Consider the following 57,530-nt stretch of genomic DNA (forward strand, 5'->3'; position numbering starts at 1 on the left):
CCGTAGAACAACAGCTCCGACGTCTGCAGCACCACCGCCAAGCCTGCAGAGGCGAGGGCGATCATGCCGGCAAAGGCCAGCAGGCGACCGATACCGGCAAGGCATGAGGTGCGATAGCCATAGCGAGTGGCATTGCTCACGGACAGCAGGTTGTTCGGGCCCGGCGCCATGTTCAGGGCGAAGCAGGCGGGGAGGAAAAGGGCGAGGGTGGCGAGGTCCATGGCGGCTCCGGGTTCGCGGGTGCGGGGAGGTGTGAGGATAAGGGGAGTGGAAGTCGTTGGACAGCCTCAGCCGTTCATGTTTTGAGCTGTTTCGGCATTTGCGACACCGCCTGGGCGACTTCAGCGGCCATCTGTTCAGCACTGCGCATCCCGTTAATCTGTAAGACCGGTACCGTCTGCTGTGACAGCCATGATTCGTGCCACGCCCGGTTGCGCCCTGAGAAATTCGGGTCGTCGTATTGCGAAGCCCATTCCCGGAAGGCCGCGTGTATCGCATGCATATCACCACCGGGTGTGATCCGATCGCCAAAGCGGGCCTTTTCGCGGGCCGCCAACCGTTCGAGGCGAACGGGCGTGGGTGTGACCACAAACACAATCAAGTCAGCATCGGCGATCAACGCATCGCCCCAGATCATGCACGAACCGGTCAGCACCCAGTCGTCGTCACCGAGTGCTTGTTGCATCAGGGACACGCGGTCGCCGGGGGGGCGCTTGGTGGTGAATGGAGGGTTTGTGGGCATCCAGTAAAAATCATCGACGTCGACGTGTCGTATACCGAGCCGTATCGCGAGGTTGCGACCCAGCGTGGTGACGCCCGCGCAGGATGCACCTGTGATGTAGATCCGCATTTTTCCTCCATGAATACAAGCCGGGTTGGCGAACGGCAATCACGCAACCGGCCTTGAACGTGCTGATTTTGACCCTCTGAAGTTCCATTGCATAGTCTTTACCGGGCTCGGGAATGAGTGTGACAGGCGCGGGAAGGCAGGACATTTGCGAACCGCCCATGGCGAACCCTGCAATAAAGGGCCTGTGAAGGTGGGTCTTGAGGGAGAACGATTGATGCCTTCGCCTAAGCGTCGGGTCGAGGCCTATTGATCAGCCTTCCAAATCGCCAGTTCATAGCCATCCGGATCGGTGAAGTGGAACCTGCGTCCACCAGGGAACGAAAATATCTCGCGGGTGATGACAGCCCCCAGGCTTTTGAGCCGCTGCTGCGTGGCATCGAGGTCATCGGCGTACAAAATGACCAGAGGCCCACCCGGCCGAACCGGCTCCCCCGTGGTGAACCCGCCAGTCAGACGCCCATCGCTGAACTCGGTATAGGTGGGGCCGTAATCGATAAACGTCCAGCCGAACGCGCCGCCGTAGAAGGCTTGGCTGCGGGCAATATCGCTGACGTTGAATTCGATATTGTCGATTTGCCGGTCTTTCCCTTGAGTGCTCATGCTTGCCTTCCTGGCCGATGTTAAGAGCGGCGAGTGTAGCGTGAACGCCTGCCTGCATGAAGACAGCAATCGTGCCTATGATGCACTCGACTACAGAATTAATCGGAGCGGACAGTGTGCTGAAGATTGGAATCCTGGGCGTCGGTGAGCTGGCGGAAAAGGTGGTGATCGGCCTGCGGCGCAGCGAGTTTGGCGGGCGGGTGCTGCTGTCCCCGCGTAACCACCAACGTGCGCAGCAACTCGCTGAACAGTGGGACTGTGAGGTGATGGCTGACAATCAGCAGGTGGTCGATGGGGCGGACTTGTTGGTCCTGGGCGTGCGCCCGGAGGTGGTCGATCAGCTTTCGAATGAAGTGCAGCTCAGACCTGAGCAAACGCTGGTGTCGCTGGTGGCGGGATTGAAGCTGGCCGAGCTTCAACGTCGGTTCCCGCAAGCGCGTGTGGTGCGCGCCATGCTGTCCTATGCCGCGCAGATCAACCAGGCGACCGTGGTGGTCACGCCCGGTGGCGAACCCCATGCAACGCTGCTGGGCGCGCTCGGTTCATTGGTTGTATTGGACGAGGAAGAGGCGTTCGAACTGGCCACTGTCGCGGCCTGCATGAACGGCTGGTTCTATTTTTTCCTGAGTGATCTTCAGCAGTGGTTTACCGACAAAGGCCTGTCCAAGGACCAGGCCGCCCAACTGGTGATGGGCAACCTGCAAGACTGTCTGGCCAGCGCCCGCCACCAGCCATCCGCGAGCCTGGAAGCGTTGGGGCGCGCGATTGCGACACCGGGCACCTTTACGGCGGCCGGGTTGGCGGTGTTGAGAAACAAAGGCGCGACGCAGGCATGGCGCGAGGCGGCTGACGAGGTGCTTGAGCGGCTGCACAAGCCTGCACGTTTATAGCCGGTGATGCTCCAGCAAAAAGTCCACAAACACGCGGATCCGCGCTGGCATGCTCGCACCGCCGACAAACACCACGTGGATCGGCTCCCGGTCGCCGGGGTTCCAGGATTCCAGCAGGCGCACCAGGTCACCGCGTTGCAGATCTTGTGCAACCGTGAACTCGCCGATGCGTGCGATACCGGCGCCTAATCGCGCCAGTTGAGCGAGGGCTTCGCCACTGCTGCATTCGATATTGCCGTTTATCTTCAGGGAAAACTCCCTGCCGTCGCGGGCGAAGGGCCAGTCGGATTGCGCACGGCGGAAGTTGAAGCGCAGGCAGTTGTGGCGCAGCAAGTCGTTGGGTTCCAGAGGCGTGCCGTGTTGCGCGAGGTACTCCGGCGATGCCACCAGGACCTGGCCGGTGTCGCCGATGCGCCGGGCTGTCAGCGGGCTGTCTGGCAGGTCGCCAAAGCGGATCGCCACGTCAGCCTGGCCGCCGAGGATGTCGACCACTTCGTCGCCCAAGGTCAGGTCCACCACAATGTTTGGGTAGCGGGCGCTGAACGCCGCCACCAACGGCACGATGGTCATGCGGCCGTGGCCCAGGGCCGCACTGACCCGCAGCCGGCCTTTGGGCGCACCCTGGTCGGCGATGGCTTCTTCGACTTCCGCCATGTCGGCCAGGATGCGCCGGGCCCCGCGAAGGTACGCCTCGCCTTCGGCTGTGAAGGCGAGGGCGCGGGTCGTGCGAATCAACAGGCGGGTGCCCAGGCGTTGTTCTGTGCGTGCGATGACGCGGCTGACGGCCGAGGGCGTCAATCGTAATGCCCGCGCTGCTGCCGACAAGCTGCCTTCCTGCGCCACCATCGCGAATACCGCCATCTCACCCGATCTGCCGTTGAAATCCATTTTTGCCTCGCGCGCAAAGGTGATTGCCAATTAAACGGTCTAGTGCCGTCAAAGCGTTGATCGTAGCATTTGCGGCATAAATGAGGAGTCTTCCATGCGTATCAATCCACCCCTTGTAGCCCTTGCTGTCGGTGCCTTTGGCATTGGCGTCACTGAGTTCGCGCCCATGGGCATGTTGCCCACCATCGCCAATGACCTGGGCGTTTCGATTCCCACTGCGGGGCTGTTGGTCAGCGCCTACGCCCTGGGGGTATTGTTCGGTGCGCCACTGATGATCTTGACCACTGGCAAGATTCCCCGTCGTCACTTGCTGGTCGGGCTTATGGCCATTTTCACCCTGGGTAACGTAATGTCGGCGCTTGCAACCGGCTATTACGATCTGTTGATTGCCCGCGTCATCACTTCGCTCAACCACGGCGCGTTTTTTGGTGTCGGTTCCATCGTCGCGGCCAGTGTGGTCGCGCCGGACAAGCGCGCCGGAGCCGTCGCCGCGATGTTTATGGGTCTGACCCTGGCGACCATTGGTGGGGTGCCACTGGCGACCTGGTTGGGTGAACTGCTTGGCTGGCGTACGGCGTTCTGGGGCATTGGCGGACTGGGCCTGGTGACCATGGTCGCGCTGTGGTTCGCGCTGCCTGACCTGCCGCTGCCGAAAAGCGACGGTGTGCTGGCCGAAATCAAGGTGCTGGGGCGTGGTTCGGTACTGGCGGCTCTGGCCCTGACCGTGGTGGGTTCCGGTGCTATGTTCACCGTGTTTACCTACATCGCGCCGATCCTGAGCAACGAGACCCATGCGTCTACCCCCTTTATCACGGCCATGCTGGTGCTGTTCGGCGTCGGGTTGACCCTGGGCAATGTATGGGGTGGCAAGGCGGCAGATCGCTCGATCGACCGGACCCTGATCGTCTCGCTGAGCGCACTGATTCTGGTCCTGCTGGCCTTCGCATTCCTGATGCGTTGGCCGATACCGGCAGCGGTGAGCATCCTCATCTGGGGTATCGCCAGCTTCGCCGTCGTGCCGCCGTTGCAGATGCGTGTGATGGAAGCGGCCAAAGATGCGCCGAACCTGGCCTCGGCCGTGAACATCGGCGCCTTCAACTTCGGCAACGCGATTGGTGCAGCGGTGGGGGGAGCGGTGATCAACGCAGGGCTGGGCTACCCGGCGATTTCCCTGGCCGGCGCGGCGATGGCGGGCATGGGGTTGCTGATGGTCGTGACGTTCGCCTGGGGGGCTAGAGCGCGCATGGCTGCGGCGGTTTAGCAGATGCGCACCAAAGGGTTCGCTGCGGCACCTGCAGAAAACGCTGTTGAAGGTCTGGATGCGGCAGCAGGCAGGTGTCGAACTGATCCTACCTGCGTCCAGCGGCGTTCACCCTCCTGCCGTTTACCGTGAAAGCAAAGGTGCGGTGCTTGTTTGCTCACCACCCACGTCGTGCAAGGACATCCGCGACGTCTCCGGCAACGCCAACCCACCGGCCAGTGCCAGCAACGCCACGGCAATCAGGTAAAACGCCGGTGACAGGTTGCTGCCCGTGGTGCTGATCAACCATGTCGCCACCAGCGGCGCGGTGCCGCCGAAGATCGTGTACGCCATGTTGTAGGTGATCGCCGAAGCGGTATAGCGCGTACGGGTCGGGAAGGTCTCCGAGAGCAAGGCCGCCGTGACCACGCCGCACAGCACCGCCCCAACCGCCAACAACATCACGCCGACAATCGACGCCGCAAACGAACCGGAGCTGGCCATCAGGAACGACGGATACACCACCACGATCAACAATACACAGGCAGTCATCACCGTGACGCGCCGCCCGACCCGGTCCGAATACAGCCCCGCCAGCGGGCAGATCGCCGCCGCGAAAATCAACGCGATCAGCGACACCAGTAGCGCCATCGCCCGGTTCAACCCGCCCGCTACTTGCAGGTACGTCGCGAAGTAGGTGGTGAACATATAAAACGACAACGCCGTCAGTGACACAAAAGCGCCCAGGCAGCAGATCGCCGCACCATGGTTGCGCAAGGTTTCCTTGAGCGGGGAGTGGGCGACGGCGTGCTCTTCCTTCACGGCCTGGAAGGCAGGCGTCTCGTCCAGCTTCCAGCGCAGGTAAAGGCCCACCAGGCCGAGTGGCGCGGCAATCAGGAACGGCAGGCGCCAGCCCCAACTGCCCATGGCTTCGGCGGACAATGACGCCTCAAGGGCATAGGCCACCACGGCGGCGGCGGCGAAAGCGGAAAACGTCGACACCGGCACGAAACTGCCATACCAGGCGCGTTTGTCACTCGGCGCGTGCTCCATCAGATAAGCACAGGCACCGGCGTATTCACCGCCGGCGGAGAACCCCTGGGCACAGCGGATCAGCGACAACAGAATCGGCGCCGTGACGCCGATGGCGGCGTAGGTGGGCAGCAGGCCGATCAACGTGGTGGCAGCGGCCATCAACAGGATGGTCATGGCCAGGGTGCGCTTGCGGCCGATGCGGTCGCCGAGCATGCCGAAAAAAATACCGCCCAGGGGCCGGAACGCGAAGGCCACGGCAAACACGGCGAAGGTCTTGAGCAACGCCGCGCTGGCGTCGCCGCTGGGGAAGAATTGCTGGGCGATGGTGGTGGCGAGGAAGCCATAGACGGCGAAGTCAAACCACTCGACGAAATTACCGATGCCGGCGGCGATGATGACCTTGCGCAGGGTTTGCGGGCTGACCTGTTCGGTGGAGGGGCTCGTCATGGGGGAAGGCCTCAGGATAGCTGGGGGGATGACCGATTATCGGTGCAGGTGCTTGGGCGGCGGGGCCCAAAAGAGTCGTCCGCGTAGTCAGTAGCGACGGGGTGGGGGGAGGCACGCAGGAATTGGGCCAGGTCAGGCAATGGCGCCAGGCGTCGTCGGTCGGGTACTGCGGATGTAGCGTGCTGGCGAGGACCCCAGCGTCTTGCGAAACATGCTGATAAACGAGCTGACGGACTCGTACCCCAGCGCCTCGGCGGTACGCTGCACCGACTCGCCCTCGGCCAGGTTCTGCAAGGCTACGATGATTTGCCATTGCTTGCGCCATTGGCCAAAGGTCAGTCCGGTTTCGCGCTTGACCAGGCGCGCCAGGGAACGCTCACTCATCGCCACCTGCTGCGCCCATTGCGCCATGGTGCAGCGGTTATCCGGAGCCTCGGCCAGACGACGGGCGATGACGCGCAGCTGCGCCGAAGCGGGCAGGGGCAGGTACAGTCGCTCCGAAGGGGCCTGCTCCAGTTGTTCAAGCAGCACGCGGGCCAGGCGTGCGCTCGCGCTCGGATCCGGATAGTCCTGGTCGAGGGTGCTCAGGTGCAGGATCAGTTCGAGAATCAGTGGCGACAGCACCAGCGTGCAGCAGGTTTGCGGCAACGCAGCCGCATTGGGCTCTATGAACAGAAAACCGACTTTGCCGTTGGCGGTGATGCGGTTGCTGTGAGCGATACCCGCCGGAATCCACACGCCGAATCCTGTAGGCACCATCCATACACCATCCTCCACCGTACACACGATGCCGCCGTGATAGGCCACCACCAGCTGGCCTTTGCGATGGCTGTGCACCGCGTATTCCGCGTCGTTGCGCTGTGCGCCCAGCATTACCGCCACGGCGGGTTGACCCAGGTCGTCGAGTTCGAATTGCTCCACCGTGTACAGGGTTGTCTCGTTCATCAAATCCCCCGTCGACTGTCCGAAATTGATTATAGGCTGGCAGCATACTCAATATCGGCCGTTTCTGGCACGCCCTACCATGCTCACCAAGGGCCTCACCCTGAAGGCCGTTACGAGACTTGAACCATGCTGAGCGAAATCACGATTGCCAACCTCTACCTGCCGCCGTTCCTGCTGTACGTGGGAGCGGCGGCATTGGTCTACGGTGTGCTGGAGCGGGTCGTGCGCACTTGGCTGGACCGGACCTGGCACCCCAGCCTGGCGCGGTTTTTTGTCTCGCTCATTGTCCTCTCGACCCTCGTGCTGAAGCTGTGAGGGCGGCGCCATGACGCTCAATAAACTGTTCAAGATGGCCGTGACGCTGGGGTTGGGGCTGGTTGCCCTGTTGTTCTGCATGCAGTTGTGGCGCGCCTATGTGCTGGCGCCCTGGACGCGGGATGGGCGGGTCAGCGCCCAGGTCATCCACATTGCGCCCGAGGTGTCCGGGCAGGTGGAACGCTTGCTGGTGGGCGACAACCAATGGGTTGCCAAAGGTGCATTGCTGTATGAGATCGATCAGCGTGCCTACCAGATCGCCCAGCAACAGCGCATGGCGGAGCTGGCCGAGGCTCGCAGTGTTTTCGAGCAGCGCACTGCGCAGTTCAAGCGCCGCAGCCAACTCGGCGATGCGATTGCACGAGAAGAAACCGACAACGCCGCCCAGCAATTGGCTGTGGCCAAAGCCCGGCTGGACGCGGCGCGCAGCCAGTTGGCCCAGGCCCAGCTCGACCTGGGGCGCACTGCCGTGCGTTCGCCGGTCGAAGGGTATGTGACGCAACTTCGGCTTCAACCGGGTGACTACGCCGTGGCGGGCAGCACCAATATTTATGTGGTCGACAGCCAGAGTTTCTGGGTGACCGCCTATTTTGAAGAAACCAAGCTGCCTGGCGTGCTGTTGGGCGCGCCGGCGTCGATCAAACTGATGGGGTTTGCGCCGCTGCTTCAAGGGCATGTCGCCAGTATTGGCCGGGGCATCGCCGACACTAACGAGCTGCGTGGTGACAGCGGCTTGCCCCAGGTGGCACCGACGTTCAGTTGGATACGCCTGGCCCAGCGCGTGCCTGTGCGGATCGAGTTGGACAGCGTGCCACAGGGAGTGGAGTTGGCGGCGGGCATGACGGCGAGCATTGAAGTCGGCCAGGCAAATGCCGACGCGCGTTGGCGGCTCACGCGCTGGCTGCAGGCGTTCATGTGATGGCCGTGCATGTGTGGTGCTGGTTGGCCGCGCTGCCGCGGCCATGGACCCGGGATACCTTGGGCTATGTGGGCCGCAGTGTGGCAGCGGCCGTGCTGGCACTATGGCTGGGTTTGCAATTGCACCTGGACTCGCCGTTCTCGGCAGCGTCGACGGTGTTGCTACTGATTCATCCGATCCAGGGCGCGGTGGTGGGCAAAGGTGTGATGCGCGTCGTGGGTACCCTGCTGGGGTTGGCCGTTGCCGTGATCCTGATAGGGATGTTCGCCCAACAGATGCTGCTGTTCATTCTGGGGATCGGCGTGTGGTTGGGGCTGTGTGTCGCAGCCATGACCCTGCTGCGGCACTATCACGCCACGGCGGCCGTGGTTGCGGGCTATACCGTATGCCTTGCCCTTGGCACTGCCATCGTTGCGCCTGAGCAAGGCTTCGATCACATCGTCACACGGGGAACGGCGGTGGTCCTTGGGGTCTTGAGCCTGAGCCTGGTGGCCTCGCTGCTGGGGCGCAAGACGGTCGAGGCACAACTGAAGCAGGCGCTTGGGGACGTTTCCACGCGCACGCTACGGTTACTGGCCCTTCGATTCAAGGGCGACGCAGGCGACCCCGCGCAACTCGCCCTCGATATAAATAAGGTGGATGAACTGCTCGGGATCGGGCGAGGTGAGTCGTACCTGATTCGTTCCAGGCTCAAGACGCTCCAGGGTGGGCTGGCGCATTTGCAGGCCGCCGTGCTGGTCACTCCAAGCCTGCCCCCGTTGCCCGCGTGCGTTGGAGCGGGCCAGGCCCTTGAACAACTGGCGCAGATCCCCTTCGATTTCGTCACGGCTGCCGCGCGGGTCAGCGTCCTGCAAGGCGTTCTTGAGAATGAAAGTGAATCCCCGGATGGGTTGACCGAGGCATTGGCGGACCTGTCCGGCGCCTTATCGAGTTTTGCCAGCCTTGAAAGCGCCACCCCGCCGCCTGTACGGACGGTAGCTTTCCATCGTCATTATGGCGATGCGCTGCGCAATGGGGTCCGCGCCTTGGCCGCCACCCTGGTGACCGGCGCGGTGTGGTACCTGACGGGCTGGGACCAGGGCCCGACCTTGCTGGCGGTGTTGGGGCCGTGTTGCACCTTGCTGGCGACCCACCCGGCGCCTACCCGAGGGCTTGACGGCTTCCTCAGGGGCACGCTCTACGGCATTGTGGCGGCGGCTGCCTGCAAGTTTCTGCTGCTGCCTCAGATCAATGGTTTTGCGCTGCTCAGCGTTGTATTGAGCGTGTTCTGGGTATGGGGTATCCAGGCTACGACCCAGCCGCGCCATGCCCTGCAAGGCATTGCCTACCTGATTGCGTTCAACACGCTGGTAGGCACCGGCGGCACGGCCCATTACGATTTCATCGACTTCGCCAATCAGGCGCTCGCCTGGTTGGTGGCGATGGCTATCTGTATGTTGGCGTTCCAGATCCTGCCGAGGAAACCCGGCAGCCATGTGCGCGCCCTACAGCACGCGCTTCTTCGGGACATCTTGCGACTACTGCGTGTCGGGGGACGTATGAACCTGTCGAAGTGGCACGCCAGGCAGCTTCATCGGCTGGTCTCATTGCGGGCATTGTCGGGCACGGATGACTCGCCAGTCGATGCACTGGGCTATCTGTCACTCGAACTGGGGCGCAGCCTGGAGCGGCTGCATAACGCCGCCAGGCTGCTGGTCCCAGGAACCCCGATTGCACAATGCGCAGATCGCGGTGCTTATCGCCTGGCCCGGTATGCCGGTCACCCTGCAATCAACGCACTTCAGGCGCGGCGGACGGCGAACGCGTTGAGGCGGCTCGGTGAGCCCGGTCTGGCTGAGCGGTACCAGGTGGTTGCCCGCCTGTTGGCGCACTATGCAAACCTTGCGGGCGCTGCCGACAAACCAGACATCATTGATGAAACCTGCGCCCCAACGCATCCAGGCGCACCGCGATCGGCGGCAACCGCTCGCTGCTGCGTGCCAGGGTTTCCACATCGTCCGCGGTGCTTTGCGCAATGCTCTGCACCGACTGCAGACGCCCGACAATCTCCAGGTTCGCCGTGGTCTGCTCGCGGGTTGTGGTCACGATACGGCCATTGAGGTCATCAATGTGGGCGATGTCGTCGCCCACTGCGCGCAGCATGTCAACGGCCACCTGGCTGTCCTCCACGCAGCGCTCTACGCCCTCGCGGCTATCATGCATGGCTTGCACCGCCTGCCGGCTGCCGTGTTGCAGGCCTTCGATGATGGTTTTGATTTCCTGGGTGGATACCGCCGTGCGTTGCGCCAGGTTGCGCACTTCGTCGGCAACCACGGCGAAGCCACGGCCTTGCTCGCCGGCGCGGGCGGCTTCGATGGCGGCGTTGAGGGCCAGCAGGTTGGTCTGGTTGGCAATGCTGCTGATCACTTCAAGCACGGTGCCGATCTGTTCGGTTTGCAGGGCCAGGCCCTGCACCGTGTCGTGGGTGCCGCTGAGGCGGGTGGCCAGTTGGGTGATTTCCTGCTGGGCGCGGCCGACGCTTTCCTGGCCGCGCAGGATCTGTTGGCTGGCCTTGCCGGCATGATCCACCGCTTGCTCGACGTGCACGGCAATGTGGCCCATGGCGTCTTCCATGCGCTGCATCGAGCCGCTCATCTCGGTGATTTGCGCCAGTTGGTGCCGTGCGCCTTTTTCCAGGGTGCCGCTGGCGCTGGCCAGTTCCTGGCCGAGTTGGCCAAGGCCGTGGGAGTCACGGGCGACGCCGTCGATCAGGCCGGTCAACTGATGCAGAAAATGGTCGAAACGCTTGGCGAGGGAGACGTGGGTTTTGCCCTGGTCGCCTTGGGCGGTTTCAACGGTGAGCTGGGAAGTGACCGCCAGCATCTTCTCGAGCATTTCCTGGCTCTCGACCGCTTCGGCCTGGCTGTGCACGGCCAGGTAGAGCAGGGCGACGGTTTCCATCACCACGTAGAACGCATGCACGAACACCATGGTCCAGCCGCCGTGGTGTTCCATCACGAACACTGGAAAGCCTTGATGTTGCAGCGCATGGAAAACCACGTGGTGCACGGCGATGGTGGCCGCCGCCACCAGGATCGGCAGCCAGTCACGGTAAAACGTCAGCACCGCGAGCAACGCGAAGATGCCGAAGTGCGCTTCGATCAAGCCCTGGGCCTGGTTGATATGCAATGCCGCCATGACCATCAAGCCCGCGCCGAGCGCGCAGCGCATGACACGGGTACCACCGATGGCGCGGTAAAGCGCGGTCAGCACCACGCTGGTACTACCGCCGACTATCACGGCCTGCACCAGGGTGTCGTGCCAGAACGCCAGGCCCAGGGAAAACAGGAACATCAGCCAGACCAGCGCCAGCATGATGCGGTCGGCTTTACGGTAGTGCTCGGAAAAACGCGTGCGGGTGGGCATTCACACTTACTCCATGTGGTCTGGCCGGAACAAAGCGAAGGGCAGGGTGGAGCGAATCAGGTGTTTTTGATTGTTATTGGATTCAGTGATGCCAAGCGTGTATCGGCATCGGGAGGCGGGACTTTAGGGGCGGCTACCCGGGCGGATAGCCGTGGTTCGGACGCCGGTCAGAAGCTGTACTTTGCCGTCAGCATCATATTGCGTGGGTTGCCGTAGGAGTCACCGCCATAGCTCACGGAGTTGGAGATGGACTGGTAGTAACGACGGTCGAAGATGTTGTTGGCGTTGAGTTGCAGGTCAAGGTGCTGGTTGACCTGGTAGCCGGCCATCAGGTCGGTGACTGCATAGGCGCCCTGCTGCAGGCGGTAGGTGCTGCCATCCGCGACTTTGAAGTCGTTGTACATGCGGCTCTGCCAGGAGACGTTGCCGCCCACGCGGAGTTTTTCCAACGGGCCCTGGAAGCGGTAGTTGGTGGTCAGCTTGAACAGGTGCTCCGGGGTGTCGGTGTCGAACTGCTTGTTGACCTTCTGCGGGTTGGCGGCGTCCTTGATGGTGTGCGTGCGCGCGTAGGTGTAGCCACCGCCGACCTGCCAGTTCTCGGTCAGGGCGCCTTGCAGTTCGAAGTCGATGCCCTGGCTGCGAATCTCGCCGGACGCCACAGAGCAGGAGGCCTGCGGGCAGTTTGCGACTGTCACGCCGACGGCACGGTTTTCCTGGTCGACGCGGAACAGCGCCACGCTCGCGTTGAGCGCACCCCCCAGGTATTCACCCTTGATACCCACCTCGTAGTTCTTGCCGACGATGGGCTTGAGCGGGCTGCCGGAGGTGTCTTTTTCGCTCTGGGGCGTGAAGATGTCGCTGTAGCTGACATACACCGAGTGGTGGTCGTCCAGGTCGTAGATCAGGCCGGCGTAGCGGGTGAGGTTGCGGGTGACCTTGTAGTCGCCGGTGTTGCTGCCATGGGCGTCGTAGTCGTACCAGTCCAGGCGCCCGCCGAGGATCAGCTTCAACGGGTCGGCCAGGTTCAGGCGGGTGGTGACGTAGACACCATCCTGGGTGGTCACGTCACGGTCATTGGTGGTATGGACGAAGTCCGGTTTGCCCGCTGTGAGAGGCCAATTGGTGTTGTAGGGGCTGTAGTTGTGGGTGGTCATGTCGTAGATGCGCCGGCTGGCGCCTACCACCAGTTCATGGGTACGCCCGAACGCCTGAAAGGGGCCGCTGGCGAAGACGTCGGCACCTGCCTGGTTTTCATCGTAGGCCGCCTGGTAGACCGTGCGCGCCAGTGTGTTGGCGACCCAGCGCGACTGGTAGGAACCGGAGAACAACGCGTTCTGTTCGGCATAGTTGGCGTTGACTTGCAGTTTCCAGTCGTTGGCCAGTTGCTGGCGCAGTTCGGCGAATACGGTGTTGATCTCCTGGTCCTTGTTTTCCCAGTCGGTGCCGGGGTTGTAGGAGCGCGGCAGGTTGAGGTGATGGCCATCCAGGCCGACCATCGACGAGCCCCAGAAGTAATTGGTCTTGTCCTTCTGGTTGGAGAAACCCAGGGTCAGGGTGGTGTCTTCGCTCAGGTCGGCTTCGGTGACGGCATAGAACAGGCCGTGATACTCCTCGGCGTTGTCGATGAAGCTGTTGGCATCGCGGTACGAGGTAACCACGCGACCGCGCCAGGTGCCGCTGTCGTTGAGCGGGCTGGAGGCGTCGAGTTCGCCGCGATAGTCGTCCCAACTGCCAGCGGCGCCGGTCAGCGTGACTTTCTGCTCGTCCAGTGGGCGCTTGCGGACCAGGTTGATAGCGGCGGAAGGGTTGCCCGCGCCGGTGACCAGGCCGGTGGCGCCGCGCACGATTTCGACGCGATCGAACATCGCCAGGTTCGGTTGTGCGCCGACACTGGCGCCGTTGTAGCCGCTGGGGATGCCGTCATACATCAGGTTGTCGATGTCGAAGCCGCGTGACGTGTAGGACTGCCGGCCAGGGCCACTGGAAAAATTCAGGAACAAACCCGGGGTGGCCTTGACCACATCGTTGATGCTGGTCATCGCCTGGTCATCCATCCGTTGGCGGGTAATGACGGTAACGGCCTGTGGGGTTTCGCGCATGGTCAACGGCAGCTTGGTTGCCGTTTTCATCGCGCCGGTGGTGTAGGACTGGGTGCCTTCAGTGGTTTCGCCCAGTTGCTCTTCGCCGGAGATTTGCGTGGCGCCCAACTCAAGGGTGGCGGCCGGTGCCTGGGTATCGGCGGCAAAGACCGCGGAAGAACTGGCCAGACAGACCGCCAATGCCATCAGGCTGGGTGAAAAAACGTTACCGCCGTGTTGTTGCAGTGACATGGAACTGACTCTCCCCGAACGCCGTCCCTGGCGAATAATAAATCTGTTGATAATTATTCGCATTAGTCTGGCAGATTGTTCCTGTAGGAAAAAGCCTTCAGGGAGAATTAGTTAACGAATTTTTCACATCGCAGTGACGGCGATTTGCTACATCGCGCCCCTGGAAAGCGCCGGTTATTCGCGCTGTGGAATGGCCACCCGACTCGTCGCCTTGACCTCCCTCAGCGCCAGGCTCGATTGAATCGACGCAATCCCTAACTGGCGCCGCAACACGCTCTCGACGAACTCGCTGTAGCTGTCCAGATCTTCGGCCAGCACCTGCAACAGGTAATCGGCATCCCCGGTGATCTTGTGGCACGACAACACCTGCGGCAGTTCCTTCACCACGGTCTCGAACGCGTCCGGCGCATGGTCGGTATGGATCGCAAAACGCACATGCACGAACGCCAGGATATCCAGCCCGAGCATCTTGCGGTCGAGGTTGGCCTGGTAGCCCTTGATCACGCCTTCTTCTTCCAGGCGTTTGCGTCGGCGCCAGCAGGGCGTGAGGCTCAGGGACAGGCGCTCACTCAACTGCGCGTTGGAAATACTGGCGTCTTGCTGCAGCAGGGCGAGGATGGCGAGATCGGTGTCGTCAAGAACGACCTGTCTGGTTTTATTTTTCATAATCATGCGCCGTTGAGGTAAATATTCTCGATAAACCTAACAGTGCCGTAAGTAAAAGCAAAGAAAGCCCACTGCCGCCAGAACAAAATAGACCCTGTCTTTTACTGGCGGATGCCCTCACATGTTGACTGTTTTCAGCGAAGCCCACCGTTTGCACCATGGCACCGAACTCAAGGACGGCGTGCTCAAGCCCTCGTTCGAACAACCCAGTCGCGCCGACACCGTGCGTGACCGGGTCCGTCAGGTTGGCCTGGGCGATATCATCACGCCGCGCCGTTTTGACCGGGCCTGCTACGTCGCCGCCCACAGCGAACGCTACGTGGCGTTCCTCGAAACCGCCTGGGCCGAATGGACTGCCATCGGCCGCAGCCATGACGCCTTGCCCCTGGTGTGGCCGGTACGCGACCTGGCCAACCAGCAGGTGCCGGCGTTCATCGACGGCAAGCTCGGTTTTTACGCGATGGACGCCGGTTCGCCGATTACCCGCACCACCTGGCAGGCGGTGAAGACCAGCGCCGACATCGCACTGACCGGCCTGGCGTTGCTCGACGAAGGCCATCGCAGCGCCTTTGCCCTGTGCCGCCCACCGGGCCATCACGCAGCCCGTGAATACATGGGTGGTTACTGCTACCTCAACAACGCCGCAATTGCCGCGCAGCACGCCATCACCCAGGGCGCTCGGCGCGTGGCGGTGCTGGATGTGGATTTCCACCATGGCAATGGCACCCAGAATATTTTCTACGACCGCCCGGACGTGATGTTCATATCCCTGCATGGCGATCCGGCGGTGTCCTACCCGTACTTTTCCGGTGCCGGCAGCGAGCGCGGCGTCGGCGCTGGGGAGGGCTTCAACCTGAACTACCCATTGCCGAAAAACACCACCTGGACCCATTACCGCACCGCCCTGATCGACGCCTGCCAGCAACTGCGCCGCTTCGCCCCTGAAGTGTTGGTGATTTCCCTGGGCGTCGACACCTTCAAGGACGACCCTATCAGCCACTTCCTGCTCGACAGCGAAGACTTCCTCCGCATGGGGGAGATCATCGCCAGCGTCGGCGTGCCCACGCTGTTCGTGATGGAAGGCGGCTACATGGTCGATGAGATCGGCATCAATGCGGTCAACGTGCTGCACGGTTTCGAACACCACAGCCAATAACAACGACCCCTCGACTTTTCTTCTGCCAAAACTCAAAAACATAACAAGAGGTTTTGTGATGAAAGCAACCACGCCCGGGCTGTGTGAACAGCCTGCGTTGCAACGCACCCTGAGCAACCGCCATATCCAGTTGATGGCCATGGGCGGCGCGATCGGCACCGGCCTGTTCATGGGCTCCGGCAAGATCATCGCGCTGTCCGGCACCTCGATCATCCTGATCTACATGATCATCGGGCTGTTCGTGTACTTCGTGATGCGCGCCATGGGCGAGCTGCTGCTGTCCAACCTCGACTTCAAGAGTTTCGCCGACTTTGCCGGTGCTTACCTGGGGCCGCGCGCGGCGTTCTTTCTCGGGTGGTCGTACTGGTTGAGCTGGAGCGTGGCGGTGGTGGGGGACGCGGTTGTGGTCGGCGGTTTCTTCCAGTACTGGTTCCCCGATGTACCGGCCTGGATGCCGGCGGTGGGCATGTTGCTGACCCTGTTCGCACTGAATGTGCTGACGGTCAGGCTGTTCGGCGAAGTGGAGTTCTGGTTCGCGATCATCAAGATCGTCGCCGTGGTGACCTTGATCGGGGTGAGTGGAGTGCTGATCGCCAGTTCGTTCGTCTCGCCCACCGGTGTCACCGCTTCGTTGAGCCACCTGCTGGATAAACAGGCGGCATTTCCCAACGGCCTGTTCGGCTTTTTTGCCGGCTTCCAGATGGCGATCTTTTCCTTTGCCGGCACCGAGTTGATCGGCACCGCCGCCGCCGAAACCCGTGCGCCGGAAAAGACCTTGCCCAAGGCGATCAACTCGATCCCGCTGCGCATCATCCTGTTCTACGTGCTGGCCCTGGCATGCATCATTGCGGTGACCTCCTGGCAGCAGGTGTCGCCGAGCAAGAGCCCGTTTGTCGAGTTGTTCCTCGTCGCAGGGTTTCCCGCCGCAGCGGGCATCGTGAACTTTGTGGTGCTGACCTCGGCAGCGTCGTCGGCCAACAGCGGGGTGTTTTCCGCCAGCCGCATGTTGTTCGGCCTGGCCGACCTGGGTGATGCGCCGGGTATCTTCCGGCGCTTGTCCAACAGCAGCGTGCCGTTTATCAGCCTGGCGTTTACCAGTTTGCTGATGTTGCTGGGGCTGGTGTTGCTGTTTGTGGTGCCGGAGGTGATGACCGCCTTCACCATCGTGTCGACGGTGTCGGCGATCCTGGTGATTTTTACCTGGTCGACCATCCTCGCGTCCTACATCGCCTACCGCAAAAAACGCCCGGACCTGCACGCCCAATCCACCTACAAGATGCCAGGCGGTGTGCCGATGGCCTGGTTTGCCCTGGCGTTTCTCGCGTTTGTACTGGGCCTGCTGGCGTTGCGGCCGGATACACGCCTGGCGCTGTGCGTGATGCCGGCCTGGTTCATCTGGCTGGGAATCGCCTATCAGTTTTCGCGCTTTCAGGGTCTGCGCTTTCAAGGTCGTTGAAAAAACCGGCCATATCTGGGTGATTTGTGGCCAGTTCTGACTAAAGGCCAAAGGGCTGGCTTTCAGGGGGCCAGCCTGGTGAAGACGTAATCGCGGTCTTTCACCAACGCCTGGTGGCAGGCAAAACACGTCTGGTGCTGCGCTTCATCGGCGGGTTTGCCATTGATGAAGCGTCCAAACCCCCAGCCACCGGTGGATGCGTATTTTTTCGAGTCCTTGACCATGAACTGCACCGTGGTCGCCGCGCCAGGGATGGACGCGGTCTTGAAGTCCGGTGACGGCTCGTGTTTCCACGCCAACTTGGCCAGGACGGTGCCATCCGGGAAAGGCAACTTGCCCTCCCGGTAAGCCTTGAGCGCAGCGCTGTTGCCCAGCACCACGCGCAGTTCGTTCAACGGGTCGGCTTCCTGGGCCGGCGCCACCAGTTCCCATTGGCGGTAGCCGTCGGGGATGGTCACGCCGTAGATCGGCGAGGCTGCGCTGTCGGCGAAGGCGCCGGTCGAACTCGCGAGGGCCAATGCGGCCATGCACAGGCGCTTCATCACAGGTGATCCGCATCGATGACCGCCTTGGCAAATGCCTCGGGCGCTTCCTGCGGCAGGTTGTGGCCAATGCCACCCTTGATCAGGCGGAACTCGTACTTGCCGGTAAAGCGCTTGGCGTAGTCCTCGGGCTGCGGGTGCGGGGCGCCGTTGGCGTCGCCTTCGAGGGTGATGGTCGGCACGCCAATGGACGGCGCCTGGGCGAGTTTCTGCTCCAGTGGGTCGTACTTCGTCTCGCCCTGGACCAGGCCCAGGCGCCAGCGGTAGTTGAACACGGTGATCGCTACGTGATCCGGGTTTTCCAGGCCTTTGGCGCTGCGGTCGAACGTGGCGTCATCGAACTTCCACTGCGGCGACGCCAGTTGCCAGATCAGCCTGGCGAAGTCGTGGGTGTTTTTCTGGTAGCCGGCGGCACCGCGCTCGGTGGCGAAGTAGAACTGGTACCACCATTGCAACTCGGCTTTGGGGGGCAGTGGGTTCTTGCCGGCGGCCTGGTTGCCGATCAGGTAACCGCTGACCGACACCAGCGCCTTGACCCGCTCCGGCCACAGTACCGAGACGATGTCCGCCGAGCGCGCGCCCCAGTCGTAGCCGCCGAGTACCGCTTGCTTGATCTTCAGGGCGTCCATGAAGTCGATCACATCACTGGCCAGCGCCGCCGGTTGGCCGTTGCGCAGGGTGTCATTCGAGAGGAAACGTGTGTCGCCATAACCCCGTGCGTAAGGGATCAACACGCGATAGCCCTTGGCCGCCAGTAACGGCGCGACCTGGGCGTAGCTGTCAATGTCGTAGGGCCAGCCATGCAGCAGGATCACCGCCGGGCCGGTGGCGGAGCCGACTTCGGCATAGGCCACATCGAGCAGGCCGGCCTTGACGTGCTTGAGGGCACCGAAGGCGGTTTGCGCGCTGGCGACAACTTTGGTCGGTGCCTCGGGCATTTCGGCGTGGGCCATGCCCAGGATGCCGAATTGCGCCAGGGCAATGGCCAGGAAAAGTGGTGTGGAGCGGCGGTTCAACTGAGCGTGCATGGCGAGCCTCCTGCGGCTGGATGTGTGCCGGTGCTCAGTTGAACGCCCGGCTGTATCTGGCCTGTTTCAGGAAACCCGCCGAGTTAAAGGCTGTGTATCGCAGCGGGCTGCGTACACACTGCGATACAAACCTAGAACGCCACCCTGACACCCACAGTGCCTTCGTGGCCGTTGTAAGTGTTGCTGTCCAGATTGCGGTTGGAGCCGATTTCGCCATACAGAGCCACATCGCGAGCAACCTGCAAGATGGCACCCAGGCTGACTTCCAGGGTGGTGGATTTCTGTTCGGTATCGATCCGGCTGGTGCGGTTGTAAATCACACTGTTGTCCCCGGCGCTGGCGTGCCAGACGTTCGCGCGCGCATAGGGCTGCCACGGCATGCCACGGACGTTGTAATCACCGCGTAGCCTTACACCCAGGCGGGAGGTGACGCTGGTATCGGCGTCGTACTTGACGTCGGAGATACCGTCGTTCTGGCTGTCGAGCTTTGTCTTGCCGACGATCACTTGAGCCTGTGGTTCCACTGTCCAGCGCGGGGTGACCTGGAACGGCCAGCCGACTTCGACGGACGCGCTCATGTTGCGCCCTCGGGTTTTCATCTTCACGCCACGGTCCGATTCGTTGTTGCCATTGAAACGACTGCCCATCAGCACCAGGTCCAGATACGCCCGATTGGCACCGATCAGCGCCCAATACCCCCCCACGCTGTCAGCGCGCAAGGTGGTCTTGCCGGCGTCCAGATCTTGCCAGCCACCGTTGAAGCCCTTGACGTTGCCTTTGAGCGTACTGTGGCCCACAAACAGCCCAATACGATGGGTACGCCCGCTGTCGTCGGTGGCGGTGTAGGCATCGCTGCCTACCTGGAAGCCCTTGACCGTGCTGTCCAGCGTCGGGCTCACCGTGCCAGCAAACCCTTGACGGCTGCTGCTGCCGTAGACTCGGCCCCAGCCGGCCAAGCCGTTGCCGCTCTGTTGTTGGCTCTGGTCCCCCATGCGTTCGTGATAGGTCCCCAGCATGGCGAGCACGATCTGCTTGGCAGCTGGAAACAGTGCGGCGTAGATCGGCACTTCCTTGCGGTAGATAGGCTCTGGCTCGGTCCCTGGGTTAGGGGGCAAGGGACGCTCGCCCGGGCTCGGTAAAGGTACGATGATCTCAGGGCCTGATGGCTGCACCGGGACAGTGGAGCGCAGGTAATAATTCTCTGCCGTGCCTGCGGTTACACCGCCCTTGAACAGGCGGTAGTCGAACGCACCCGCGGAGACCGGGCCGGCGAGGGTAAAGGCGTTGGCACTGCCGGAGGCACCATTAAGGGCCTGCACCACCTGGATACCATCCTGCAGCGTTGCCGCACCCGCACCCCCCAGGTTGGTCACGCTGATCGCTGTGCTACCCCCAATGACACCTTGGTCAATCACCAGCCTGTCGCTGGGCGAACCGTCGCCCCCCAGAACACTTTGCAGTGCAAAGCGCCCACCATTGCCGGTGTAATTGCCCCTGATGGTCAATGAGTCGCTGGTGCTGGAACTGCCCGTGGTCATGTCGATCACGCCGCTGTTTTTTACGGTAACCAACCGGCCGGCGGTAAAGGCTTCGATCACGCCCGTACCGGCCTGCAGTTTGCTCGTGCCATCCAGTCCCAGTGTGCCGGTACCGGAACCGCTATCACCCAGCTTGAGCGTCGTACCGCTCAGGGTCAGCTCGGAGCCGTTGTCCAGCTGGATGGCTTCCCAGTTGGGCAGCAGGCCAGGGTCCCCGGCCTTGGTGTTGTCCAGGGTAAGTTTGTCGTTGCCCAAACCGCCGTCCACCAGTTGCGCTGCCGCCAATTGAGCGCTTGTCAGATTCTGCAGCAGTGCCGTGTCGTCCCCCGCACCCATCAGCACAAACGAATGCAGGTTGCCGCCGGTCCAGATGAAGTCGTCATTGCCGAAACTGAGGAGGATCTGCCCGTTCACCTCACCGCCCGAGACGGTCACGTGGTCGTCACCGCCGCTGACACTGATGTTGCCGCCCACAAATGCGGTGCCCGAGATCAGGATGGTGTCGTTGCCGAAGCCGGTGACCAGGTTGCCGATGATGCGGCCACCCGACATATCAAAGATGTTGTTGTCGAGTTTCATGTCGACGCGACCGATGGTGCCGGCGGCCATTTTGGCATCGTCGCCGTCTTCGAAGGCGCCTGTGATGGTGCCACCGCTCATCCTGAAGATATCCCGGCCGTTGCCTTGAAACACATTCGCTACAGTGCCGGCGCTCTGGGCATAGGTGTCGATACCGTCCGCCGTGCTGACGGTACCGACCCGACCGCCGCTGATATCCACCTTATCCTCCCCGTCGCCATACGTCACGTCGCCAGTCACCTGGCCCGTCCCTGAGACATTGAGCGTGTTGTTACCCCCGGTGTCGGTAAAGCCCGGCGCCGTGCCGCTGTCACAATTGGAGACGTCATCGCCGGCCGTGTTGTTGATGGTGCAGGCGCCATAAGAGGCCAGCGGCCACACCGTTATGACGATCAGGTACAACCAAGAGAGTGTCCGTGCGCGCATGATCCGTCCTCACTCGAGGGGATAGTTGCCCCGGCGCCTGCAAAGGCAGGCGCGGGCCAGACCATGACAACGTGATGCGCGATACGGAGCAGGGACAGCGGGTTACCTGATTCTGAAAACACCGGCCAATGCAAAGGGTTGGCATGGCTTTCTCGACTGCACCTGACGTGGTGCAGCGCTTTTTCCACCCTAGCCAGCGATTCGCCAGGCCGCCACTGTCAGAATTAACAGGTATGAACGAGTTGGGTGTCAGGACAGCACGATTTCATAAGGTTCACGCATTCGTTCCAGCAGCACCTGGGCCAGTATGGGCGGCAAGCCGATCTGCGGGTCACCGGCCAACTGGCTGGCATAGGCATGGGCGGCGTGGAGTTTGCGCGCCACGGTCCAGGTGTCCAGGCGTACTTTGCGCGCGCGTTGCCAGGGAATGAGCGCGCCTTCGCGAGCAGGCCAGTGCCACGCCCAGATCGGCAGTTCGTGCAACTGCGCGCCCACCAGGCTGCACGCCTTGGCACTGGCACGACCGACCGCGTCATGGTCGTCATTGCCGTCGTTGCGCCAGGTGCTGAACACCACGTCGCCGGGCTGCAGGTAACGCGCAATGAATTGGCTCAGTTGTGGCTCGCGGGCGGCGAGGGCGTTGTCGCAGAAACCACCGCGAATCCACTTCAGGCTGTGCAGCGGCATGCCCAGGCGGCGCAGGGCTTCAGCGCTTTCCTGGGGGCGGACCACGCTCAAGCGGCTCGCCGGCCACACGTTGGACCCAGGATGGCTGGCGCTGCCGTCGGTGATGGAGATCAGTTGCAGCGGGTGTTCCAGCGTGCTGAGCAATTGCAGCAAGCCGCCGCAGGCCAGCACTTCATCGCCGGGATGAGGCGCGATGATCACCACGCGTGCGCCAGGCGGCACTAATGAGGAGGGCGTAACGGGGGGGATCAGCGCCAGTTGCGGGGCGCTGTTCCAGACTTGCGCGGGGCCGCGGCGGCCATCGCTTAAGGAAGCAAGCTTCATGGGGTGTCACATCCTTGTCGGTTGATGCGGGGTCGTGCCCCGTTGACGGGGACGACTCTCTTGTTTCCACCACAGGCTCCGCCGCAGTGGCTGCTTGGCATCCCAACCCTGGAATGCCAGCAAGGCGTTCTCAGCATAGACAAGGATTGCTCGGTTTCACATTCGGTAACGGCGTTTTTTCAGGTGGCGTGCATCAGGCTCTTCAAGTAATCGCCGAATCCCCCTTGTGCACGGGCGTCCAGGCGCGCACTGGTAATCACCTGCGGGCCGTGGCTCCAGGCGATGGAGGCGCCGCATAGTTCCAGGTTGCGCACCAATTGCACATCCTCATGGCACGCCAACGGCTCGAAACCACCGGCGCGCACGTACGCACCGGCGCTCACTCCCAGGTTGGCCCCGTGTATATGCCGATGACCGTCGCGGGCCTCGTAGCCCTGGTGGTAGCGAATCTGCGCGACGGGGTCGAAACCCTCGCTCCACGCATCGACCGTGACGGTGCCGCACACGGCGTCCACCTCCAGCGCCAATTGGGCCACCAACCAGTCGGGGGCTACCCGGCTGTCGGCATCGGTGCAGGAGATCCAGCGTGCGCCCTGATTGAGCAAATGCCGCGCACCCACGCCACGCACATGCCCCACGTTGCGCGCCTGGGCTTCCAGGCACTGCACCGGGTAGGCCTGGGCAATGGCGGCGCTGGCATCGCTGCAGCTGTCGAGCACCACCAGGATAGTCACGGTTTCGCCGAGCAACCCAGGATGGCGGGCGGCGATCAACGCGGCTTCCAGGCAGTCGCCGAGCAGCGCTTCTTCGTTATGTACCGGGATCAGAATGCCGATCATCGCAGGCCCTCAAGGGTGGCGACCGAGGTGCCGTCGCGGCTCCAGAGGTCGAGCAGGAAATCAGGTTCGTGGTGGCTGGCGACGCGAGGCATGTCCAGGCATTCCTGGAGCAGGGCGTGTACCTGTTCCGCGGTTTGCGGGCAACCGTCGATAGGCGCGCGCCAGTGACAGGCCAGCAGCTGGCCGTCGGCGGTCAGCGCGGTGCGGACGCGATCGATCAGTTGGCGCAGGTCATCGGCGTCGAGGTAGTAGCACCACTCGCTCAATACGATCAGCTCGAACTGGCCCGCCGGCCACTGTTCGGGCAAGCGGCACTGCTGCACCTGGGCCTGGGGGAACCCCAGCAAGCGAGTGCGCGCAAGGGCCACGGCGGCCGCGGCGGTGTCGCAGCACAGCAGCCGATCACAACGCGGTGCCAGTTCGAAACTCAGCTCACCATTGGCGCAGCCGGGTTCGAACACCGAGGCGTAGCGGGGCCGCGTGAGTATCGCCAGGGTCAGCGCACGTTTGCGCCGCTCATACCAGCGCTGGCGAAAGGCCCAGGGATCATCGCTGTCGGCGAACAGTTGGTCGAAGTAAGGCGTGGCCACACTCATACAAATACCACTTCAAAGGGTTGCAGCAGACGCTCCACCACATAGGGCGCCAGCACCGGCGCGAGGCCGATCTGCGGGTCGCCTTCCAGTTGGCTGGCGAAGGCGTGGATGGCATGCCGTTTGCGGGCAACGGCTTCACAGGTCAGCGGAATCTTGCGTGCACGGTGCCAGGGCACCCCGCTGTCTTCGGGCGTTGCCCAGTGCCAGGTCCACACCGGCAGCTCATACAGGGTAGCGCCGACCGCCGTGCAGGCCTGGGCGCTGGCACGCCCGACGGCCTCATGGTCGCAATGGCCGTCTTCGCGCCAGGTGGTAAACACTACGTCGGTGGGTTTGAGGTAGCGCTGGATAAACCCTACGAGTTCCTGTTCCCGCGCCGCCACCTGGCTGTCGGTAAAACCGGCGCGCAGCCATTTCAGGCTGTGCAGCGGCAACCCCAGGCGGTGCAGGGCCTGTGCCGATTCCTGCGGGCGCACTACGCTCAGACGTTCCACCGGCCAACGCTGTGAACCGGGGTGGCTGGCGCTGCCATCGGTGACTGAGATCAGCTGGATCGGCCGACCCAGTGCCGCCAGGCCCTGCATCAGGCCGCCGCAGCCGAGGATTTCATCATCCGGATGTGGTGCGATGATCACCGCACGGTGGCCGGCGGGTACCAACTGCTCGACGCTGATCGACGGCAAATCGGCCATTTTAGGCGAGGCCTGCCAGTGATGCAGCGGCGTGCCCTGGCCAACGATCGGATTGGGTCTCATAACTGCCACCTCCCTGTGGGTTCACCGGCCACCAGCTCTCCGAGCCCGGCCAAGTCGCGTTCGGCATGACTCTGGCGTACATACACCGGCAGGTCCGCCATCAACTGGGCAAAGTGCGGGTCCTTGCAGTAAGGACCGGCGCCGACGGCGCGCCCGACATGGCGTATGACCTGCTCGACCGTGTCTTCGATACAGGCCCGCGTCTGCTGGGCCAATTGCCGGGCGTCAGCCTTGGGCTCAAGGTCGATCTGTGCCGCGCTGGCACGCAGCACACAGGCGGCGCTGTTCAGTGCGCTGTCGACGGCGCCCAGATGAGCCAGGGCGTGGGGTTCCGGGCGTTTACTGCACTGCGCGCGCAAGACCTCGGCCAGGCGTTGCGCGGCGCCGTACCAGCAGGCGGCGATACCGATACCGCCTTGCCAGAAGCCTGGGCGGGCGAGGTAATCCCCCGGTCCGCCCACCGCCAATCCCCAGGCCCCGTCGAACACGACTTCCACACTGCCGGTGGCCGCCATACCCACCGCGTTCCACCCCTCATCCGTGACCACAATGCCGGGTTGATCCATGTGCACGGCCACCAACTGCTGGCGATCGTCTTCGTCCCAGGCGGTCAACAACCCATGGCTCACCACCGCCGCGCCGGAGCACCAGGCCTTGCGGCCTTGCACCCGCAGGCGATGGCCCTCCTGGCGCACGCGCACCTTCGCCGTTGGCGGCTCGGCGGCCCACATGCCCCACGTGCTGCCCAGGGGCGGCAGTGGGGAGTTGAGCTCGGCAATGATTGCCAGGGCATCGGTGTGGCCTTCGAACAGCTTGCACAGGCGCAGGTCATGACCCGCCACCTGCGCCAGGCGACTGAACCGCGCCAGGGTCTGCCCGCCGCCGGGCGGCGGCAGTTGGTCCAGGCCTTCTTCCTGAAGCGCCTTCAGGGCGTCGCCCAGGGCTTGCGTGTCCGCATAGCCCCGGAAGCCTTGAAGGAATCCATGCAGAGCCATCTCACACCTCGTCTTCGCGCTGCAACTCGAACAACAACAGCGAGCGCCCGGTCACGGCGTACTCGTGATCGAACTCAAAGCGTTCCTGACCGCGTACGGCGGGCTCATTGGTGTCGAGCATGCAGGTCCAGAACTCACCTTCGGGCACCGGCGGCAAGCGGAAGTTGACCATGTCGTGATGGGCGTTGACCACCAGCAGCAAGGTAGCGTCGGCGCCGGGACGGCGAATCCCGGTTTCCTGGGCGCGACCATCCATCAACATGCCCAGGCAGCGACCGTTGCTGTCCTGCCACTGTTCGGTGGTCATCTCGTTGCCATCCGGGGCCAGCCAGGTGACGTCCTTCACGCCGATGTCTTCGTTGTAGTCGCCCACCAGGAAGCGGCCACGACGCAGGATCGGGTAGGCCAGGCGCAGCTTGATCAGACGCTTCACAAACTTGAGCAGCGCCTTGCCATCTTCGTCCAGGTCCCAGTTGATCCAACCGATCTCACTGTCCTGGCAGTAGGCGTTGTTGTTGCCGTGCTGGGTGCGCGCAAACTCATCGCCAGCCACCAGCATCGGCGTGCCTTGGGACAGGAGCAATGTGGCGAAGAAGTTGCGCATCTGGCGCAGCCTCAGGGCGTTGATTTGCGGGTCGTCGGTCGGGCCTTCGACGCCGTGGTTCCAGGACAGGTTGTTGTTGCTGCCATCCTGGTTGTTTTCGTCGTTGGCTTCGTTGTGCTTGTCGTTGTACGACACCAGGTCGTGCAGCGTGAAACCATCATGCGCGGTGATGAAGTTCACCGAGCTGTAGGGACGGCGCCCACGGTGGTTGAACATTTCGCCGGAGGCGGTCATGCGGGCCGCGAAGTCGGCCAGCTGGCCGTCATCGCCTTTCCAGAATGCACGCACGGTGTCGCGGAAACGGTCGTTCCATTCCACCCAGCCCGGCGGGAAATTGCCCACTTGATAGCCACCGGGGCCGCAGTCCCAGGGCTCGGCGATCATTTTCAACTGGCGCAGCACCGGGTCCTGGCGGCAAGCCACGAGGAAGCTGTGACGCTCGTCGAAACCCTCGCGGTAGCGGCCAAGAATGGTCGCCAGGTCGAAGCGGAAGCCGTCGACGTGCATCTCGGTCGCCCAATAACGCAACGAGTCGGTGACCATCTGCAATACGCACGGGTGGCTCAGATCCAGGGTGTTACCCGTGCCGGAGTCGTTGATGTAGAAGCGCTTGTCGTCCGGCATCAGGCGGTAGTACGAAGCGTTGTCGATGCCGCGCATGGACAGCGTCGGGCCGCGCTCGTTGCCTTCGGCGGTGTGGTTGTAGACCACGTCGAGGATTACTTCGAGCTTCTGTTCATGCAGGTGCGCGACCATCTCCTTGAACTCGGCAATCTTGCCGCTGGCCAGGTAGCGCGGGTCGGGGGCAAAAAACGCGATGCTGTTGTACCCCCAGTAGTTGGTCATGCCTTTTTGCAGCAGGTGCTGGTCATTGACGAAGGCATGCACCGGCAGCAGCTCCACCGACGACACGCCCAGTTGGCGGATGTGCTTGAGCACGTCGTCTTCCATCAGCCCGGCGCAGGTGCCGCGTACTTCATCGGCTACGGAAGGGTGACGCATGCTGATACCGCGAAGATGGGTCTCGTAGATGATCGTACGGTCCCACGGCACGCGTACCGGTTGGTCGTTGCCCCAGGTGTGCGCCGGGTCGATCACCTTGCATTTGGGCACGAAGGGTGCGCTGTCGCGCTCGTCGAAGCTGAGGTCGTCGTCCGGGTGGCCGATGGTGTAGCCGAACAGCGCCTCCGACCACTTGAGCTCGCCCACCAACTGCTTGGCGTAGGGGTCGATCAGCAATTTGTTGTGGTTGAAACGGTGGCCGTTGGCCGGGTCGTAAGCACCGTACACGCGGTAGCCGTAGATCAGCCCGGGGTGGGCGTCGGGCAGATAGCCGTGGAAGGTCTCGTCGGTGTACTCGGGGAGTTCGATACGTTCCAGCTCGACCTCGCCGGAATCATCGAACAGGCACAGTTCGACCTTGGTTGCGTTGGCCGAGAACAGGGCGAAGTTGACGCCCAGGCCATCCCAGGTCGCGCCCAGCGGGAAGGGCAAACCTTCACGGATCCGCGACGGTTCATTGCCCGGCGTCGGTGGGGTTTTATCGGGTTTGCTCATTGAAAACTTGCTCCTGCAAAGATGTTTTTCAGGCCGAACGCGGCCGTGCCGACGAAATTTCAGCTGAGAATCTGGAAGGTGGAATCACCTCTTGCCGACCGTGCCGGCAAGAGGGGGGTATCAAGGCTTGGGTTTCTTCGGCGCGGGAGGTTTTTTAGCCGCCGGTGGCGCCGGCTTGCTGGGCGCAGGCTTGGCTTTGGTGGCTGGCTTGGGCTTGGCGGCCGCCTTGGGTTTGCTCGGCGTCAGCGCTTCGGCTTCGGCCAGTTTGCGCGCCATCTCCCAATGCCGCGCGTCTTGCCCATGGGGCTTGCCTTCGGACTCCCAGATCTGGTGCGCCAACTCTTTTATGCGTTTTTCGTCAGTACTCATCGCAATGCTCCTCAACAGAAAATTTTCAGCTTTCTTGATCATCAGGATTGATAAGGACATTGACCGGGAAATCCCCCAGGGCAGTGCTGATCAACAGCTCCTTGTCTGGTGTGACTGCGCCTGTATGAAAAAGTCCCTTCCAGTTTTTGTTTGTCGCGGCGAACGGTAATTTCACCCGTGTGTCGCCCCAAACCTGCGCATTGATCTTGGGATGCACACCGTTTTCAAGCAGGTCATGCGCCCATCTCGGCACCACCACCAGCAGGTAGTTGCCCTGGTGCTCGCGCGCGAACGCGACCACCCGTTCGGCGTGTTTGCCAAGCACTTGCAGCGGTGTGTAGGTTCCTTTGCGGAACAGCTCGGGACAGGCCTTGCGCAAGCCCAGCACCTGGGCAATCAATGCCTGTTTGATACGCCCGTCGCGCCAGTTGAACAACAGTTCGCCGATGTCCGGTGGGGTATCCAGCGCCTGTTGCCGGGCGTTGAAGTCCACCGGCCTGCGGTTGTCCGGGTCCACCAGGCTGAAGTCCCAGAACTCAGCGCCCTGGTACAGGTCCGGTACACCCGGCACCGTCATGCGAAGCAAGGATTGCGCCAGGCCATTGAGCGCACCGGCCGGCGCGATGGCCTGGGCCGCCGCGCCGATAGCAGTGCGCAACACCTGGCCTTCATCGCTGAGCAACAGCCGCGCCAGGAAGGCTTCGACGCCTTGTTCATAGGCTTCGTTGGGCGCGCTCCAGCTGCTTTGCAATTTGGCTTCGCGCAGGGCTTTCTGTTGCCATTGCCACAGGCGCTGCCGATAGCCCTCGAAGTCATCGGTCTGGTCCAGGGGCCAACTGCCCAGCAGTACCTGGTAGAGGATCAATTCATCGCCCGCTGAAGGCGTGCTTGCATCCGTCTTAAGTGGCGCGGCGAGGGCGCGCCACTGCTCGACCTGCTCGGCGTACCACGCCGCGCACTCGCTCAGCACGGCCAGGCGCGCGCGGGTATCTTCGCCGCGCTTGTGGTCATGGGTGGCGGTGGCCAGCAGGTTGTCAGGGAAGCTCTGCAGGCGTTGCTGGTTGACCCCATGGAAGTCGGCCAAGGGGGCGCTGAATTGTTCGGTGCTGAAGCCCACGTCGTTGCGCGACAGCAATACCGCCGAGCGATAGAACGCGGTGTCTTCCACCGCCTTGGCGGCGGCGGGCGACGTCAGTTGCTGGAAGCGCACGCAGGCATGCTTGAGGATCTTGCGTTCACGGCCCACCGGGCGATTGCGCCACGGCTGGCCGCCCAGCCAGTTGGCCAGGTGGTCGAGCACCGGCCAGTCGCCTTCGCCCAGGGTGGTGCGGGCGCCATCCATGGCCTGTTGGAACAGCCTGTCGTCGGCGGCGCTGCGGCCACGGGCGCTGATATAGGTGCGGTACACCGGGAAGTGCACGATCAGTTCCTGCAAGGCCCGGCGGATGGCGCCGAGGGTCAGGTCGCGGGTCATCACATCGTCGCGGGCCACTTGCAGCAGGGCCTGGGCCACGCTTTCAAAGTCGCCGCCGAGGGAGCCGTTGAGGATCTGCTGGCGGGCCAATTGCGCTTCTTCGATAAACGCAGCAGGCCGCTCGCTGTGACGGGTCCACAACGCGGCCAATGGCGCGAAGCCGTCCGGGTGATGTTGCAGCAGCGACAACTGGTTCATGAACTCGTAGCCGGTGGTGCCGTCCACCTGCCAGTCGTCGCGCAGGGTTTCGCCTTCGCCGAGGATCTTCTCCACGAAGATCGGCAAGTGCCGTTCGGGTGACAGCGAGTCCACCCGACGGCGCAGCTTGCGGCAGTAACCGCGCGGGTCGGCCAGGCCGTCGATGTGGTCGATGCGCAGGCCATCCACCAGGCCTTCGCTGATCAGTTCGAAGATCTTGCCATGGGTGGCCTCGAACACAGCGCTGCGCTCCACGCGCAGGCCACCGAGTTCGTTGACGTCGAAGAAGCGCCGCCAGTTGATATCGTCCGCCGCGGTGCGCCAACTGGCCAGGCGATAGGCCTGTTGTTCCAGCAACTGATGCAGGCGCTTGAAACCCTCGGGCTGGCGGCCGTCGAAAGCCTTCAAGCGCTGTTCGATCGCCGGCAGCACGTCGGTGGCGCGCTCGGCCAGCGCTTGCTTGAGCGACGCGGCCGCGTGGTAAGCGTCGTCCTGGTGGGCGAGGGCGCTGAAGCGCTCGGCCAGGGGGTGGAGCCGTTCATCGGTGCCCAGGATCGCCGCGTAATCCTTGGGGCAGATGGGGAAACGGTGTTCGTAATGCTCGACATAGAACGCGCCGTGGTCGGCATCGAAGTGCAGGGTCAGGGTGCCGGCCTGCAGGGCTTCGCCGTAGTCGCTGCCGAGGAACGGCATCAGCAATTGGCCTTTGAGCAAGGGGTCGGGCGAATGCCATTGGATGTCGAAGAACTCGCTGTAGGGGCTCAGGCGGCCCCACTCCAACAGGTCCAGCCACCAGGGGTTGTCGGCCCCGCCGACGGCCATATGGTTGGAGACGATATCGAGGATCAACCCCATGTCGTGTTCACGCAGCGCAGCGACCAGGCGCCGCAGGGCCGGTTCGCCGCCGAGTTCCGGGTTGACCGTGGTGGGGTCGACCACGTCGTAGCCGTGCATGGAACCGGCGCGTGCACTCAGCAGCGGCGAGGCATACAGGTGGCTGATGCCCAAACGGGCGAAATACGGCACCAGTGGCACCGCATCATCGAGGGTAAAACCTTTATGGAATTGCAGGCGCTGGGTGGCGCGCAGGGGCAGGGCTTTCATCGGTCACGCTCATAGGCTTGGTTGCGCGCGACGGCCAACAGTTCGAGGCGGCGGGCGGCGCCGGCATTGTCGAGCAGGCTGGACGCCTCGCCCGACAGGCGGCGGCGCCAGTTGGGGTGGGTATCGGTAGTGCCGGGCAGGTTGGCTTGCTCCTCAACGCCGAGGGCGTCCTCCAGCGGCAGCAACACCAGTGGTGCGCGGGTGTGGCCGAGGTAGCGCACGCTGGCGTCGATCATGTGGTCGGTTTCATTGCGGATCTCTTCGACGAAGTTCTGCGGATCCTGGCTCAAGGCCTGGCGCAGTGCCTGGCGTTCGCGCAGGCGGTGCTCGCTCCATTGCTCCACGGTCGGCGCATCGATCAGACCCAGCTGGATGTTCCACTCGATATCGCGGCTGTGCCACCAACCGTTGAGGGTCGGCAGGTCGTGGGTGCTGGTGGTGGCCAGGGCGTTGTCCGGCCAGTCGAGGATCGGCTTGAACTGGCCTTCGTGGTTCTGTTCGAACAGCAACACGCGCATGCCCAGGATCGAGCGGGCGATGAGCTTTTCGCGCAGGCCGTCCGGCACGGTGCCCAGGTCTTCACCGAGCACGATGGCCCGGTGGCGGTGGGATTCCAGGGCCAGCAGGCGCAGCAGGTCGTCCACCGGGTAATACAGGTAGGCGCCGTCACGCGGCGAGGCGTCCACGGGCATCACCCACAGGCGTTGCAGGCCCATCACGTGGTCGATGCGCAAGCCGCCGGCGTGGGCGAAGTTGGCGCGCAGCATTTCGATAAAGGCGCGAAAGCCGTGGCGCTTGAGGCCTTCGGGGGAGAACGCGGAAATGCCCCAGCCCTGGCCGGCGCGGTTGAGAATGTCGGGTGGCGCGCCCACGGTCAGGTCGGCGAGCAATTCATCCTGGCGGCTCCAGGCCTGGCTGCCACCCCCGTCGGCGCCCACTGCCAGGTCGGCAATCAGGCCGACGCCCATGCCGCTGCCGCGTGCGGCTTGTTGTGCGCGCTCCAGGCAACGGGCGATCAGCCATTGGCAGAACGCAAAGTAGCCGATCTCTTCACGGTGGTCTTCGGCGAACAGGGCCAATACCGGGCTCTGTGGGGTGCGCCAGTCTTCTGGCCAATGGCGCCAGTCGAGGTCTTCACCGGCGGCGGCGCGGGCGGTTTGCACGGCTTCGAAGCGGCAGTGGTTTTCCAGGGCCTCACCGCCGGCCTGGCGGAAACTCTGGAAGTCGGCGTGTTGCGGGTGGTGGCCGTGGCGGAAGTCTTCGTACAACGCACGCAGCAGGCGCTGCTTGGCGTTCGCTGCGGTGGGCCAGTCAATCAGGCTGTGTTGCTCCAGGTCGTGCAGTTCATCCGCCAGGCCGCTGGCTTCGATGGCGTTGCGCACTTCGCGCTCGCCCAGGATGCAACCCGGCGAGGCATACAGGCTGTTGAGGAACAAGCGGCTGGAGGGAGAGTACGGGCTGTAGCGCGCGGTGTCGGCGCTGAACATCGCGTGCATCGGGCTGATCGCCAGGGCATCGGCGCCACGCTCGGCCGCTGAGCGGGCGAGGTGCTCCAGGGCCAGGGTGTCGCCGAAGCCGCCATCGCCCAGGCGGCGCAAGCTATACAGTTGCGCGCTGAGGCCCCAGGCGCGGGCAGGTCGGCTGTCGACCGCTTCGGCCACGCTGTAGCAATGGGTGGGCGCGACGGCCAGGGTGAAGGTCTGGTCGGCAATATGCACCTGGTGGTAGCCGAGGGCGATGACGCCGGGCAGGACGGCGTCGCCATCCAGGCGCAGCTCCAGGGTTTCACCGTCTTCCAGGCAGACCCGGCACAGGGTGTCCGGTTCGAAGTAGCGGGCCAGGTCCAGGCCTGCGCCGCTGTCGATGGTCAGCAGGGGCGGCAGGTGTTTGTCTTGTTGCACCTGTTCCAGTGCCCGCAGGCTGGCGTTGACTTCGGCATCGGTATCGGCGGGGTGGCCCAGGCCTTTGAGGACGGCGCGCAGGGCGTCGGGTTTGACACGTTGCGGGCGGCCGTTTGCGTCGATCCAATCGACGGCCAGGCCCGCTCGGCTGGCGAGGATTTCCAGGTTCGCTTCGCTCAAGGGTGCTCTCCAACAGGGGATAGGGTGACGCGTGCGCTATACGGCGGCAGGTGCGCGCCGGCGTTGGCAGGCGTTTCAAACAGCACAGGCGCCGTCGCTGGCTGATCCAGCGGGTTGGCGCTCAGGTTGAGGTCGATCTGCAACAGGCTGCCATTGCCCAGGCGCCAACGAGCGCTGACGGCGCCTTCGGCCAGCACCTCGGCGCCCAGGGCCACGCTGCCGGGCAAGTGCGGCACGATGTGGCCGTGGCGCAGGCTCAGCAGTTGGCGGTAGAGCTCGGTGTGTTCGTTCTCGTGAAAGCTTGGCGTGGTCTGCAAAAAGGTCGTCAGGGCATTCGGGTCGGGGATGCGTTCGCGTCGCTCCGGGTCCTGGAACGCGGCGAAATCCTTGAACTCATTGCGACGGCCTTCGCGCACGGCTTCTGCCAGTTCGCCATGGTGATCGGTGAAAAACAGGAACGGCTCGCGGGCGTTCGATTCGTCGCCCATGAACATCAACGGGATCATCGGGGAGAGCAACAGCAGGGCGGTCGCCGCCTTCAATGCCTGCGGCGAGCAGAGTTGATGCAGCCGCTCGCCCAGGGCACGGTTGCCAATCTGATCGTGGTTCTGCAGGAAGGCCACGAACGCGCCCGGCGGCAGATGCCCGCTGGGTTCGCCACGCTCATGGCCATGCCGGGTGGTGTGGCCCTGGTAGATAAACCCTTCGCCCAGGCAGCGCGCCAGTTTGGCCGTGGGCTCTTCGGCGAAGTCGCTGTAATACGCGTCGGTTTCGCCGGTCAGCAGCACATGCAGGACGTTATGGAAGTCATCGTTCCATTGCGCGTCGAAATCCTGCTGCAGGAGACTGGCCTGGTTGAGTTCGTTTTCCAGCATCAGCCAGACGTGCCGGCCGGAATCCACCTGTTCGCGCACCCGGTGCGCCAGTTCCTTGAGGAAGTCCGGGTTGTCGATGGCGTGGACGGCGTCCAGGCGCAGGCCGTCGAAGCGGTATTCGAGCAACCACATCAAGGCGTTATCCAGGAAAAAGTCGCGCACCTCGCGCCGGTTGAAATCGATCCCGGCGCCCCAGGGCGTGTGCACGTCTTCCTGGAAGAAGCCCTTGGCATACTGACCCAGGTAGTTGCCGTCCGGCCCGAAGTGGTTGTAGACCACGTCGAGGATCACCGCCAGGCCGTGCTCGTGGGCGCTGTCGATCAGGTGCTTGAGCTGTTCGGGCGTGCCGTAGGAGGCTTGGGGCGCGTAGGGCAGGACCCCGTCATAGCCCCAATTGCGATCACCGGGGAATTGAGCCAACGGCATCAATTCAATCGCGGTAACACCCAGCTCGGCCAGGCGTGGCAGATGTTGTTCGATGCCGGCATAACCCCCCATGGCGCCGACATGCAGTTCATAGATGACGGCCTCGTGCCAGGGGCGGCCTTGCCAAGTGCTGTGGCGCCAGTGGTAGGCAAGGGAATCGACCACCACGCTCCAACCGTGCACATCCGCAGCCTGGGCCCGGGAGGCCGGGTCGGGTACATCCATTTGCCCATCGATATTGAAGCGGTAGCGCGTGCCCGCCGGGCACGCTATTTCGGTTTCAAACCAGCCATCTGCCTGGGGCAGCATGGCAACAGATTTGCCGTGTTCCAATTCAACGCTGACATAAAACGCGTCTGGCGCCCACAAGGCGAAACGCGTGTGTTGCGCGTCCAGCATGATTGCGCCGTGGGGCCAGGTTTCCAGAGTCCTTAACGGCATCTATAGAGACCTCCCGATGATTATTTAGCGGATTTCCCCAGTGCTTTAGCCACCAGTCGCTCGTACAGCTCGGCGTAGGGTTCCACCGCCTGGCTCCAGTTGAACGGTTGGGTCATCGCTCGGCTGCGCATGGCATTGAGCAGGCCAGGGAAGGCAAACACTTTGAACGCGCGGTTCAAGGCTTCTTTGTAGCTGTCGACCGTGGATTCATTGAACAGAAAGCCGGTCACACCGTTTTCGATGGTGTCGGCCAGGCCGCCGGTGTTGCGGGCGACGGGCAGCGAGCCGAAGCGCTGGGCGTACATCTGGCTCAGGCCGCAGGGCTCGTAGCGCGAAGGCATCAGCAGGAAATCGCTGCCGGCGAACATGCGGCGGGCATCGGTCTCGTTGAAGCCGATGCGCACACCGATCTGGCCGGGAAAGCGCAGCGCCAGTTCGCGCATGGCGTTTTCTTCTTCCGGTTCGCCGCGACCGATGATCGCAATTTGCCCACCTTGCTCGACGATGAAACTGGCCACCGCTTCGGTGAGGTCCAGGCCTTTCTGGAACACCAGACGCGAGACCACGGCGAACAGCGGGCCGGTCGAGTCATGCAGGCCGAACAGGTTGCGCACCTGTGCGGCATTCACGGCTTTGCCTTCCCAGTCGCCGATGTTGAAGTTGTGCGTCAAGTGCGGGTCGGTGGAGGTTTCCCAGCTGTCTTCAATGCCGTTGGGAATACCGCTGAGCAAACCTTGCTGGGTCTTGCTGGCCAAAAAGCCATCGAGGCCGCAGCCGAACTCGGGCGTCGTGATTTCCCGGGCATAGGTGGCGCTCACCGTGGTGATATGACTGGAATACGCCATGCCGGCCTTGAGGAACGACATCTTGCCGTAGAACTCCATGCCTTCCTGCTGCAGGGCGTGGGGTGGAATGCCCAGCTCTGGCGTCGACGCCAGGCTGATCACGCCTTGATAGGCCAGATTATGGATGGTGAACAATGTCGGCGTGCGTGACCCACGCCAGTGCATGTACGCCGGGGCCAGGCCGGCGGGCCAGTCGTGGGCGTGCACCAGGTCCGGGCACCAGTGGATCTGTGCCAGGTTGGCGGCCATGTCGGCGGCGGCCAGGCCCAGGCGGGCGAAACGAATATGGTTGTCCGGCCAGTCGCGGCCGTTGTTGGCGCCGTAGGGCGTGCCTTCGCGCTCGTAGAGCTCGGGGCAGATCAGTACATAGATGACCAGGCCATCCTTGAGGTCCATGCGCCCGATCTTGCACGGCGGCAGCGCCGCGTGGCCGCCCAGCTCACCGATGATATGGATCGGGTTGTCGCTTTCCATCACCTGCGGATAACCGGGGATCAGCACCCGCACATCGTGCAGGTGGGCCATGGCGCGGGGCAGGGCGGCGGAGACGTCGCCCAGGCCACCGGTTTTCACCAGGTCGGCGAACTCGGAGGTCACAAACAGGACTTTCTTACGGTTGGGGTTGTGGCTCGGAACCGGCCGCACTGTGGTGAGGTCAGCCAACGCGGCGACCCCGCCAACGCTCTGACTAACACGCTCTCCCTGAATACTTGCAGCGGCACTGATCATAATTCTCTCCACGTGTTGGTCGGCTAATGGCCGGCTGCCATTAACTCCGTCGACCGCATCCTGCGGCCACGCGCACAAGCGCTGTACAGATCTGGCAAGGCTTATGCCAGTTGCACGGTTGGCAGATATAGATTGGATGGACGGGCATCGGGCTGGAACCGTGTGTGCTCGTCGTACCTTAAAACTTGACCAATGGCCGAGTTGAAAAGTTTAGATTTTTTGCGGGGTTTTTGTTTTGGAACGGACCCATCGGTCATGAGTCTAGGACAGATCCCAGAGCCTGTAGGCTTTCTGGGAATATTTTGTAGGACAAAAAAATTGTAACCATATGCCAGGTGCTCTGTGGCGAGCAGGCTTGCCCTGCGTTGGGCTATGGAGCATTGGGGAGCGCTTCGCGCTCCAACGCGGGGCAAGCCCGCTCGCCACAACAAGCCCGCTCGCCACAACAACCCGCTCGCCACAGCAAGGCGGTTCGCTATAAGAGTGCGAACGCACAGAAACGGTGCGTCAGCCCAGCACGCGAATGGGCGTGCCGTTCGTCCAGGCTTGAATGTCTTCGATCATCTGTGAATAGAACTGCCGGTAATTCTGCTCGCTCACGTAGCCCACGTGCGGGGTGGCCAGCACATTCGGCAACCTGCGCAACGGGTGATCCGCCGGCAACGGTTCCTCGGCATACACATCCAGCGCCGCCCCGGCCAGGCGACCGCTTTCCAGGGCCTGCACCAGTGCCTGCTCATCCACAATCGGCCCGCGTGCAGTGTTGACCAGGCGCGCGCCGGGTTTCATCCAGCCCAGCGCCTGGGCATCCACCAGCCCACGGCTACGGTCGCTGAGTACCAGATGAACGGTAAGGATGTCCGACTGTTCAAACAGCGCTTGCTTGCTGACCCAGGTCACGCCGGACTCGGCGGCACGTTCCGGCGTGAGGTTTTCACTCCAGGCAATCACGCGCATGCCGAACACCTGGGCGAACTGCGCGACCTTCTGGCCAATGCTGCCCAGGCCGAGAATCCCCAGGGTCTTGCCGTGCAGGTCGCCGCCGAGGCCCACCTGCCAATGGCCGGCACGCAGCGAATTGGCTTCGGCCACCAGGTTACGGGTGGAAGCCATGATCAATGCCCAGGTCAGTTCCGGCGCGGCGTGTTTATAGCTGTCGGTGCCGCAGACCTGAATGCCCAGGGCCTTGGCGGCGGGAATGTCGATGGCGGCGTTGCGCATGCCGCCGGTCACCAGCAATTTGAGCCGGGGCAGGCCTTGCAGCAGGGCCTTGTCGAAGGTGGAGCGTTCGCGCATCACGCAAATCACCTCGAACCCCTGCAAACGCTCGATCATCGTGGCGGTATCCGCCGGGTAATCGTGCAGGAAGTGCACCTGGCCTACTGCCTCAAGGACTGACCAATCCACCACGCCTCTGGCCACGTCCTGCCAATCATCAATGACTGCGATCTGTACCGACATTCAACGAGTGCCTCGAAAAAGGTTGGATTAAAGGGCGTTCAGCCCCTGCAACAGTGCTGCGTGAAACCGGGCCGGCTCTTCCATTTGTGGCGCATGCCCCAGGCCTGGGAATTCCACCAGGGTGGCATGGGGGATCAGCTTGGCTGCCTGCTTGCCAAGCACGGCGTAGTTGCCGAGCTTGGCTTTGACGGCTGGCGGCGCGACGTCTTTGCCGATGGCGGTGTTGTCGGACGTGCCAATCAGCAGCAGCGTCGGCATCTTCAGGTCCTTGAACTCGTAGTACACCGGCTGGGTGAAGATCATGTCGTAAATCAGCGCCGAGTTCCATGCGACCCGCGTATGCCCGGGGCCGTTGCTGAGGCCGGCGTACATGTCTACCCAGCGCTCGTACTCCGGCTTCCAGCGCCCGACGTAATAAGTGTTGAGTTGGTACTTGCGGATGCCCTCGGCACTGACATTCAGCTCACGGGCATACCATTGGTCGACGCTGAGCGAGGGCACCCCCAGCGCTTTCCAGTCTTCCAGGCCGATCGGATTGACCAGCGCCAACTGTTCGGTTTGCCCGGGGTACATCAGCGCGTAGCGCGTGGCAAGCATGCCGCCGGTGGAATGGCCGACAAGGGTAGCCTTCTGAATACCGAGCTTTTCCAGCAGTTGGTGGGTATTGAGGGCCAGTTGCTGGAAGCTGTATTGATAATGATCGGGTTTGCTGGAGCTGCAGAAGCCTATCTGGTCCGGCGCGATCACGCGGTAGCCGGCGTCGCTCAGGGCCTTGATCGAACTTTCCCACGTCGCGCCGCAGAAGTTCTTGCCGTGCATCAGCACCACGCTGCGACCGTTGGGCTTGCCATTGGCCGGAACGTCCATGTAGCCCATTTGCAGGGACTCGCCTTGGGATTGAAACTCGAAATGCTTGAGCGGATAGGGGTAGTCGAAGCCTTGCAGTTCAGGACCGTAGGTGGCGGCAAACACCGGCGCGGCGGTGGCCGTGATCAGGCCGGCGATGCAAAAAGCGCGGAACAGAGGCATGGGCAGGGCTCCTGGAAAGGTGGTTCGGATGCTGTTGCCCAAGGATTAAGCAGCGATTAAACCCATTGCAAAGTCACGGCGGCCAGCACGCCATAACGCAGGCCTTTGGCCAGGGTCACCAGCAACAGAAATCGCCACAACGGCTCGCGCAGCACTCCGGCTACCAGCGTCAGCGGGTCGCCAAGGATCGGCACCCAACTGAGCAACAGCGTCCAATGGCCCCAGCGCTGGTAATGCTGGCGGGCTTTGTCCAGTTGCTGGTCGCTGACCGGAAACCAGCGCCGCCCCTTGAAGTGCTCCACCCAGCGTCCCAGCCACCAGTTCACCACCGAACCGAGCACATTGCCCAGGGTGGCGATACCCAGCAACAGCCACAGGCTGTAATGCCCGCTGAGCAGCAGGCCGACCAGCACGGCTTCCGATTGCAGGGGCAGCAAGGTCGCGGCGCCAAACGCCGCGAAGAATAACCCCAGGTAGCCCGCGATCATTGCGCCGGGTATTCAGCCACGACGACATCTTTACCCTCACGGGTCAGGCCGATGACCTGATAGGCCTCGCTGCGGCCTTCCACTTCCATGCCGGGCGAGCCCATGGGCATGCCCGGCGCGGCGATTCCCAGCAGGTCGTCGCGCTTGCGCAGGGCCAGCACCTGTTCGGCGGGGACGTGGCCCTCGACGAATTTGCCGTCGATCACGGCGGTGTGGCACGAGTCCAGGCGCGGCGCTACGCCCAGGCGTTGCTTGACGGCACTCATGTCGGCTTCGACGTGGTCATTGACCTTGAAGCCGTTGCTTTCCAGGTGGCTGATCCATTTTTTGCAGCAGCCGCAGTTGGCGTCGCGGTGCACGTCGATGGGGATCAGGTCGGCGGCCTGGGCCAGGGTGGCGGTGAACAGGGTCGACAGCAGGGCCAGGCGCAATGGGATTTTCATAGGATCTCGCGTGCAGGTGGGATGGCGGCGATCATGACGACGTCATCGCAGGCAAGCCAGTGTCCACAGGGCGAGAATGTTTCAAGATTATACGAGCGGTGGATTTTCCAGCCTGTGCTTGAGCTGGTCCAGGGCAAGCGCCGACAGTTCGATCATGCGTTTATGCAAGGTGGCAAGTTGCAGTTCGGTTTCATAGGTCAGTACCCGCTTGAACAGCGTGCCGCCCTGGTGGGGCATGAGGAAGTAGTGAATCGAACCATCCACGGCCAGGGACGTAAACACGGTCTTGAACTCGCCGGGGCGCCGGGCGATCTGCACGCGGTAGCTCATGGGCACGCGTACACCCAGCAGGTCGATCATTTCGGTGAAGCGGGCGCCGGCGGGGAGTGAGCCGGTGGTGCCGGTGTCGGCTCCGAGGGACGTGGGGTGCCATTCGTGCCAGCGATCCGGCTGGGTCACATAGTCATAAACGGCATCGATGGGAGCCTGGATAAAGCGTTCCTGACTGATCCGTTCCAAGCGGACCGACTGCTCGGCTGCGCGCATGGCACACCTCCTGTGCGTCTTCGAACTGTCAGAATAGTCCCACTCCCGCACATTGCACGGGAGTGTTTCAGCCGTTTATCAGCACACCTTGAAACGACTCATCAGGGTAATCACCCGCCCATTCGCCTCGAGCAGGCTCTGGGTATTGTTTTCGGTGGCGTGGCCGCTCTGTACCAGCTCTTCGACCATTTGTCGGATCTGCACCATGCTGCGGTTGATCTCCTCGGTCACCGCGCTTTGCTGTTCGGCGGCCGTGGCGATCTGGGTGCTGAGGTTGTTGATATGGCTGACGGAGCCGGCCATTTCATCCAGCCCGGTATTCACCCGCGCCGTGGCGTCCGCCGCCGACTGGCAACTGGCCTGGGTGTTTTCCATCGCGGCCACCGAGGAACTCACGCCCGCGGTCAGGCGCGTGAGCATGTCGTTGATCTGCGAGGTACTGGCCTGGGTGCGTGCGGCGAGCGCGCGCACTTCATCGGCAACCACCGCAAACCCACGGCCTTGCTCGCCAGCCCGCGCCGCTTCGATGGCGGCGTTGAGGGCAAGCAGGTTGGTCTGCCCGGCAATCGCGCCGATCACGCCGAGGGTTTCGGTGATGCGTGCAGCGTCCTGGCGCATGTTCTCTACGCTGTGGGTAGCGCTGGAGACTTCGCCGATCAACGCGCTGACGCTGTTGGACGCCTCACCGACCACCACGCGGGAACGATCGGCATGCTCGTTGGCGCGCTGGGTGAACGCGGCGGTTTCGGCGGCGTTTTGCGCCACGGTGTCGGCGGTGGAGCTCATTTCGGTAATGGCGGTCACCGTCTGGTCGGTCTCCGACGCATGCCGCACCAGGATCTGGTTGGTGTGCGCCGAGGTCTGTTGCAACTGCGCAAGGCTCGACGACATGGCGCCGGTGGCCTGGGTCACTTCGCCGATCATGTTTTGCAGGTAGACGATAAAGCGGTTAACCGAATGGCCGATGGCGCCCAGTTCGTCTTCGGCACGGATGGTGATGCGTCGCGTGAGGTCGGCGTCGCCGGCGGAGAGTGCGTCGATATTGGTTTTCAGCGACTTCATGCGCTGCACCAGTTGGCGGATCGCATATACCGCGAGCAGCACCAGCAACAACACCATGGGGATCTGCAACAGCGCCAGGCTGCCGAGCACGTCATTGCGCTGGGCGGTGATCAGCGAGGTGGGCAGGGCGGTGGCTAGGAACCACGGGGTGCCCTCGATAGGGCGCATGTAGAAGGTGCTGGCCACGCCCTGGTTGTCGAACTCATTGCGTTGCAGGGCCTGGTCGCGATGGGCCAGGGCTTTGCTGACCTGGGCGGCAAACGCGGAAGTGCCGGTGAGTTCGCTGATGTTTTTCAACACCACCGGGCCGCTGATGCGCGAGCTGTTGCTGATGATCTTGCCGTCGCCTTCAACGATCAGCATTTGCCCGCCGATGTCTTTCTCTTTGCTGGCCACCAGGTCATTGAAGAAGCCCAGGGTCACGTCGATGGTGGCGACGCCATAAGGCACGCCGTCGCGCTGGATTGCCATGGCGCAGTTGGTGCGCGGCTCCTGGCTGGCGTCGTCCTTGTAGGCGGCGGCCCAGGCACATTGACCGCGTGGCGAAGCGAGGCCGCCCTTGTACCAGCTCTGGTCGTAATAGTTGGGCGCCGGGTCGCTGTTCCAGAAGGTGTTCACGGTCAGCTTGCCCGATGCATCGCGGTGCCAGAACGTGCTGTGCTTGTTGCGCCCCGGGGTGCGCTGGTTGGGCAGCGGCCAGATGCCGCCGCCGAAGACTTTCAACTCGCCATACTGGTCGACCAGGCCCGGCAGGACTTTGTCGATGGCATCGCTGTCGAGCAATGGAATGGTCTGGGTGATGCTGCGTTGCTGGGACTGGACCTTGTTGAGTTCGCCCTGGATCTGCTCGGCGACCTCGGCGACACGGTTGAGCACCACCTGCTCTTCGGTGTGCTGTAGCTTGGGTGCGACCAACTGGCCGATACCCACCACGGTCAACACAAATAACACCAGGACGAACAGCACCAGGAACAGGGTATAGCGGGCTTGGATGGAGCGCAGTGGGGGCATGGGGTCGTCCTTACGAAGCGTTTATTGTCGACGCGGCTTTGTTAGAGCTTCGTAGGGCTATCGGCTTGGCAGGACAGAGCTTTAGGTACGATGGTGCAAGAAAATACCGCGCCGGTGACCGACGCGGTATTTATTCAGATATCCAGCATAGCCATGACGGCCTCGGGGTAGCGCAAGCCGGCGGGCGCCTCGGCAGGGAAGATGGCCTCCAGCGCCGCCAGTTCGCCCGGGCTGAGGCTGACCGACAGCGCGGCGACATTCTCCTCCAGGTATTTGCGCTGCTTGGTGCCGGGAATCGGGATGATGAAATCACCCTGCGCCAGCACCCACGCCAACGCCAGTTGCCCGGCGCTGATACCCTTGTCGGCGGCCAGTGCCTGCACGTTTTTCACCAGTTCTAGGTTCTTGCCGAAGTTCTCGCCCTGGAAGCGTGGGCTGAAGCGGCGGTAGTCATCGGCGCCGAAGTCGTCCGGGCTTTGCAGCGCGCCGGTCAGAAAGCCACGGCCCAGCGGGCTGTAGGGCACAAAGGCGATGCCCAGGCGCTGGCAGGCAGCGAGGCAGCCGTTGTGTTCCTGGTCGCGGCTCCACAGCGAGTATTCGCTTTGCAGGGCGCTGATCGGGTGCACCTTGTGGGCGCGCTCCAGGGTGGCGGCGGAGCCTTCGCTCAGCCCCAGGTAACGCACCTTGCCCTGTTGCACCAGCTCGGCCATGGCGCCGACGGTCTCTTCGATGGCGACCTCCGGGTCGATACGGTGTTGGTAATACAGGTCGAGGGTTTCTACGCCAAGTCGTTGCAGCGTGCCGTCGATGGCCTTGCGGATGTATTCAGGGCGGCCGTTCACACCCCGCACGGCGGGGTTGGCCGGGTCACGCACGATGCCGAACTTGCTGGCCAGGAACACCTGGTCGCGCTTGCCGACGATGGCCTTGCCGATCAGTGCTTCGTTGGTGTGCGGACCATAGATATCGGCGGTGTCGAGGAGGTTGATGCCCAACTCCAACGCGCGGTGCAGGGTTGCCGTGGCTTCGCGGGTGTCGCTGCCGGGGGTGTAGAAATCGCTCATGCCCATGCAGCCGAGGCCGATGGCTGAGACGAGTGGGCCGTGGGTGCCGAGTGTGCGGGTATGCATGGGGTGTGCTCCTTGGGTGGGAAGGCCTGCATTGTCACGCTCGACAAAACCGGGATAAACCGGCTAAAAGCACTAACACTATTCGTAATATCTGAATAATCAGCGCAAGGAACCGCCCCTTGGACCGTTTCAACGCGATGCGCGTGTTCACCCGGATCGTCGAATTGCGCGGCTTTGCCAAGGCCGCCGACAGCCTGCAATTGCCCCGCGCCTCGGTGACGGTGTTGATCAAGCAATTGGAGGCGCACCTGGGCGTGCAACTGTTGCAGCGCACCACGCGGCAAGTCAGCCCGACGCTGGATGGCGCGGCGTACTACCAACGCTGTGTACAGTTGCTGTCGGACCTTGAGGAAACCGAGGCGGTGTTTTCCACCCGGCGCCAGAATCCACGCGGCACCCTGTGCGTAGACATGCCGTCAGGAATAGGGCGCTTGATCGTGATCCCTGCATTGCCGGCATTCACCGCCCGCTACCCCCAGATCGAACTGGAGATCAGCCTGAACGACCGTCCGGTGGACTTGATCCGTGAAGGCGTGGATTGCGTGCTGCGTGGTGGTTTGGCCCTGGATGAGTCGCTGGTGGCACGGCCTCTGGCGATGATGGATCAATTGACGTTGGCGAGCCCGGGGTATCTGGCGCGCAGAGGGATGCCTGCGTCGTTGCAGGACCTGGCCAACCATCGGATGGTCGAGTATGTCTCCAGCGTCACGGGCAAACGCTTTGGCCTGGAGTTTGAGGTCGACGGCCAATTGCGCACGGTCAACCTGTCAAAAGGCTTGGCGGTGAACAGTTCCGATGGCTACTTCGCGGCCTGTGAAGCCGGGTTCGGCTTGATCCAGGCACCCGGTTACCATGCGATGCGCCAATTGGCCGAGGGCACCCTGGTGCAGGTATTGCCCAGCCTGGCGGTGCCGAAAATGGCCCTGTCGGCGCTGTATCCGCCGCACCGTCAACTGTCCCAGCGTGTGCGGGTGTTCGTGGACTGGCTGGTCGAACTCTGCGCCCGGCCCGACACCGGTTTGCAGCGCTAGGCCTGGGCCTTGCGATACGCCCCAGGCTGTTGCCCGGTGACCTTGTGAAACGCCCGGGTGAACGCTGCCACCGACTGATACCCCACGGCCAGCGAGACGTCCGCTACCGTCTGGTCCTGCTTGAACAGTTGGCAGGCATGGCGCATGCGCATCATCAGCAGCACTTGCCCTGGCGACTGCCCGCACAGTTCATTGAAACGCTTGAAAAACGCCGAGCGCGACAACCCGGTGCACGCGGCCATGCTTTCCAGGGTCCAGGCCTCGGCGGGCTGGGCGATCAACTGCTCCAGCAGGTTGGCGAACGCCGGTTGCCGGGCCAGCGCCGCCAGGCCGCCGAGTTCACGGTTGTCCAGCACTTGTTGGCGCAGGACATACAGGAACAACAGGTGGCACAGCCGCTCAAGCAAGGCAGAGGAGGGCGCAGGCACGCGCTCGCACTCTTGCAGGATCAGGTCGAACAGGTTGCGCGCGGCGGCCAACGAAGGGTCGCCTGCGCGCAGGATGATCCAGGCGGGCAGGGTGTCGACGATCATCGCCGACAGGCCGGACTGGAAGTGAAAGAACCCGCAGACCAGGCCGACGCCATCGCTGGCGGCGCTGTCCAGGGGCTCCATCGGTACACGGGGGCATTCCTGGGCGCCGGCGGCGGTGGGCTCACCGGACAGCCGATATTCCAGGTCGCGCAACAGGAACACCGCGTCGCCGTTATCCAGCCGATGCGGCGTGGCGTCGCCCTCGATATGCAGCCAGCACTGACCCTGCACAATCAGGTGGAAACTGGCGCTCGCCAGGCCGTGGGTGCTCGCATGCCAGTCGCCGCAGTAGCGGCCCACATGGAACAGGCTGGTGTCGAGTTCGAGGCTGTCTAATAACCAATCGACAAGTGCACTGGACGAATTCATCTAATGGAAAGACTCAAGAGCAAGTAATCGCTACTTTAGCCTATTGAGACGATTTCTTATAACCAACAGACTGGATACACGAACCCATCAGGAGACCACTCCATGTCCCGTGTACCCCTGCTTACCCCTGAAACCGCGCCGGACGCGGCCAAGCCCTTGCTGGAAAACGCGCTGAAAGGCTCGGGTTTCATCCCCAACCTGCTGGCGGTACTGGCCAACGCTCCGGCGGCGCTGGAGACCTATATCACCGTGTCCGGGCTGAACGCCAAGGCCGAACTCAGCCTGGCCGATCGCGAAGTGGTGCAGTTGATTGCAGCCACCACCCACGGCTGCGATTTCTGTGTGGCCGGGCATACTGCCGTGGCACGCAACAAAGCCAAATTGCCGGAAGAAGTCATCGACGCCCTGCGCCAACGCGGTGAGCTGCCCAATGCCCGCTATGAAACCCTGGCTGCGTTTACCCGCGAAGTGATCGCCACCCGTGGCGATGTCAGCGATGCCGGTTTTGATGCGTTCCTGGCCGCCGGTTATACCCAGGGCCAGGCGCTGGAAGTTATTTTGGGCGTGAGCCTGGCAACCCTGTGCAACTTCGCTAACGTGTTTGCGCGCACCCCGTTGAACCCGGAGCTGGCGCAATACCGCTGGGAAAAACCCGCAAGCTGAAGATGACCCACCCGCTGTGAAAAGGAGAAACATGAATGCTTGACCCAATCTTGAGCCGTTGGCTCGATGTTCAAGCGCAGGCCCTGGACGTGGGCAGTTGCGATCCACAGGAAGTGCTGCCACGGCTGGCAGAGGCCAATGTATTGCGTATCGGCGTGCCGGCTCAGCTTGGTGGCCTGGGTGGGGATGTGGCCGGCGCGGTGGAGGCTATCGCCAATGTTGCCAGCCATTCCCTGGCGGCGGCGTTTGTGTGCTGGGGCCAGCGTTCGTTTATCGAATATTTGCTGCAAAGCCCGAATGCGCAACTGCGTGAGCGACTCTTGCCGGACCTGCTCAGCGGCAAGTTGGCGGGGGCCACGGGGCTGTCCAACGCGATGAAGTTCTTGTCGGGTATTGAAGCCCTGCAGATCAGCGCCGAGCCTACCGACGACGGCTGGACCCTCAACGGCCGGCTGCATTGGGTCACCAACCTGCGCAAAAGCGGTTTTGTCGCTGCGGCTGCTATCGAGCATGCCGGGGGTGGTGCGCCGTTTATCCTGGCGATTCCGGATGCGGTGGCCGGCTTGCAGCGCTCCCGCGACCTGGAACTGCTGGGGTTGCAGTCCAGCAACACGGCGGCCCTGGGGCTCGAAGGCGTGGCGCTGAGTCGCGACTGGTTGCTGCATGAGGATGCACGCAAGTTTTTACCTGCGGTGCGCCCGGCGTTCCTTGGGTTGCAGTGTGGCATGTCCATCGGCCTGGCCCGGCGCTCCCTGGCGGAAGTGGCCAACCACCTGGGCGCGACCCGTACGGTGTTGCGCGAAGAGCTGGAGACGCTGCGCGGGACTTTGGATCACCTGGTCAGCGACCTGAAGAACGGCCTGTTGGCCGGGCGCTTTGCGGCCGAGCCGGCAGCGTTGTTCAAGCTGCGCATCGCCCTGGCCGAAACGGCCGCCCATGCTGTGCAACTGGAGTTGCAGGCCAGCGGCGGCAAGGCCTACCTCACCGCCCACGGCAGCGGCTTTGCGCGGCGCTGGCGTGAGTCGGCGTTCGTGCCGATCGTGACCCCGAGCCTGGTGCAATTGCGCACCGAGTTACAGCGCCAGGCCAATCTATGACGAACGCGGTATTGAACGCCCAGGGGATTTGCCTGGGGTACGCCGGCGGTCCAGTGTTGCAGGGCTTTGACCTGCAACTGCAGCCCGGCGAAGTGGTGTCGATCCTCGGTCCCAGCGGGGTAGGCAAGTCCAGCCTGCTGCGGGTGCTTGCCGGTTTGCAGGCGCCGCAGGGCGGCAGTGTGCGGGTGCTCGGTGAACCTGTGGATGGCCCTCACCCGCGTGTTGCGGTGGCGTTTCAGGACCCCAGCCTGCTGCCCTGGCTGAGCCTGGAAAAGAACGTTGCCTTCGGCCTGGACTTCGCCCGCCAGCCACACTTGAGCGTTGAGGAACGCCGCCAGCGTGTCGACCACGCCATCGCCGCCGTTGGCCTGGAGCATGCGCGCCAGCACTTCCCGGCGCAGCTTTCCGGCGGCATGGCCCAGCGTACGGCGCTGGCCCGTTGCCTGGCGCGCCAGCCCCAAGTGCTGTTGCTGGATGAGCCGTTCGGTGCCCTCGACGAGGTGACCCGCGCCGACATGCAGCACCTGCTGCTCAAGGTCAACCGCGAGCAGGGCTCGGCGGCCGTGTTGATCACCCATGACATTGATGAAGCGCTGCTGCTGTCGGACCGCATCCTGCTACTGGGCAACCGCCCGGCGCGGACGTTGGGCGAGTGGCTGATCGACCTGCCGCAACCGCGCGAAGAACAGGTGGAAGCCATCGGCGCGCTGCGCATCGATATCCTCAAAACCCTACGGCAGGCGAGCCGCCCTCAACCCAACCCCCTTGACCTGCTGGAGCCTGCCCATGTGCCTGGATGACCTGACCCACTCACGTCGCGACTTTCTCAAACTCTCCGCCGTGCTCAGTGCCGCCGGCGCCTTGCCGCTGCTGAGCAGTCTGCAGGCCCGCGCTGCCAGCGAGCCGGACGCACCCGTGCGCATTGGCTACTTGCCGATCACTGACGCCACGCCGTTGCTGGTGGCGCATAACAATGGCCTGTTCGAAGCCGAAGGCATCAAGGCCGAGCGCCCGGTGCTGCTGCGCAGTTGGGCGCAGGTGATCGAGGCGTTCATTTCGGGCCAGGTCAACGTGATTCACCTGCTGTCGCCAATGACCGTGTGGGCACGCTATGGCAGCAAGGTGCCGGCCAAAGTGGTGGCGTGGAACCATGTGGGTGGCTCGGGCCTGACCGTGGCGCCGGGCATCACCGATGTGAAGCAATTGGGCGGCAAGTCGGTGGCGATCCCGTTCTGGTATTCGATCCATAACGTAGTAGTGCAGCAACTGTTCCGCGACAACGGCCTCACGCCGGTGGCGCGGGCGGCGGGCAGTGCGATTGCGGCCAATGAGGTCAACCTCATCGTGCTGCCACCGTCGGACATGCCACCGGCGCTGGCCAGCCAGCGTATCGATGGCTATATCGTCGCCGAGCCGTTCAACGCCCTGGCGGAAAACCTCAAGGTCGGTCGCGTGCAGCGCTTCACCGGTGACGTGTGGCGCAACCACGCATGCTGCGTGGTGTTCATGCACGAGCACGACCTGACCAGCCGCCCGGAGTGGTCGCAGAAGGTGGTGAATGCCATCGTCAAGGCGCAGGTGTGGACCCGCGACAACCGCGAAGCGGCGGTGAAGCTGCTGTCCAAGGACGGCCCTAACCGCTATACCCCGCATGCCGAGCCGGTGTTGAGCAAAGTGCTGGCGCCCGCCGCGGCCGACCGTGTGGCCTACCTGGCCGACGGCGCGATCCAGCATGGGAGTTGGGATGAGCACCGCATCGATTTCCAGCCCTACCCATTCCCCAGCTACACCGAGGAACTGGTGCGCCGCCTGAAGGACACGCTGATCGAGGGCGACAAGAAATTCCTCGCCGACCTGGACCCGGCGTTTGTCGCCAAGGACCTGGTAGACGACCGTTTCGTGCGCAACGCCATTGAGTCCGTGGGCGGCATGAAGGCCTTTGGTTTGCCTGATGGGTTTGAGCGGCATGAGGAGATTGGCGTTTGAACAAACGGGAAATCCCGGGCTGGTTGCTCGGGTTGAGTGGCTTGGCGGGGTTGCTGTTGCTCTGGTGGCTGGGGGTGAAAGTGTTTGGCGCGGCGGACGGCTTGTCGGCACGCTTTTCCCTGGCCGCCACGGCCGCCAGCCTGTGGGAATTGCTCGGGCGCGGGGAGTTGTACCTGCACATCGCCGTGAGCCTCAAGCGTATTCTCGTTGGGTTGCTCCTGGCCTTGCTGGTCGGCGTGCCGCTGGGATTGCTGGTGGGCAGTTCGCGCAACCTGGAGGCGGCGACCACGCCGGCGTTCCAGTTCCTGCGCATGATCTCGCCGCTGTCGTGGATGCCCATCGTGGTGATGCTGATGGGGGTAGGCGACCAGCCGATCTATTTCCTGCTGGCCTTTGCTGCCGTATGGCCGATCATGCTCAACACCGCCGCCGGGGTGCGTCAGCTCGACCCACGCTGGTTGCAGTTGAGCGCCAGTTTGAGCGCGACCCGCTGGGAGACCTTGCGCCGGGTGATCATTCCCGGCGTGGTGGGGCATGTGCTGACGGGCGTGCGCCTGGCCATCGGCATTCTGTGGATCGTGCTGGTGCCGTGCGAGATGTTGGGAGTCAGTGCGGGGCTTGGGTATTACATCCTCGATACCCGTGATCGGCTGGCTTATTCGGAGCTGATGGCGATGGTGGTGTTGATCGGCTTGTTGGGCTTTGCGCTGGATGCCTTGGCGCGGTGGCTGCACCAGCGGTGGGTGCATGCTGGCTGATAGGGCAAACAACGGCCCGGATACATCCCCGGGCCGTTGTTTGCGGGAGAGCAGCAAGTAAGGTCAGCGTTCTACAAAAATATGTAGATCACCCGGAATGCCGCCTCCCCAGCCTACCGGTTTTGTAGGGTCTTGAGGCCGGCCAATTAACTGCTTGCCGACCTGCCCTTTGACGTTATCTGCGTTAGCCACGTAGATGCCGATGCTTTTTGTCAACTCAGCCAGGCCTGGTACATTTTCGCAAGTGTTCATATGGGCGCACCCAACCAGTGCGACCCATTTTTCAGTTCCTGAAGTCGCCTGGATGGTTTCCGAGGCATAGTAGTTGCACTCCCTGAGGCGGCGTTGCGAGCTTTCGCCCGTTGTTGTACGCTTTTTATGGGGCTGGTCTTTGTGTCGCGTGAGGAAGCAGTGATCAATGGGCATGACTTCTATGCCATTGGCCTCAAGCTTTCCGAGTAGTTCCTCAAGCGTCGGATTAGTTCGACGCCCTTGTTCACCCAGTACACCTATACCGTCATCCCGCAGGCCTTTCGGCGTATCGATAAGCCCTTCGAAATACACTTTCTTGACGCCTTGGTTCTTTAACGTTTCCACGTTAGCGAAAAGCACCTTGAAACTCGCCATCTGTGAGTGCTTTTCCCCCAACACTATGCCGTTAGAGGTTTTGAACGCCTTTTCAAACAGTGTTGGCACGCTGACGGATTTGGGCACCGATGGGATAAGAGGACGCTCCAGCTTGTTTATAGGGGGCAGGGCGTCATAAAATGCGTTCATTTCTTGTTTGAACTTGTTCATGGTTGCTTCTATGGTATCCGGTTCGAAATGGTCAAGCTCCAACTTGCCTTGCAAGCTTTCTACGTAGTCGCCCTTGGGTAATGGCTTTTTGATGTGTAACGGACGAGCGTCGGTATTCAAGGGGTTGAATCGATGACTTTTGTTGGGTTTTCTGTGTGTTGTGGGAGAGTTAGGATTCAAGGTGTCCTGCACGCTGAAATCCTTCAGTGGCGGGCCGTAAGGCTTCATCGTGACCGGGTCATAGGCGTACCGTTGCCCATTATGAATAATGCTGCTGGTCTCCAGGGTTTGCTCCCCGACCTTTAAGGTCCCCCATGTGACATCACCGTAAGGCGGCGGAGTCAAGCCTGCCGCAATCTTGGCTTTAGTAATGCCTTTGCGTGCGAGGCGGGTGCCCCCGAGCAACAAATCACCTACACCATTCAACGGGTTGAACTCACTGATAACGGTGGTTCCGACGATTCTCGAGCATTGCAGCGCCTTCTTCGTCATGGTGATGGCTTTGGTACCAACCTTGGCGACTTTCGCTGCGGCCGCTGCACCGGCAGTGACAAAACTGAAGACGTCCAGGAACAGGTCTGTTGCGCCGTCGATGTATTGACCCTCCTTGAAATTGCAAATCGCCGATCTGAGAGGGATCAAATCCAGGAAAAAGTTGGTCAAGGCCCATTCGGCATCCATCTGCTTATCGAAGCTGGTGACGCCCTTGGCTTGCTTGATGACGTCCCGATTATCAATGTGAAGGTGTTTCACAAAGGTATCTGCAATGGCCTGGGTTCGAGCGCTTGTGAAGGTGGAGGGGGTAGGCTGCGCTGATCCGGCTTGTGTGTTCTGGCTGAAGTCGGCATTGGCAACGGGTGTGAATTTCTCGATCGGATAGACCCGATTGGCATCGCGCTCACGCTCGCAGGTCAGGACACTGTTACTGACCTGCGTGATGGAATGCTTGCTCAGGTCCACCTCATACGTGGTGGTGCCATTCGCGCCAGTGGCCTTGACGTAGAGCTTTTCATTTTTATGGTGGAGGGTTCTGTCGGTGAAACCGAGGCCCAGGCGATAGGTATTGAGCTGATAGAACTCAAGCTGCCCGTACTCGAGGTTCTGCCTGTCAGCCAGTGGAAGCTGGGCGATCATATGTTTGATCGCTACGCCGATGCCTTTTTTCTTGTCGCTGATGGCCTGTGCAAGTTGGCTGTTGAATTCGGCATTGACTCCCAAATTGAGCGACTTGCCTTCCAGTGCGGCATTGATGCGCGGGTCTTGGCTCACCCATTCGTAGTTGTCCAATCCACTCATTGCAATGTCCAGGAGCGACATCATGCCCGCAGGCGCGCGATTCGGGTCGTAGACCGGTTGAATTGAAGGTTGCTTGGTGTCATGGACCTTCAGCAACTTTTCTTCAAACGGAACGCTTTCGCCAAACCGCTCCTTGAGGCGAGCGAGGGCGATATCCCTGCGGCTGGGCATTTCGGATTGGATCAGGCTGGAGGCGTCAATCTGCTCAATGGCCTGTTGGTTGAACGCGTTTCTGACCACCTCAATGTCGGCTGCGTTGTAACGTCCGGCCTGCTCCGGAGAAAGAACGCCATTGACCAGCCCCCATACTCGCAGGGCAGCGATCTGCGCACGTTGAGTGGCCTGCGGATTGTAAAGGGCGGCAGTTTCAGCTTCAGCCATGACTTGGTTAAAGGTCATGTTTTGCACTTTTCCTGGCGTCTTGGCCTCTATCGATGCTGCCGCGGTCCGCAGCCTGACCCAGGCGGCGCTGGCGTACACCACAGCGTCGGGAACGTCTTTGATCAAGAGTTCGGGGTGCTTCATTAAAAGCAACAGGTGTGCACCTGTTTTGGACATCTCGGCGGAGGTTCTACCTGATTTGCTCAGGTGCGTACTCAAGCCGTCTACAATCATCGATAAAGGCTTGCCCCAATGGGTTTTGTTGGACAAATCAAAACCGGCCACTTTATTAGGGTTAGGCTCGGTCAAGCACTCCGGGTCCATTTGCAGAATTATTGCTGTCTTGAGGCATTCGTACGCGCTTTCGCGGGTGGCAACCCAATTCATTTGCTTGCACAGGGTTTCAGCCATCAATAACCCCTCGGCAGTACCCATCAGCATTTCCCCCACTTGGATGGGATCACTCAGGACTCCCTCGGGAAGGGGGGCCTTGTAACGCAAAAACTCCAGCAACCCCCCCTTCACTCCCATGACCAAGGGCTTGTCACCGAGATGATGTTCGTAGTTCATGGCGAACTTACGCAGGCGCCCTTGATCAGCTGTGCTCAAGGGAATAGGCCAGCTCAACGCACCACCAAAATTGCCAAGGGGGTGTTCCAGAGCTCTGTCGATCAGGGCTCTGGCCAGGGCGATCAAGGAATAGTGGCTGTCCGGTACGGGGAGGCCGTTGGAGGTGATGTAGTTCTCCAGTGTGGTGGTTCTGCCGGCTTCCTCAGAGGAAGATGAGCCCGGCGCGACTTCCATCGACGTGGACTTGAGTGCCGTGAGGACAGCCAGCGGGGTGGCCGCTTCACCCAGTTGCGCCGCCAGCTCATTGAGTTTGCGTGCCAGGGTCCTGAAGTTCTTCTGATCTGCGAGCTGTTGCTTGAAGTCACCGCTGTCTGGGCAATTGTCTGTTTGTGGCTGGGGAGTGGGGCCTGCTGCCGAATCGAGGTGTGCGCTGGCGGTGTCTCGGAGGGTGGATAGAGATGGACCGTTAGGGTGGGGCGGTTGATACGTGTATGACTGCTGAGGCGAGCGAGTATGTAGTTGGGTCATTGTTGGGTACCTATTCAGACGTACTGAGAACAAGCGCCTGTCAACGGGAGGTTCCCTTTTCCCATGGCGCACCGCTGTGTGCTGAAAACGTCCGTTCGCGTTCCGGCTGCGGGTACCAGGTTTTGTAAGATCGGATGTAGGCGGGGAGTAGGCGGGCTGGTCAAGTGCAGTCAGTTCCGTACCGACGACAGCGTCAGCATTGCACTGTCAGGGAATATTTTCTGCTTACTCGGGCTGGGTTTATCGCAGCGTGCGCCAGACGAGCCAAAGCGTTTCATCACCTGTAACATGAGCGCCTATTGATCCCGTTCCACTCCCAGATACAGGACCCCCCTGATGACCCAAAAACAGCGTTTGAAATATTCGATTCTGATTGCCCTGGCCGTACTGGCGACGATGTTCGGCCTGTCCTATTTGCAGAACACCGGGGTCATCAGCGAGAAGACATTCCAGACCATCGCCATTGCCGTCGCAGTGGTCGTGGTGGTGATCAACGGCATCATGCGCCGCAAGGTCAAGCTTTAACGGCGATCAGGCGCGGCCTTCGAGTACCTTGGCAGCCTCTTCATGGAGGCTGTAGCTTTTGTCCGCATTGAGGGTGATCACACCTTCGCTGCACAGGCGCTTGAGTACCTCGCGCACGCTGAGAAACGACAACGGAATGCCCAGCTCCAGCAAGTGGCTGTGCACGCCGCGTACGCCAAGGGTGCGCTGGTTGTCGGCGGCGGTGAGCAGGGCGTCAATGACCTTCAGCCGGATCAGGCTGGTACGCAGGCCAAAACACTTGAGCAGATGGCGGATACGCTGGTTGCCTTGCTGTTCGGGCGTTTTGCCGAACGCTTGCGGGCCGCTGCCGAAACTGGCGTCGGCCGCGTGTGAATGTCCATCCGTGGGCACTTGCGGGTTGTACATGCAAAAACTCCTTATCAGAGCCTGATCAGGAAAAAATGAGCGCTCTTGGTTAATAAGACGAACGAGCGAGCGAAATCATGAAGTGTCGGATGTAGAAATTTCGTCGGTATCGGTTTTGTCACATCCCCATCGCCTTAAATAAACGACCCCGTGCATTAAATTATTCCCGGTGATTTGCGTTCTTACGGTGGGGTTATTGCCCCTTGTGAGACGGTTAAATCTGACGGTGGAGTCTGCGTGATTATTTCCAATGGGTTGTCCAGGGTCTGCATGGCCGGAGTGTTGCTGGGGTTGGGCCTGGCCGCCTCTGCGCGGGAGCAGGTGACGCCAGCGGCGGCGGACATCCGCCGCACCAGTTACGGCGTACCGCATATCCGCGCCAACGATGAACGTGGCCTGGGCTTCGGCATTGGCTACGCCTACGCCCAGGACAACCTGTGCCTGCTGGCCAATGAAGTCGTCACCGTAAACGGCCAGCGCGCCCGCTTCTTCGGCCCCGAGCAGGCGACCCTGGAAGAGCGCAACAACCTGGCCAGCGACCTGTTCTTTGGCTGGCTCAATACGCCGGATGCGGTGGCGGCATTCTGGAAGGCGCAGAGCCCGCAGATCCAGCAGCGTATTGAAGGTTATGTGGCCGGCTACAACCGTTATCTGAAAGAGCAGGGCGCGCCTGCGCAGTGCCAGGCGGCGTGGGTACGGCCACTGGTGGCTGAAGATCTGGTCAAGCTGACCCGCAGGCTGTTGGTCGAAGGCGGTGTCGGCCAATTCGCCGAAGCCCTGGTGGGTGCGGCGCCGCCTCAAGCAACCGCCAGTGTGTCGAGCAGTGCGAAGGCCTTTGATCAGGTCGTGGCCAATCAACAGCGTTTCGCCTTCGATCGTGGCAGTAACGCCGTGGCAGTGGGGCGTGACCGCTCGTTCAACGGGCGCGGCATGTTGCTGGCCAACCCGCACTTCCCCTGGGTGGGCGGCATGCGGTTTTACGAGATGCACCTGACCATCCCCGGCCAGCTGGATGTGATGGGCGCTGCGCTGCCGGGCCTGCCGGTGATCAATATCGGCTTCAACCAGCATGTGGCGTGGACCCACACCGTGGACACGTCCAAGCACTTCACCCTGTACCGCCTGACCCTGGACCCCAAGGACTCCACGCGCTACATGCTCGATGGCAAATCGGTCGCCCTGGATAAAACCACGGTGACCGTACAGGTCAAACAGGCCGATGGCAGCCTCAAGGACCAATCGCACACCGTCTATAGCTCTCAGTTCGGTCCAGTGGTGCAGTGGCCGGGCAAGCTCGATTGGGACAGCCACTACGCCTTCAGCCTGCGCGATGCCAACCTGGGCAACGACCGCGTGCTGCAACAGTGGTATGCGATGAACCGTGCCGGCAGCCTCAATGAGCTGAAAACCTCGGTACACACCCTGCAAGGCATCCCGTGGGTCAACACCCTGGCCGCCGATGACCAGGGCCAGAGCCTGTACATGAACCTGTCGGTGGTGCCCAACGTCAGCGCGGCCAAACTGGCGCAATGCAGCGACCCACGCGCCGGCCTGCAGATGATCATGCTCGACGGCGCCCATAGCGCCTGTGCCTGGGACGTTGATCCGCGCGCCGCCCAGGCCGGCATCTTCCCGGCCGAGCAGTTGCCGCAATTGCAACGCACCGATTACGTGCAGCACTCCAATGACTCGGCGTGGCTGGCCAACCCCAAGGCGCCGTTGACCGGTTTCTCCCCGCTGATCAGCCAGGACCATATCGGCCTCGGCCCACGCGCGCGCTTTGCCCTGCAACGCCTGCAATCCCTGGCTAAACCGATCAGCGTCAGCGACCTGCACAACATGGTGATGGACAACGAGGTGTACCTGGCCGGCCAAGTCATGCCCGATCTGCTCGCGTTCTGCGCCAGACACCTCGGCAGCGACGCCACTGCCTTGCACGCCCTGTGCTCCAGCCTGAAAACCTGGGACCAGCGCGCCAACCTCGACAGCGGCCTCGGCCTGGTGCACTTCATCAACCTGGTGCAGCACCTGCAGCAGATCCCCGACGCCTGGCGCGTGGCCTTCGACCCGGCCCAACCCCTCACCACCCCACGCGGCCTGGCCATCGACCGCGCCGATGTGGCCAAAGCCCTGCGCGAAGCCATGCTGGCCTCAACCGCCGACGTCGCCAAACGCGGCTTGACCGCCAGCAGCACTTGGGGTGAGGTCCAAGTCGCCGGGCAAACCCCGATCCACGGCGGCCCGCAGGAACTCGGCATCTACAACGCCATGCAAACCGTGCCCCGCGCCGACGGCAAGCGCGAAGTGGTCAGCGGCACCAGCTACCTGCAAATCGTCACCTTCGACGACCAGGGGCCCCATGCCCAAGGCGTGCTCGCGTTCTCCGAGTCCAGCAACCCGGCTTCCCCACACGCCAAGGACCAGACCCGAGCCTTCTCCCAAAAACAACTGCGCCCGCTGCCCTTCACCGAAGCCCAAATCAAGGCCGACCCGCAGTACCAACAACTGCGCATCAAGGAGTAGGGCAGGCCCGCAACCCCTTGATGCCAATACGAAATATTTTTGAAATCAAGGGGTTGCACGCCTAGGCAAATACGTACATAATGGCGCCCATCGAACGCAATGAAGCATTAAAAACTTCAATGTATTCAATGAGTTAGAGTAGAGGCAGGGTTGTACAGCCCACTCAAGTTTTTATGCGGTGAGTGTCAGCAGTCGGGACATTGATCGTTTGAGGCCGAGTAGCAAAATGGTTATGCAGCGGATTGCAAATCCGCCTACGCCGGTTCGATTCCGACCTCGGCCTCCACTCTTGAAAACCCCGCAGATTAGCGTCTGCGGGGTTTTTTATTGCCTGGACGAAAGTACGGGCGTGCCGATCAAGGTTTTTGCAGGGCACGTCCCGCAGGCATGGAAAAGCCCGCAATTGCGGGCCTCTCGCACACGACTTTCCGGCTTATTTAAACAGCCCACCGATTGCATTGATCGCATCCGCTGCCTTGTTCACGTTTTGTTGGTGCTGCGGGTTGGTATTCACTTGGGCCTGGGTGTTGTAACTGGCGTTACTGCAGCTTTTGTTTGTCTGGGTCAGCGCAGCTTGATAGGCGGTTGCGCGCAAGGTATCGCCCTTGGCATTGGCTGCATTGATGTTCGCCTGCAGGTCGCGGACCTGTTGCTGGCAGGAGGAGGCGTTATTGGAGTAATTGGTGTTATTGGTGGTGTTGTTTGCACCACCCAGAGCAGAGGACAGAGCCCCTGTCAGGGCACTCAAGTCAGCGGCTTGT

General features: G+C 62.3%; 48 protein-coding genes, 1 tRNA gene and 2 pseudogenes (1 of these 51 running past the window's edge). 16 read left to right on the plus strand and 35 right to left on the minus strand.

What is annotated here, in order from left to right; genetic code table 11:
- From BM026_RS25495 to BM026_RS25510, 3 genes are all read right to left on the minus strand, one after another.
- A partial coding sequence (locus BM026_RS25495; protein WP_175507975.1) for a LysE family translocator occupies window positions 1-221 on the minus strand: 221 nt, incomplete at its 3' end.
- A 74-nt stretch (window positions 222-295) separates the two neighbouring features.
- Window positions 296-850 (minus strand): ATP-binding protein, encoded by a 555-nt coding sequence (locus tag BM026_RS25500; RefSeq protein WP_093513332.1) that lies wholly within the window; start codon window positions 848-850, stop codon window positions 296-298.
- Between the two features lie 243 nt (window positions 851-1,093).
- Window positions 1,094-1,450, minus strand: coding sequence for a VOC family protein (locus BM026_RS25510; protein ID WP_093530487.1), 357 nt, complete (start codon window positions 1,448-1,450; stop codon window positions 1,094-1,096).
- A 116-nt stretch (window positions 1,451-1,566) separates the two neighbouring features.
- Between BM026_RS25510 and BM026_RS25515 the strand changes: the two genes are divergently transcribed.
- Window positions 1,567-2,340 carry an NAD(P)-binding domain-containing protein gene (locus BM026_RS25515; protein WP_093513329.1) on the plus strand — a complete coding sequence of 258 codons (774 nt, stop codon included), beginning with the start codon at window positions 1,567-1,569 and terminating at the stop codon, window positions 2,338-2,340.
- Here BM026_RS25515 and BM026_RS25520 read toward each other — a convergent pair.
- Window positions 2,335-3,228, minus strand: a complete 894-nt coding sequence (locus BM026_RS25520; RefSeq protein WP_093513420.1) for a LysR family transcriptional regulator — start codon at window positions 3,226-3,228, stop codon at window positions 2,335-2,337. The genes BM026_RS25515 and BM026_RS25520 overlap by 6 nt on opposite strands.
- 94 nt (window positions 3,229-3,322) lie before the next feature.
- Here BM026_RS25520 and BM026_RS25525 point away from each other — a divergent pair, with 94 nt between their 5' ends.
- Window positions 3,323-4,489 carry an MFS transporter gene (locus tag BM026_RS25525; RefSeq protein ID WP_093121142.1) on the plus strand — a complete coding sequence of 389 codons (1,167 nt, stop codon included), beginning with the start codon at window positions 3,323-3,325 and terminating at the stop codon, window positions 4,487-4,489.
- Between the two features lie 123 nt (window positions 4,490-4,612).
- On the opposite strand, the gene BM026_RS25530 is transcribed toward BM026_RS25525, so the two are convergent.
- Complete coding sequence (locus BM026_RS25530) at window positions 4,613-5,950, minus strand: MFS transporter (RefSeq protein WP_093513328.1); 1,338 nt, start codon at window positions 5,948-5,950, stop codon at window positions 4,613-4,615.
- Window positions 5,951-6,082: 132 nt separating this feature from the next.
- Complete coding sequence (locus tag BM026_RS25535) at window positions 6,083-6,895, minus strand: AraC family transcriptional regulator (protein WP_093513327.1); 813 nt, start codon at window positions 6,893-6,895, stop codon at window positions 6,083-6,085.
- A gap of 126 nt (window positions 6,896-7,021) precedes the next feature.
- Between BM026_RS25535 and BM026_RS25540 the strand changes: the two genes are divergently transcribed.
- The 3 genes and pseudogenes from BM026_RS25540 to BM026_RS25550 form a co-directional block, all read left to right on the plus strand.
- A complete protein-coding gene (locus BM026_RS25540; protein WP_092243940.1) occupies window positions 7,022-7,210 on the plus strand; it encodes a DUF1656 domain-containing protein in 189 nt (62 codons plus the stop codon).
- A gap of 10 nt (window positions 7,211-7,220) precedes the next feature.
- Complete coding sequence (locus tag BM026_RS25545) at window positions 7,221-8,129, plus strand: efflux RND transporter periplasmic adaptor subunit (RefSeq protein WP_093513326.1); 909 nt, start codon at window positions 7,221-7,223, stop codon at window positions 8,127-8,129.
- Window positions 8,129-10,006 (plus strand): annotated as a pseudogene (locus tag BM026_RS25550) (FUSC family protein); the annotation flags it as partial. The gene BM026_RS25545 and the pseudogene BM026_RS25550, both read left to right, overlap by 1 nt.
- A 31-nt stretch (window positions 10,007-10,037) precedes the next feature.
- On the opposite strand, the gene BM026_RS29530 reads toward BM026_RS25550, so the two are convergent.
- From BM026_RS29530 to BM026_RS25565, 3 genes are all read right to left on the minus strand, one after another.
- On the minus strand, window positions 10,038-11,534 hold the full coding sequence (locus BM026_RS29530; protein WP_093530489.1) for a methyl-accepting chemotaxis protein: 1,497 nt from the start codon (window positions 11,532-11,534) through the stop codon (window positions 10,038-10,040).
- Between the two features lie 167 nt (window positions 11,535-11,701).
- The gene (locus tag BM026_RS25560) at window positions 11,702-13,864 is read right to left on the minus strand and encodes a TonB-dependent siderophore receptor (RefSeq protein WP_093530491.1); all 2,163 of its coding nucleotides are present in this window, start codon (window positions 13,862-13,864) and stop codon (window positions 11,702-11,704) included.
- A gap of 174 nt (window positions 13,865-14,038) precedes the next feature.
- Complete coding sequence (locus BM026_RS25565) at window positions 14,039-14,530, minus strand: Lrp/AsnC family transcriptional regulator (protein ID WP_092243927.1); 492 nt, start codon at window positions 14,528-14,530, stop codon at window positions 14,039-14,041.
- Between the two features lie 121 nt (window positions 14,531-14,651).
- Here BM026_RS25565 and BM026_RS25570 point away from each other — a divergent pair, with 121 nt between their 5' ends.
- Together BM026_RS25570 and BM026_RS25575 are read left to right on the plus strand one after the other, a co-directional pair.
- A complete protein-coding gene (locus BM026_RS25570) occupies window positions 14,652-15,686 on the plus strand; it encodes a histone deacetylase family protein (RefSeq protein ID WP_071488153.1) in 1,035 nt (344 codons plus the stop codon).
- Window positions 15,687-15,744: 58 nt separating this feature from the next.
- Window positions 15,745-17,142 carry an amino acid permease gene (locus BM026_RS25575; RefSeq protein WP_093121136.1) on the plus strand — a complete coding sequence of 466 codons (1,398 nt, stop codon included), beginning with the start codon at window positions 15,745-15,747 and terminating at the stop codon, window positions 17,140-17,142.
- A gap of 62 nt (window positions 17,143-17,204) precedes the next feature.
- On the opposite strand, the gene BM026_RS25580 is transcribed toward BM026_RS25575, so the two are convergent.
- From BM026_RS25580 to BM026_RS25680, 22 genes and pseudogenes are all read right to left on the minus strand, one after another.
- Window positions 17,205-17,684, minus strand: coding sequence for a cytochrome P460 family protein (locus BM026_RS25580; protein WP_071488155.1), 480 nt, complete (start codon window positions 17,682-17,684; stop codon window positions 17,205-17,207).
- Window positions 17,684-18,712 carry an alpha/beta fold hydrolase gene (locus tag BM026_RS25585; protein ID WP_093513321.1) on the minus strand — a complete coding sequence of 343 codons (1,029 nt, stop codon included), beginning with the start codon at window positions 18,710-18,712 and terminating at the stop codon, window positions 17,684-17,686. The genes BM026_RS25580 and BM026_RS25585 overlap by 1 nt, the downstream gene beginning before the upstream one ends.
- Before the next feature lie 131 nt (window positions 18,713-18,843).
- On the minus strand, window positions 18,844-21,255 hold the full coding sequence (locus BM026_RS25590; RefSeq protein WP_093513320.1) for an autotransporter family protein: 2,412 nt from the start codon (window positions 21,253-21,255) through the stop codon (window positions 18,844-18,846).
- Between the two features lie 249 nt (window positions 21,256-21,504).
- Window positions 21,505-22,266: a PIG-L deacetylase family protein gene (locus BM026_RS25595; protein WP_093121133.1), complete on the minus strand. Its 762-nt coding sequence runs from the start codon at window positions 22,264-22,266 to the stop codon at window positions 21,505-21,507.
- A 179-nt stretch (window positions 22,267-22,445) separates the two neighbouring features.
- Window positions 22,446-23,105, minus strand: coding sequence for a glycosyltransferase family 2 protein (locus tag BM026_RS25600; RefSeq protein ID WP_093121132.1), 660 nt, complete (start codon window positions 23,103-23,105; stop codon window positions 22,446-22,448).
- Entirely contained in the window at window positions 23,102-23,701 is a 600-nt protein-coding gene (locus BM026_RS25605) for an SAM-dependent methyltransferase (protein ID WP_093530493.1), read from the minus strand. Before BM026_RS25605 ends, BM026_RS25600 begins: the two co-directional genes overlap by 4 nt.
- Entirely contained in the window at window positions 23,698-24,456 is a 759-nt protein-coding gene (locus BM026_RS25610) for a PIG-L deacetylase family protein (protein ID WP_093121131.1), read from the minus strand. Before BM026_RS25610 ends, BM026_RS25605 begins: the two co-directional genes overlap by 4 nt.
- Window positions 24,453-25,451, minus strand: coding sequence for an acyl-CoA dehydrogenase family protein (locus BM026_RS25615; protein ID WP_093530495.1), 999 nt, complete (start codon window positions 25,449-25,451; stop codon window positions 24,453-24,455). Before BM026_RS25615 ends, BM026_RS25610 begins: the two co-directional genes overlap by 4 nt.
- Window position 25,452: 1 nt before the next feature.
- Window positions 25,453-27,612, minus strand: coding sequence for a glycogen debranching protein GlgX (gene glgX / locus BM026_RS25620; RefSeq protein WP_071488163.1), 2,160 nt, complete (start codon window positions 27,610-27,612; stop codon window positions 25,453-25,455).
- A gap of 120 nt (window positions 27,613-27,732) precedes the next feature.
- Window positions 27,733-27,981: a DUF2934 domain-containing protein gene (locus BM026_RS25625; protein ID WP_093121129.1), complete on the minus strand. Its 249-nt coding sequence runs from the start codon at window positions 27,979-27,981 to the stop codon at window positions 27,733-27,735.
- A 25-nt stretch (window positions 27,982-28,006) separates the two neighbouring features.
- Window positions 28,007-30,757 carry a malto-oligosyltrehalose synthase gene (locus tag BM026_RS25630; RefSeq protein ID WP_093530497.1) on the minus strand — a complete coding sequence of 917 codons (2,751 nt, stop codon included), beginning with the start codon at window positions 30,755-30,757 and terminating at the stop codon, window positions 28,007-28,009.
- On the minus strand, window positions 30,754-32,838 hold the full coding sequence (gene malQ, locus BM026_RS25635; protein ID WP_093530499.1) for a 4-alpha-glucanotransferase: 2,085 nt from the start codon (window positions 32,836-32,838) through the stop codon (window positions 30,754-30,756). Before malQ ends, BM026_RS25630 begins: the two co-directional genes overlap by 4 nt.
- On the minus strand, window positions 32,835-34,580 hold the full coding sequence (gene treZ, locus BM026_RS25640) for a malto-oligosyltrehalose trehalohydrolase (RefSeq protein ID WP_093530501.1): 1,746 nt from the start codon (window positions 34,578-34,580) through the stop codon (window positions 32,835-32,837). The genes malQ and treZ overlap by 4 nt, the downstream gene beginning before the upstream one ends.
- A gap of 20 nt (window positions 34,581-34,600) precedes the next feature.
- Window positions 34,601-36,154 (minus strand): glycogen synthase GlgA, encoded by a 1,554-nt coding sequence (glgA, locus tag BM026_RS25645; protein ID WP_092243891.1) that lies wholly within the window; start codon window positions 36,152-36,154, stop codon window positions 34,601-34,603.
- 507 nt (window positions 36,155-36,661) lie between these two features.
- The gene (locus BM026_RS25650; RefSeq protein WP_093513316.1) at window positions 36,662-37,615 is read right to left on the minus strand and encodes a D-2-hydroxyacid dehydrogenase family protein; all 954 of its coding nucleotides are present in this window, start codon (window positions 37,613-37,615) and stop codon (window positions 36,662-36,664) included.
- 27 nt (window positions 37,616-37,642) lie between these two features.
- The gene (locus BM026_RS25655) at window positions 37,643-38,644 is read right to left on the minus strand and encodes an alpha/beta fold hydrolase (protein WP_093121125.1); all 1,002 of its coding nucleotides are present in this window, start codon (window positions 38,642-38,644) and stop codon (window positions 37,643-37,645) included.
- A gap of 56 nt (window positions 38,645-38,700) precedes the next feature.
- The gene (locus BM026_RS25660) at window positions 38,701-39,132 is read right to left on the minus strand and encodes a YqaA family protein (RefSeq protein ID WP_093513315.1); all 432 of its coding nucleotides are present in this window, start codon (window positions 39,130-39,132) and stop codon (window positions 38,701-38,703) included.
- Window positions 39,129-39,575: a DUF411 domain-containing protein gene (locus BM026_RS25665; protein WP_093530503.1), complete on the minus strand. Its 447-nt coding sequence runs from the start codon at window positions 39,573-39,575 to the stop codon at window positions 39,129-39,131. Before BM026_RS25665 ends, BM026_RS25660 begins: the two co-directional genes overlap by 4 nt.
- Window positions 39,576-39,662: 87 nt before the next feature.
- The gene (locus tag BM026_RS25670) at window positions 39,663-40,121 is read right to left on the minus strand and encodes an SRPBCC family protein (protein WP_071488173.1); all 459 of its coding nucleotides are present in this window, start codon (window positions 40,119-40,121) and stop codon (window positions 39,663-39,665) included.
- 78 nt (window positions 40,122-40,199) lie between these two features.
- A complete protein-coding gene (locus BM026_RS29705; RefSeq protein WP_371914421.1) occupies window positions 40,200-41,045 on the minus strand; it encodes a methyl-accepting chemotaxis protein in 846 nt (281 codons plus the stop codon).
- 15 nt (window positions 41,046-41,060) lie between these two features.
- Window positions 41,061-42,194 (minus strand): annotated as a pseudogene (locus BM026_RS29710) (cache and HAMP domain-containing protein); the annotation flags it as partial.
- 134 nt (window positions 42,195-42,328) lie between these two features.
- Entirely contained in the window at window positions 42,329-43,324 is a 996-nt protein-coding gene (locus BM026_RS25680) for an aldo/keto reductase (RefSeq protein ID WP_093530505.1), read from the minus strand.
- Between the two features lie 119 nt (window positions 43,325-43,443).
- Between BM026_RS25680 and BM026_RS25685 the strand changes: the two genes are divergently transcribed.
- The gene (locus tag BM026_RS25685; RefSeq protein ID WP_093530507.1) at window positions 43,444-44,355 is read left to right on the plus strand and encodes a LysR family transcriptional regulator; all 912 of its coding nucleotides are present in this window, start codon (window positions 43,444-43,446) and stop codon (window positions 44,353-44,355) included.
- Here the strand turns inward: BM026_RS25685 and BM026_RS25690 are convergent.
- Window positions 44,352-45,257 carry an AraC family transcriptional regulator gene (locus BM026_RS25690; protein ID WP_093530509.1) on the minus strand — a complete coding sequence of 302 codons (906 nt, stop codon included), beginning with the start codon at window positions 45,255-45,257 and terminating at the stop codon, window positions 44,352-44,354. The genes BM026_RS25685 and BM026_RS25690 overlap by 4 nt on opposite strands.
- A gap of 102 nt (window positions 45,258-45,359) precedes the next feature.
- Here BM026_RS25690 and BM026_RS25695 point away from each other — a divergent pair, with 102 nt between their 5' ends.
- Genes BM026_RS25695 through BM026_RS25715 form a run of 5 tightly spaced genes read left to right on the plus strand, consistent with a single transcriptional unit; the run spans window position 45,360 to window position 49,761 of the window.
- Complete coding sequence (locus BM026_RS25695) at window positions 45,360-45,920, plus strand: carboxymuconolactone decarboxylase family protein (RefSeq protein WP_093530511.1); 561 nt, start codon at window positions 45,360-45,362, stop codon at window positions 45,918-45,920.
- Window positions 45,921-45,955: 35 nt separating this feature from the next.
- Window positions 45,956-47,017 carry an acyl-CoA dehydrogenase family protein gene (locus BM026_RS25700; protein ID WP_093121120.1) on the plus strand — a complete coding sequence of 354 codons (1,062 nt, stop codon included), beginning with the start codon at window positions 45,956-45,958 and terminating at the stop codon, window positions 47,015-47,017.
- Entirely contained in the window at window positions 47,014-47,817 is an 804-nt protein-coding gene (locus tag BM026_RS25705) for an ABC transporter ATP-binding protein (RefSeq protein ID WP_093513311.1), read from the plus strand. Before BM026_RS25700 ends, BM026_RS25705 begins: the two co-directional genes overlap by 4 nt.
- The gene (locus tag BM026_RS25710) at window positions 47,804-49,003 is read left to right on the plus strand and encodes an ABC transporter substrate-binding protein (protein ID WP_093530513.1); all 1,200 of its coding nucleotides are present in this window, start codon (window positions 47,804-47,806) and stop codon (window positions 49,001-49,003) included. The genes BM026_RS25705 and BM026_RS25710 overlap by 14 nt, the downstream gene beginning before the upstream one ends.
- Before the next feature lie 11 nt (window positions 49,004-49,014).
- Window positions 49,015-49,761 carry an ABC transporter permease gene (locus BM026_RS25715; protein ID WP_175507978.1) on the plus strand — a complete coding sequence of 249 codons (747 nt, stop codon included), beginning with the start codon at window positions 49,015-49,017 and terminating at the stop codon, window positions 49,759-49,761.
- 63 nt (window positions 49,762-49,824) lie between these two features.
- On the opposite strand, the gene BM026_RS25720 is transcribed toward BM026_RS25715, so the two are convergent.
- A complete protein-coding gene (locus tag BM026_RS25720) occupies window positions 49,825-53,334 on the minus strand; it encodes a membrane-targeted effector domain-containing toxin (RefSeq protein WP_093530517.1) in 3,510 nt (1,169 codons plus the stop codon).
- A gap of 336 nt (window positions 53,335-53,670) precedes the next feature.
- Between BM026_RS25720 and BM026_RS25725 the strand changes: the two genes are divergently transcribed.
- Window positions 53,671-53,859, plus strand: a complete 189-nt coding sequence (locus BM026_RS25725; RefSeq protein ID WP_010210250.1) for a hypothetical protein — start codon at window positions 53,671-53,673, stop codon at window positions 53,857-53,859.
- A gap of 6 nt (window positions 53,860-53,865) precedes the next feature.
- Here the strand turns inward: BM026_RS25725 and BM026_RS25730 are convergent, their stop codons facing one another.
- Window positions 53,866-54,246 (minus strand): fe2+ zn2+ uptake regulation protein, encoded by a 381-nt coding sequence (locus tag BM026_RS25730; protein ID WP_093121115.1) that lies wholly within the window; start codon window positions 54,244-54,246, stop codon window positions 53,866-53,868.
- A gap of 237 nt (window positions 54,247-54,483) precedes the next feature.
- Between BM026_RS25730 and BM026_RS25735 the strand changes: the two genes are divergently transcribed.
- Together BM026_RS25735 and BM026_RS25740 are read left to right on the plus strand one after the other, a co-directional pair.
- Window positions 54,484-56,769, plus strand: coding sequence for a bifunctional acylase PvdQ (locus BM026_RS25735; RefSeq protein ID WP_093530519.1), 2,286 nt, complete (start codon window positions 54,484-54,486; stop codon window positions 56,767-56,769).
- Between the two features lie 212 nt (window positions 56,770-56,981).
- Window positions 56,982-57,055 (plus strand) — tRNA-Cys (locus BM026_RS25740).
- A gap of 147 nt (window positions 57,056-57,202) precedes the next feature.
- Here the strand turns inward: BM026_RS25740 and BM026_RS25745 are convergent.
- On the minus strand, window positions 57,203-57,530 hold the 3' portion of the coding sequence (locus BM026_RS25745) for a DUF1090 family protein (RefSeq protein ID WP_071488186.1). 59 nt of this gene lie beyond the right edge of the window; 328 of the gene's 387 nt are visible here — the last part of the coding sequence; its start codon lies beyond the right edge, outside the window — the gene reads right to left on this strand; the stop codon is at window positions 57,203-57,205.

This window comes from Pseudomonas sp. NFPP24 (genome assembly GCF_900112095.1).
Classification (GTDB): domain Bacteria; phylum Pseudomonadota; class Gammaproteobacteria; order Pseudomonadales; family Pseudomonadaceae; genus Aquipseudomonas; species Aquipseudomonas extremorientalis.

Excerpts from the sequence above, each read along its gene's own strand:
- BM026_RS25650 (WP_093513316.1), bottom strand. The coding sequence starts at position 37,615 with ATGTCGGTACAGATCGCAGTCATTGATGATTGGCAGGACGTGGCCAGA.
- BM026_RS25590 (WP_093513320.1), bottom strand. The coding sequence starts at position 21,255 with ATGCGCGCACGGACACTCTCTTGGTTGTACCTGATCGTCATAACGGTG.
- BM026_RS25580 (WP_071488155.1), bottom strand. The coding sequence starts at position 17,684 with ATGAAGCGCCTGTGCATGGCCGCATTGGCCCTCGCGAGTTCGACCGGC.
- BM026_RS25690 (WP_093530509.1), bottom strand. The coding sequence starts at position 45,257 with ATGAATTCGTCCAGTGCACTTGTCGATTGGTTATTAGACAGCCTCGAA.
- BM026_RS25560 (WP_093530491.1), bottom strand. The coding sequence starts at position 13,864 with ATGTCACTGCAACAACACGGCGGTAACGTTTTTTCACCCAGCCTGATG.
- BM026_RS25710 (WP_093530513.1), top strand. The coding sequence starts at position 47,804 with ATGTGCCTGGATGACCTGACCCACTCACGTCGCGACTTTCTCAAACTC.
- BM026_RS25680 (WP_093530505.1), bottom strand. The coding sequence starts at position 43,324 with ATGCATACCCGCACACTCGGCACCCACGGCCCACTCGTCTCAGCCATC.
- BM026_RS25510 (WP_093530487.1), bottom strand. The coding sequence starts at position 1,450 with ATGAGCACTCAAGGGAAAGACCGGCAAATCGACAATATCGAATTCAAC.
- BM026_RS25600 (WP_093121132.1), bottom strand. The coding sequence starts at position 23,105 with ATGATCGGCATTCTGATCCCGGTACATAACGAAGAAGCGCTGCTCGGC.
- BM026_RS25625 (WP_093121129.1), bottom strand. The coding sequence starts at position 27,981 with ATGAGTACTGACGAAAAACGCATAAAAGAGTTGGCGCACCAGATCTGG.
- BM026_RS25565 (WP_092243927.1), bottom strand. The coding sequence starts at position 14,530 with ATGAAAAATAAAACCAGACAGGTCGTTCTTGACGACACCGATCTCGCC.
- treZ (WP_093530501.1), bottom strand. The coding sequence starts at position 34,580 with ATGCCGTTAAGGACTCTGGAAACCTGGCCCCACGGCGCAATCATGCTG.
- BM026_RS25700 (WP_093121120.1), top strand. The coding sequence starts at position 45,956 with ATGCTTGACCCAATCTTGAGCCGTTGGCTCGATGTTCAAGCGCAGGCC.
- BM026_RS25570 (WP_071488153.1), top strand. The coding sequence starts at position 14,652 with ATGTTGACTGTTTTCAGCGAAGCCCACCGTTTGCACCATGGCACCGAA.
- BM026_RS25605 (WP_093530493.1), bottom strand. The coding sequence starts at position 23,701 with ATGAGTGTGGCCACGCCTTACTTCGACCAACTGTTCGCCGACAGCGAT.
- BM026_RS25595 (WP_093121133.1), bottom strand. The coding sequence starts at position 22,266 with ATGAAGCTTGCTTCCTTAAGCGATGGCCGCCGCGGCCCCGCGCAAGTC.
- BM026_RS25695 (WP_093530511.1), top strand. The coding sequence starts at position 45,360 with ATGTCCCGTGTACCCCTGCTTACCCCTGAAACCGCGCCGGACGCGGCC.
- BM026_RS25655 (WP_093121125.1), bottom strand. The coding sequence starts at position 38,644 with ATGCCTCTGTTCCGCGCTTTTTGCATCGCCGGCCTGATCACGGCCACC.
- BM026_RS25670 (WP_071488173.1), bottom strand. The coding sequence starts at position 40,121 with ATGCGCGCAGCCGAGCAGTCGGTCCGCTTGGAACGGATCAGTCAGGAA.
- BM026_RS25665 (WP_093530503.1), bottom strand. The coding sequence starts at position 39,575 with ATGAAAATCCCATTGCGCCTGGCCCTGCTGTCGACCCTGTTCACCGCC.
- BM026_RS25530 (WP_093513328.1), bottom strand. The coding sequence starts at position 5,950 with ATGACGAGCCCCTCCACCGAACAGGTCAGCCCGCAAACCCTGCGCAAG.
- glgX (WP_071488163.1), bottom strand. The coding sequence starts at position 27,612 with ATGAGCAAACCCGATAAAACCCCACCGACGCCGGGCAATGAACCGTCG.
- BM026_RS25705 (WP_093513311.1), top strand. The coding sequence starts at position 47,014 with ATGACGAACGCGGTATTGAACGCCCAGGGGATTTGCCTGGGGTACGCC.
- BM026_RS25720 (WP_093530517.1), bottom strand. The coding sequence starts at position 53,334 with ATGACCCAACTACATACTCGCTCGCCTCAGCAGTCATACACGTATCAA.
- BM026_RS25545 (WP_093513326.1), top strand. The coding sequence starts at position 7,221 with ATGACGCTCAATAAACTGTTCAAGATGGCCGTGACGCTGGGGTTGGGG.
- BM026_RS29530 (WP_093530489.1), bottom strand. The coding sequence starts at position 11,534 with ATGCCCACCCGCACGCGTTTTTCCGAGCACTACCGTAAAGCCGACCGC.
- BM026_RS29705 (WP_371914421.1), bottom strand. The coding sequence starts at position 41,045 with ATGATCGGCGAAGTGACCCAGGCCACCGGCGCCATGTCGTCGAGCCTT.
- BM026_RS25660 (WP_093513315.1), bottom strand. The coding sequence starts at position 39,132 with ATGATCGCGGGCTACCTGGGGTTATTCTTCGCGGCGTTTGGCGCCGCG.
- BM026_RS25630 (WP_093530497.1), bottom strand. The coding sequence starts at position 30,757 with ATGAAAGCCCTGCCCCTGCGCGCCACCCAGCGCCTGCAATTCCATAAA.
- BM026_RS25615 (WP_093530495.1), bottom strand. The coding sequence starts at position 25,451 with ATGGCTCTGCATGGATTCCTTCAAGGCTTCCGGGGCTATGCGGACACG.
- BM026_RS25575 (WP_093121136.1), top strand. The coding sequence starts at position 15,745 with ATGAAAGCAACCACGCCCGGGCTGTGTGAACAGCCTGCGTTGCAACGC.
- BM026_RS25725 (WP_010210250.1), top strand. The coding sequence starts at position 53,671 with ATGACCCAAAAACAGCGTTTGAAATATTCGATTCTGATTGCCCTGGCC.
- BM026_RS25540 (WP_092243940.1), top strand. The coding sequence starts at position 7,022 with ATGCTGAGCGAAATCACGATTGCCAACCTCTACCTGCCGCCGTTCCTG.
- BM026_RS25730 (WP_093121115.1), bottom strand. The coding sequence starts at position 54,246 with ATGTACAACCCGCAAGTGCCCACGGATGGACATTCACACGCGGCCGAC.
- BM026_RS25525 (WP_093121142.1), top strand. The coding sequence starts at position 3,323 with ATGCGTATCAATCCACCCCTTGTAGCCCTTGCTGTCGGTGCCTTTGGC.
- BM026_RS25520 (WP_093513420.1), bottom strand. The coding sequence starts at position 3,228 with ATGGATTTCAACGGCAGATCGGGTGAGATGGCGGTATTCGCGATGGTG.
- BM026_RS25535 (WP_093513327.1), bottom strand. The coding sequence starts at position 6,895 with ATGAACGAGACAACCCTGTACACGGTGGAGCAATTCGAACTCGACGAC.
- glgA (WP_092243891.1), bottom strand. The coding sequence starts at position 36,154 with ATGATCAGTGCCGCTGCAAGTATTCAGGGAGAGCGTGTTAGTCAGAGC.
- BM026_RS25585 (WP_093513321.1), bottom strand. The coding sequence starts at position 18,712 with ATGCACGCTCAGTTGAACCGCCGCTCCACACCACTTTTCCTGGCCATT.
- BM026_RS25500 (WP_093513332.1), bottom strand. The coding sequence starts at position 850 with ATGCGGATCTACATCACAGGTGCATCCTGCGCGGGCGTCACCACGCTG.
- BM026_RS25610 (WP_093121131.1), bottom strand. The coding sequence starts at position 24,456 with ATGAGACCCAATCCGATCGTTGGCCAGGGCACGCCGCTGCATCACTGG.